The sequence below is a fragment of the Providencia sp. PROV269 genome, from assembly GCF_028477785.1.
GTDB lineage: Bacteria > Pseudomonadota > Gammaproteobacteria > Enterobacterales > Enterobacteriaceae > Providencia > Providencia rettgeri.
On record NZ_JAMPLV010000007.1, the window covers coordinates 57,672 to 114,423 of the forward strand.

The following is a 56,752-nucleotide window of genomic DNA, read 5'->3' on the forward strand; positions in this document are numbered from 1 at the left end:
AGATCATTCGATTTTTAAGGTAGGTTATGATGGAAAATAAAATTAAACAATTGAGATTAGCGCGAGCTTGGTCTCAAGAACAGCTCGCTCTACTATCATCACTGAGCACAAGAACTATCCAACGAATTGAAAACGGTGAAGTACCTAGCTTAGAAACACTCAGTGCATTAGCATCAGTATTTAATGTGAGTGTGTCTGAACTGACATCTACACCTTTACCCGAAAGTATTGAGCTAGATAATCGGATAGAAGAGGCTAAAAAGCGGGTAAGAAATGAAACAAAGTTACTTAAAAATATAATAACAGCGATTATTGTATGCGTAATACTGTATACCGCTAATTATATTTATACACCAGAGAGCCATTGGCCTATTTGGGTTAGTGCTATTTGGGGCGGGCTGTTAGCGATAAAGGTAATCAAACTGTTTTTATTGGATAAGCTCTTTCACCAATGGGAAAATAATAGATTGATAAATATGACTAAAAAGCACTAGCTTATATCCTTACTACCTATTAAAACAAAAAAGGCACTCAATTGAGTGCCTGAATAGGTTAGAGGACTTGCCTGAGTTTTTTAAATAAAACTTTTTTCGCTAAGCCTTCTTTAATTCAGCCGTTGTCGTGATTAACGGTGGAACTCACCAGCTGCTTCTGGTTGATAAACGATTTCAAGTACACGAACACGTGTTTGAACACCGTTTGGCAATTCCCAGCTGATTTCATCGTTTACATGCAAGCCCAACAAGGCTGCACCAATCGGAGCCATCACAGACAGTTGCTCCGCGCTATCTTTCAGTGACGCTGGGTAAACTAAGGTGCGTGTGCGTTCTTCGTTGCTGATTAAATCCAAAAAGCGAACGGTACTGTTCATCGTGACCACATCCGCAGGGATTTCTTGTGGGCTAAGAATATCTGCACGGTCAAGTTCATCATTGAGCGCTTCGGCAACCGGTGTGCCCGCATAAGCCGGCTGTTCCATCAGTGCATCTAAACGTTCAGCATCTAAATCATTGATAATAATTGTTGGCTTTGTCATACCACACTCCAATAGAGACATACAAAGCAAACACCCCCCACCCATAAGGTAGGGGGTGTCGCTAGAAATAAGTTTGTTTAAAATATTAGGCGCTATACGCTTTAAAGGGAAGAGATCATGATCACGATCTCTAAGCCTGCCTAGATAAAAATCTACTGACTGACATGCTATAGCTAGCTTGAAACTCTGCTATTTTTCATCATTTCATCAACTATTCTTCGTCAAACCTGTTTTCGAATAGGTTGATAATTGCAGACAAGGCCTGATTTTCATCCGGACCGCTAACCTCGATATCAATCTTACTGCCTTGTTCTGAGTCTAACATCAACATCGCAATAACGCTATCGGCCTCCGCCTCAATTTGATTATTATTACGCAAAATAACTCTAGAGTTAAATTGTTTAACTAAATCATAGAGTAACATGGCAGGCCGTGCATGCATCCCAAGCCGATTTTTGAGCGTTATTGTGGCTTTTACGGTCATTGCTGTTATTTACGCTTTTCCAATGTTCTGTGGCGTGACTGCACATTTTTACCACGGGAACGGAAATAATCGGCAAGTTGTTCTGCGACGTATACTGAACGGTGTTTCCCTCCTGTACAGCCAATCGCAACAGTTAAATAGCTACGGTTATTGGTTTCTAACATCGGTAGCCATAATTCTAAATAACTACGAGTTTGGTAGATGAAGTTATGGACTTCAGTATGCCTATCTAAGAATGCAGCAACGGGCCGGTCAAGACCTGTCATTGGGCGTAATTTCGGATCCCAGTGCGGGTTTGGTAAAAAACGCACATCGAATACATAATCGGCATCAATAGGAATACCATGTTTGAAACCAAAGGATTCAAACACCATTGTCAGTTCACGCTCACGTTTGCCCATCAAACGTGTTCTTAGCATTTCAGCTAATTCATGAACGGACATTTCTGAGGTATCAATAACTAAATCAGCACGAGAGCGTAAAGGTTCAAGTAGCTCATTTTCCTCATCTATTGCGCTTTCAAGCGAAAGATTTTTACTTGAAAGTGGGTGCAACCGACGAGTGTCACTATAACGACGTATAAGCGTGTTACGGTCGGCATCTAGAAACAATAATTGAGGAGAGAAGGTTGATGGTAATTTATCAATCGCTTCTTCGAAAATCTCTGGATTGTCGGGCATATTACGCACGTCGATGCTTACCGCTGCTGAAATATTACGATCAGCCAGTGAATTCGCTAACTCCGGCAGTAATACAACCGGTAGGTTATCTACGCAATAGAAACCCATATCTTCCAGCGCACGTAAGGCAACGGATTTCCCCGAACCGGAACGGCCGCTGACTATCATCAGCACCATGAGCTTGCTCCCTTTTGTTTCTTAATAATGTGTTTCTTGAAAAGCAGTACTTGCCAATTAATATTACTTAGAAACCATAACAATATCATTTGCATATGGCAAGATACATAATTTATCGCTTACTCTGTAATTATGCTGTATAGCTCTTCATCACTTTGTGCACTGCGCAGGCGTTTACAGAGCGTTTTATCGGCTAATTTTTTGGCGATAAGCGACAACGTATGCAGGTGCGTTTTACATTGGTCTGATGGCACGAGTAAAGCGAAAAGCAAGTCAACAGGCTGGTTATCAATTGCATCAAAAGCAATCGGCTCTTCTAAATGTAAAAAGACACCGACAGCACGGCTACTTTCACCTTCGTTCAGCTTTCCATGAGGAATGGCAATACCGCCGCCAATACCTGTTGTGCCAACTTTTTCTCTGGTTAATAACGCTTCAAATACCGTATTTTCAGGTAATTCCAATTCAACGGCAGCCAGCTCACTAATAATTTCTAAAGCTCTTTTTTTACTGGTGCACACAATATTATTACGTGTACAGGCTGATGATAAAACAACGTTTAACTGGATTTCTATATCACTATTCATTTTATTGTTCACTTAGGACTACAAAACCAGATGATGTATCCCACCATCTGGTTTGAAACATTATTCGGCTAATTAATAAGCCGCGTCAATGTATTAATGTTGTCTCAGTTTTTCTTTATGTTTGGTTAATTGGCGCGACAGTTTGTCTACGAGTATATCTATAGCAGCGTACATATCGTTTTCTTCCGCTGATGCGTGGAGATCCGCTCCATTAACTTGCACGGTTGCTTCAGCAATTTGCTGAACTTTTTCAACTTTCAAGACAACTTGGATACCATTAATACGATCAAACAATTGCTCCAATTTTTTGAGTTTTTTCTCAACAGTCTCGCGCAATGCAGGAGTAACTTCAATATTGTGTCCAGTAATCTGAAATTCCATACAATCTTCCTTATTTTATCAATTAAACCAGCTGCTTACGCTGGTTAGAGGGCGGAATGGATAACGATTCTCGATACTTAGCAACAGTTCTGCGAGCGACTTGAATGCCTTGTTCTGCCAGCATACTCGTCAATTTACTGTCACTCAATGGTTTTGCTGGGTTTTCAGCAGCAACCAGTTTTTTCACCAATGCTCGAATTGCGGTTGAGGAGGCTTCGCCACCTGTGTCCGTATTAACATGGCTGGAGAAAAAATACTTCAACTCAAAAATGCCTCGTGGACTATGGAGAAACTTTTGAGTTGTTACTCGTGAGATGGTTGATTCATGCATGTCCACTTGATAGGCGATATCGGCCAGTATCATCGGTTTCATATATTCCTCACCCAGCTCAAAGAATTCTTGTTGCTGTTCTACAATACAAGTCGCGACTTTTAAGAGTGTCTCGTGGCGGCTTTCAAGGCTTTTAATCAACCATTTTGCATCTTGCAGATGACTACGAATATATTGCGAGTCATCTTCATTTGCTGAATTATTTAGCATCGAAGCATAATGGTTATTAATACTTAGTTTAGGGATGCTATCTGTATTTAACTCAACTTGCCAGTGCCCAGCAATTTTTTTCACTAAAACATCAGGAATGACGTATTCTGATTCCCCAGTATTGATGGATTGGCCGGGTTTTGGATTCAGCGTTAAAATCAGGTCTATCGCGGTTTTTAGTGCATCTTCTTTTAAGCGAGTTAATTTACTCAGCTGGCGAAAATCACGGTTAGCCAGCAAATCAATATGGTTACTAATAATGCGCTTTGCATCTTGTAGCCCATCAGTTTGCTGAGGATACAGCGACAATTGGATTAATAAACACTCTTTTAAATCTTGTGCTGCAACACCCAGCGGGTCGAAATGCTGAATACGCTTTAGGACAGCGATGACTTCTTCTATGCTAATTTCAGGGTTATCAATCCCTTCATGTATATCAGAAATTGCTGTTGTCAGATAACCGGAATCGTCTATTGAATCAATAATGGCAGTAGCGATTGCCCTGTCTGTGTCAGTAAAAGGGGTCAGCTCAGCTTGCCATGTCAAGTAATCTTGCAGCGTTTGTGTCGTTTCACCTTGATAAACAGGCAGTTCATCAAAACTATAATCGTTACTGGTCCCTGACGGTGTTCCTGCAGTATATATTTCATCCCAATCAGCATCTAAAGGGAGCTCATCTGGCATATCATGATTTTCAAGAGCGTCTTTGGTATCGAGTTCACTGGTATCGGTATTTTCATTTAGGGAGTCAATAGATTCGGGCTCGGAATTCAACTCTTCTTGTTCAAGAAGTGGGTTGGTTTCCAAGGCAAGTTGAATTTCTTGCTGAAGCTCAAGTGTAGACAGCTGCAACAAGCGGATAGCTTGCTGCAATTGAGGGGTCATTGCAAGTTGTTGACTGACTCTAAGCTGCAAACTTTGCTTCATGAATCTGTTTTATTCTCCCTAAAAAATGACAACACGATAATTTATAACCGGAAACCTTCACCTAAGTATACACGTTTCACTTGTTCGTTCTCTAAGATCATGGTTGGTGACCCATGCGCAATTAAGTGCCCTTGGCTGACAATATAGGCTCTTTCACACACATCTAAGGTTTCCCGCACATTATGGTCGGTAATTAAAACGCCGAGGCCGTAATCTCTTAAGTGCTGAATGATTTTTTTGATATCTAAGACGGAAATAGGGTCTACACCCGCAAAAGGTTCGTCTAATAAAATAAATTTTGGGTTAGCAGCAAGTGCACGCGCAATTTCCACACGGCGGCGTTCCCCACCGGATAGCGACTGCCCCATACTGTCCCGAAGATGGGTGATACTAAATTCTTCCATCAATTCCTCAGCACGTTCTTTACGTTGCTGGGAGCTCAAATCTTCGCGAATTTCTAACACAGCCATTAAGTTATCATAAACGCTGAGGCGGCGAAAAATTGAGGCTTCTTGAGGAAGATAGCCAATTCCACGACGAGCACGTTCATGCAGTGGTAGAAGGCTGATATCTTCACCATCAATCATAATTTTGCCAGCGTCCCGCTGAACAATACCCACAACCATATAAAAGGTTGTGGTTTTACCGGCACCGTTTGGTCCCAACAAGCCAACGATTTCTCCTGATTTAACTTCCAGGCTGACATCTTCAACGACCTTACGTTTTTTATAGGCTTTAGCTAGATTTTCAGCGGTTAGTGTAGCCATAACAGTTATTTACTCTTACTTGCTGATGAATTTTTATTCGCTGCTGGGCCTTTTTCTTGCAATTGGGCTGGCAGTATTACAGTGGTGACGCGTTTACCTTTATCACTAAATGCTTCCATTTGCTGCGTAGGAACCAAATAGGTAATTTTGTCACCTTGGATATTGCTGTCTAACTGCTCAAGATAAGCATTGCCTGTTAAGGTGACGAGCTGTTTATCGACCTCATAACGGGCTTTGCTGGCATGGCCTTTAATTGGTTTGCCATCATCCTGTAATTGGTAAAAGGTAACCGGGGTACCAAAGGCCTCAATCACAATTTTATCCGAGTCACTACTTGGACGTGTTACAACCACTTTATTGGCTCTGATATCAATAGAACCTTGTTTAATAACAACATCATCAGTAAAGGTGGTGACGTTTTTTTCTAAATCAAGAGATTGTTTGACCGAATTAATCGTCATTGGCTGCTGCGTATCACTTTTTAATGCCATTGCAGGTAGGCTAAGAGCCAAGATTGCACTGGCAACAGCTCCTTGAATAAAACGTTTCTTAGTTACTTGATTCATTTTAATGCTCTTCTGGTTGTAACACATAATGAGTTTTAACATCTTCGATTAATTCAGCCGTTCTTGTACGAAGGTTTCCCTTCATTTTCATACCGGTAGAATTGAGACCTTGTCCAATAATGGTCACTTTATCATCAGATGAAACGTCTTGTGTTGTCAAATTGACAACTGCACTCTCAGTTGTAATTCGTTGGATCTGCGAGTCTTTGGTTAAGCTATCAACCTGAACATCGCTATATAAATAGAGAATTCTATCGTTCGTTAACCTAGCCTTGAAAGCCTTAACCGTCCAAGTTGGCTCGCCCGCTTCGTTATAAGTGGTTAGAACCGGTTTTGAAAACCACGTGATTTTTCCTTCAGTGTAGTTATCTATTTTATCTGAAACGAGTTTATACGCTAAATTACCCGTTGGATTATAGACAAAAGTCACTGAATCATCAGTTTGATAATTAGGTTGACCATCATTAATTACTTTATCCTCTTGGTTGTCAGAATCACTACCTGCTAAATTCCAGCCGATAAGCCCTAATACAACCAAGGATAAAATAATAATTAACCACTTCTTCGCATTGCTCATGAATTCAATCTATTCGTTATATTGATAAACCTTTTGCTTCTTCCAGTTTGCCTTGAGAAAGCAAAATAAGGTCACAAAGTTCGCGGACTGCGCCTTTTCCTCCGCCAATGCGAGTCACATAATCCGCTCGCGGTAATAACAAAGGATGGGCATCCGCGACGGCGACGGATAAGCCTACTTTAGCCATAACAGGCCAGTCAATCAGATCGTCCCCAATATAAGCTATTTCTTCAGCTGATAATTGTAGTGTATCTAACAGTTCGTGATACGCCAAAAGCTTATCGCTTTGACCTTGGTAAAGATATGTAATGCCTAATGTTTGGGCCCTATCTTCAAGAAGCTTCGCTTTTCTTCCTGTAATGATGGCGACCTCAATACCGGAAGTTAATAAGCAACGTATCCCATAGCCGTCACGGACATTAAAGGCTTTGAGTTCTTCGCCATTATTTCCCATATAGACCAAGCCATCAGACATGACACCATCAACATCGCAGATCAATAATTTGATTTTTTCTGCTTTGGTTAAAACAGTATTGGCAACAGGGCCATAGCAGGTTTCCAACAAGGTAGACGTCATGGTATTTCCTTATGTTATACAACACCTGCTTGAAGCAGATCATGCATATGTAGCACACCAACTAATTTGTTATCATTTGCAACTAATAACGAAGTCACATGCCGAGATTGCATTAAATTAAGCGCTTCAACCGCTAACATGGTTGGTGATACTCGAATTCCACCGGGGGTCATTAAATCAGCAATTTTAGCGTTATTCAGGTCGATTCCCATATCAAAGATACGGCGTAAATCCCCATCAGTGAAAATACCTTCAATATTCATATCATCATCACAAATAACGGTCATACCCAGTTTTTTGCGGGTAATTTCCACTAAAGCCTCGCGTAAAGACGCACTTTTAGGAATATGGGGGATTTCATCACCCGTATTCATTAAATCACGAACGAGGAGTAAAAGTTTGCGCCCAAGTGCGCCACCCGGATGCGAAAGTGCGAAATCATTCGCAGTGAAGCCGCGGGCGGTTAATAAGGCTATCGCTAATGCATCTCCCATCACGAGTGTAGCTGTTGTACTCGTGGTAGGAGCAAGCCCCAATGGACAGGCTTCTTGAGGGACTTTGATACATAAATGAACATCTGCATATTTTCCCATATTACTTTCAGGGTTGTTAGTCATACAGATTAAAGGCACTTTAATTCTTTTTAAAACAGGAAGTAAGGCTAAAATTTCTCCTGACTCACCAGAATTTGAAATGGCTAACACAACATCGTTATGAGTAATCATCCCAAGGTCACCGTGACTGGCCTCTCCCGGATGAACAAAAAATGATGGTGTTCCTGTACTCGCTAGTGTGGCGGCAATTTTACGGCCAATATGCCCCGATTTCCCCATTCCCATTACGACGACTTTACCTTCACAGTTAAAAATGAGCTGGCAAGCGCGGTCAAAGTCAGTATTGATATATTGTTCTAGGTTTTTTAAACCTTCGTGTTCGATATGGAGAACTTCTTTACCTACTTTCTGAAAATCGAAGTTTGACATTTCTAGTTCCATGCGTAGCTTTTAAGTTAATCGGATTAGCGAAATTAAATTGTATAACGAATACTTGGTATCAGTAAGTATTTTGTCAGTTAAGCTATTTTTAATGTTAGTTTTATACTTAATGAGTATTTTTCGGGACTTCGATGTAGAATTTAATACGTACAAGACGATTTCATTAGCATCTTGAACCAAAAATGGATAGGCAAATTCGAGTATCCTCAAGCTAGGTAAATCACAACATTCTAAGAGCTATCTGCTGTTAATAGTGAAAGCTTTTGCTGACTATAGGTAAATTATATTGTTTTTTCTCTGTTATCTGAAGGTAAAAACAGGGTTGTAACACTAAAAGTCATATTTTCAACGCTATAATACTATAAATTCTATTTTGTTGTGATATTTGACGATTTTCAGTTTATCTTTCGGTAACATCTGAACGGATAAAAAATATTTACGCGTGGTGTATAACGAGTTATTTAACAATGCAAGCACAGACAGACAACTTAATTGAAGTACGGAACATGTCCTTTACTCGTGGAAGCCGGAAAATATTTGAAAATATTAATCTGGCGGTTCCTCGTGGAAAAATTACGGCAATTATGGGGCCATCAGGGATTGGTAAAACCACATTACTGCGCTTGATTGGTGGGCAATTACGGCCAAATGAAGGTGAAATTTGGTTTGATGGCGACAATATTCCAGCGCTGTCACGCTCAAAGCTGTATCAATCTCGTAAAAAGATGAGCATGCTGTTTCAATCCGGGGCGTTATTCACGGATATGAACGTATTTAATAACGTGGCTTTCCCTCTACGTGAGCACACTAACTTGCCAGAATCGCTGATTCATACGACGGTGATGATGAAACTAGAGGCGGTTGGTTTACGTGGCGCTGCTCAATTAATGCCATCTGAGTTGTCAGGAGGTATGGCACGGCGTGCTGCGTTAGCACGTGCTATCGCGCTTGACCCAGATTTAATCATGTTTGATGAACCTTTTGTCGGCCAAGATCCGATTACTATGGGTGTTTTGGTTAAATTGATTGATGAGCTTAATCAAGCGCTGGGTGTCACCTGTGTCGTGGTTTCCCATGATGTTCCAGAGGTATTGAGTATCGCAGATAATGCTTATATTGTTGCGCAGCAGCATGTCATTGCTCAGGGAACGGGTGAAGAATTGCGAGAAAACCAAGACCCTCGTGTACGACAATTCCTTGATGGCATTGCTGATGGGCCTGTTCCATTCCGTTTTCCCGCCAATGATTATCTGGCTGATTTATTAGGGTAAAATAAAATGATATTAAAGGCGATAGCAGGCTTCGGACGCCGATGGATTGATATATTTTCCGCGTTTGGTCGAGCAGGTTACATGCTGTTTCGCGCTTTACTCGGTAAACCAGAGTTTCGTAAACAATGGCCATTACTGATGAAGCAATTGTACGCCATTGGTGTGCAATCATTGCTGATCATTGCTGTCTCTGGGTTATTTATTGGGATGGTTTTGGGGTTACAAGGCTATTTGGTTCTCACGACGTTTAGTGCTGAAGCTAGCTTAGGTATGATGGTGGCGCTTTCACTATTGCGTGAGTTAGGCCCTGTTGTAACCGCATTGTTGTTTGCTGGACGAGCGGGCTCTGCATTAACTGCTGAAATTGGCTTAATGAAAGCGACAGAACAAATTTCTAGCCTTGAAATGATGGCGGTTGACCCTCTAAGGCGCGTTATCGCGCCACGTTTTTGGGCTGGTTTTATTAGTATGCCGTTGTTATCTCTAATTTTTGTTGCTGTCGGTATTTTAGGTGGCGCACTAGTTGGGGTTGACTGGAAGGGGATTGATGAAGGCTTTTTCTGGGCTTCAATGCAATCTTCCGTTGATTGGCGGCTAGATTTAGTAAACTGTGTGATTAAAAGCTTAGTCTTTGCTATCACAGTTACTTGGATCGCATTATTTAATGGCTATGATGCCATCCCAACTTCGGAGGGGATAAGCCAAGCTACAACAAGAACAGTTGTGCATGCGTCATTGTCTGTTTTAGGACTGGATTTCGTACTTACCGCACTGATGTTTGGGAACTAAGTCATGCAAAGTAAAAAAAGTGAAATATGGGTTGGTTGTTTTATGTTGCTGGCGATTGCCGCAATTATCTTTTTGTGTTTAAAAGTCGCTGATTTAAAATCGATAGGAAGCCAATCCACCTATCAAATTTCAGCATCTTTTGAAAATATTGGTGGCTTAAAAGAAGGCTCGCCAATCAAAGTGGGTGGTGTGGTGATTGGTCGAGTTGCCAGTATCACGCTAGATAAAAAGAACTATGTTCCTGAAGTTAAAATTGATTTATTGAGTGAATACGACAATATTCCTGATTCGAGCTCACTATCAATTCGGACGTCAGGGTTGTTGGGAGAACAATATATTGCGATGAATATTGGTCCAGATGATGAAGAATTAGGTATCGCAATCTTAAAAAATGGCGGGCGTCTTGAAGATACTAAGCCGGCTATGGTATTAGAAGACTTAATTGGCCAGTTTTTATATAAAAGTGGTGATAGCCAAGGTGCAGAGCCAGAGTCAACTGCACAGTAATTTGGTGTTCCCTTTGAAGAATAAAGGAATGAATTATGTTTAAACGTTTAATGATGGTTGCTATGTTGGCAATCGCGCCATTTGCCATGGCAGTAGACCAAACCAACCCTTATAAATTAATGGATGAAGCGGCGGCGAAAACGTTTAACCGCTTGAAATCAGAGCAACCGAAAATTAAGCAAGACCCCGAGTATCTTAGAACAATTGTTCGTGAGGAATTATTACCTTATGTACAAGTTAAATATGCAGGGGCTTTGGTGTTAGGAACCTATTATAAAGGGGCAACTCCAGCACAGCGTGAGGCTTATTTCAACGCATTTGAAGATTACCTCGAACAAGTCTATGGTCAAGCATTGGCAATGTACCATGGCCAAACGTATCAAATAGCCCCAGAGCAACCGTTGGGAGATAAAAACATTGTCGCCATTCGCGTGACTATTGTTGATACCAACGGCCGTCCTCCCGTCCGTTTAGATTTCCAATGGCGTAAAAATAGTAAAACAGGTTACTGGCAAGCTTACGACATGATTGCAGAAGGCGTGAGTATGATCACGACTAAGCAAAATGAGTGGGGTGATATTTTACGTAAGCAAGGTGTCGATGGCTTAACAAAACAGTTAGAAATCAGTGCAAAAGCGCCAATTACTTTAGAAGAGAAAAAGTAATATGAGTCAGTTGTTAGCATGGGAACTCAATGAAACAACACTTTATCTCACCGGGACGTTAGACCGTGATTCGCTAATGTCGTTTTGGGATAAAAAAGACTCATCGCTGGAACGCATTGAAAATATAGATGTTTCTGGTCTAAAACATGTTGACTCAACAGGGTTGGCGATGCTAGTTCGCTTAAAAGGTGAATTCCAAGCTAAAAACCGTTCACTGAATATAACCGGTGTCAGTGATAACTTGAACACATTGATTGAGCTATACGGGGTTCAAGGGGTTATCCTCAATTAGGTTAAATATCCTAAATTGGGTCAAGTTATGTAAAAATAAGCGCCTCTATGTGCTTTTCGGCACGAGAGGCGTTTTCTTTGGTTTAAGTGTTAAGCCTAATCCTTTAGGATAGAGGATTGAGCTCTGACTGTTCTTATTGCGATGCCTCTGTATGCTATGCATGCAATTTGCACTATTTAGAGTAAAATTATAAATCACAAATAATTAATAAATTGAGTCATTATGGATACCAACGAAATTAAGCAAGTATTGATGGAAAAATTGTCTCTGAATGAGGCTATTGTTACTGGTGATGGTAGCCACTTTCAGGTTATCGCGGTCGGTGACATGTTTGACGGTATGAGCCGTGTTAAGCAACAGCAAGCAATTTATGCGCCTTTAATGGAGTATATTGCGGATAACCGCATTCATGCTTTGTCTATTAAAGCGTACACCCCTGCGCAATGGGAGCGCGATCGTAAACTTAGTGGCCTTTGATTACAAAGCCTAAGCGAACAGACTGTAAAATTCGACATACGAGAATACTTGAATGGATAAGTTTTTAGTTAAAGGACCAACCCGCTTACAGGGTGAGGTCACTATATCTGGCGCAAAAAATGCGGCATTACCAATTCTGTTCGCTGCTCTGTTGGCTGAAGAGCCAGTAGAAATACAGAATGTCCCTCATTTGAGGGATATCGACACAACGATTAAATTACTGAATCAACTTGGTACTAAAGTACAACGCAATGGCTCAGTGTACGTCGATGCAAGCACTGTAACGACATACTGTGCACCTTATGACCTTGTTAAAACCATGCGTGCATCCATTTGGGCTTTGGCGCCATTGGTCGCTCGTTTTGGTCATGGTGAAGTTTCTTTACCAGGCGGCTGTGCTATCGGTGCTCGTCCAGTTGATTTACATATTTCAGGTTTAGAGCAATTAGGCGCAAAGATTGCTTTAGAAGATGGTTATGTAAAAGCAACGGTCGATGGCCGCTTAAAAGGTGCTTGCATTGTGATGGATAAAGTCAGTGTGGGTGCGACAGTCTCTATTATGACGGCTGCGACTTTAGCTGAAGGAACCACAACAATTGAAAATGCGGCACGTGAACCTGAAATTGAAGATACTGCTAATTTCTTAAATACCCTTGGTGCAAAAATTACGGGTGCAGGGACTGACCGTATTGTTATTGAAGGTGTTGAACGTTTAGGTGGGGGTGTTTATAAAGTACTACCTGACCGTATTGAAACGGGAACATTTTTAATTGCAGCCGCGGTTTCGCGCGGCAAGGTTATCTGTCGTAATGCTCGTCCAGACACTTTAGATGCGGTGTTAGCTAAATTGCGTGAAGCAGGAGCTAAAATTGAAATTGGTGATGACTGGATTAGCCTAGATATGGAAGGCAAACGCCCGAAAGCAGTGACATTACGTACGGCGCCACACCCAGGGTTCCCAACGGATATGCAAGCACAGTTTAGCTTACTTAATCTTGTTGCTGATGGTGCTGGCATGATCACTGAAACGATTTTTGAGAATCGTTTTATGCATATCCCTGAGCTAATCCGTATGGGTGCTCATGCTGAAATTGAAAGTAATACTGTGTTATGTCATGGTGTTGAAAAATTAACCAGCGCACAGGTGATGGCAACAGATTTACGAGCTTCTGCGAGTTTAGTTATAGCGGGCTGTATTGCGGAAGGGACAACGACAGTTGACCGTATTTATCATATTGACCGTGGTTATGAGCATATCGAAGATAAACTACGTAGTTTAGGTGCTGATATTCAGCGCGTGCACTCAGATGATTAATACCTTGATAAGGTAAATAGGCTGGTGGCTTTATTTACCTATTCGATGAATCAAAAAAGGTTGTTCGATATCGAACAACCTTTTTTATGCAAATGTATTTCTAATGATTACCCAGCCTGTTCTTCAGGAATTTCTTCGATAATCACATCAATATTTTTAATTTCGCCATCTCGTAAAATTTGTACTGCCGTTTTACTTCCGGGACGGATTTCTGCAACTAAATCCATAGTTTCCGCGGCTGAAATAGCCGGTTTACCATCAACCGATAAAATAATATCCCCTTGCAGTATACCAGCCTTAGCCGCTGGCCCATTTGGGGCAACTTGGAAAACCCGTAAGCCTTGTATTTGATTGATATTATTGTTATTTGACCTAATTTGAGGCAATTCGCGTGCGGTAATACCAATATAACCGCGGATCACTCGGCCATCACGAATTAGCTTATCCATGATTTTGGTGGCTAGTGCGGTAGGAATAGCAAAGCTTAGCCCTTCAGAACTAATGCCTTGACCTGCAGTGAAAGAAAGCGTGTTGATGCCTACTAACTCACCTTCGGTATTAATTAATGCTCCGCCAGAGTTACCTGAGTTGATTGAGGCGTCGGTTTGAAGAAAGTTTTGTCGGCGAGTAGAGCTTAACCCAACACGACCTGTCGCACTGATAATCCCCTGAGTAACGGTTTGACCTATGTTATAAGGATTTCCAATTGCCAGTACGACATCACCAACATGAGTGACTCGTTGCGTATTAATTGGAATAACAGGTAAGTTATCGGCATCAATTTTCAATACGGCGAGGTCAGTCAATGGGTCTGAGCCAACTAGGAGGGCATCAAAAATAGCACCATCTTGTAAAGCTACTAAAATTTGGTCTGGGTTATCAACCACATGTTTATTCGTGATGATGTAGCCATTTTGGCTCATGATCACACCTGAACCGAGGGATTTTAATTCACGTCCTGATTGAGAAAAACTGCCTTTTGAACTGCTATAAACATAGACCACTGCAGGTGCAGCACGACGTACCGCTTTATTATAACTGACGGGCTCACTATTTGTTTTACCATATAATAAGTCGGCTAAACCTTGAGGGCGCAAAGAAGGAACCGCAACGATAATAATCAATGCAGTCAACAGGCCAAGCATGACAGATAAAGTTAGCTTCTTCACCATAGGATATAGAATATTTAGTTATTGCTTAAACATGTTCAGAGCATAACATAAAAAAACAGGTACAGCAGAGTGATACTGTACCTGTTTTATTGGTTTTCAGATGGTTTTTGATGAATTAATTTCTCATCAGTAAATATAAGGTTTCACCATCACGCAATACTTTCATGGCTAATACCGGAGGTTTAGCATCGATAATCTTACGGAATTGTTCAATCGTCTCAACACGAGCGTCATTGACACCAAAGATTAAATCGCCTTTTACTAGGCCAATGGCAGCCGCCGGTGATTTTGGCGCGACGCTATCAACTTGAACACCTTTGGTGTTGCTTACCGTTGCATTCGAAATCGTTGCACCTAATAAAGATTCACTCAATTTTTCGGCTTTAGTTGCAGAGCCTTCGTCGTTCTCGAGAACCACTTTGACTTCCATTGGTTTACCTGAGCGAATCAAGCCAATAGTAATTTCTTTACCAATTTGGCTAGTACCGATTTTAGCTCTTAACTCTGCAAAGCTATTAATACGTTTACCATCAACAGAGACTAAAACGTCACCAGATTTAATGCCTGCTTTAGCTGCGGATGACTTAGGTAAAACTTCGCTCACGAAAGCGCCGCGCTGTGCATCAATATTGAATGCTTTAGCGATATCGGAGTTCATTTCAGTACCTTTGATACCTAAGATCCCGCGTTTTACTTCACCATGCTTAATTAACTGCTCGCTAAGGTTTTTAGCCATATTACTTGGGATCGCGAAGCCGATACCGATATTACCGCCGCCAGGTGCTAAGATAGCGGTATTGATACCGATTAATTCACCGTTTAGGTTAACGAGTGCGCCACCAGAGTTACCACGGTTAATGGAAGCATCGGTTTGGATAAAGTTTTCTAGGCCTTCAAGGTTTAAACCGCTACGGCCTAATGCCGAGATAATGCCTGATGTCGCTGTTTGCCCTAAGCCAAATGGGTTACCGACGGCGACCGCAAAATCACCCACACGTAATTTGTCGGAGTCTGCAATACTAACAGCTGTTAAATTTTTGATATCTTTCGCATTACTGATTTTCAATAACGCGATATCTGTTTGCGGGTCTTTACCGATTAAGTTAACGGCAATTTCACGGCCATCGTTTAATTGAATTTGAATTTTGTCAGCGCCATCGATAACATGGTTATTGGTTAAAATATAACCTTGCTGAGCATCAATAATGACCCCCGAACCTAAGCCTTCAAATGGGCGTACGCTTTGTTGCTGTTGTGGTACATTTGGGCCAAAAAAGAATTTAAGTTCTTCTGGAATTTGTTGGTTTTGTACGCGCGTACCTGACACGTGAATATTAACTACAGCAGGCAATACTTTTTCAAGCATTGGAGCTAAGCTAGGCATGTTCTGGCTTTGTGCTGTTGCAGGTAAAGTGGCAGGTAATGCTGCGCTACTTACGGCAGGGATAGCCGCTAAAGATAAACCTAAACTCATTGCTACCGCGGTAAGAAAAAAGTTTTTTCTTTTCATAATTTAGTCGATTCTCTCAAGAATAAATTATCAACTCATTGTAAATACAATTTTAGAATAAACACAATGCGTTGAGATAATATTGGTTGGTATCAGATTCAATTTTACTGATGACTATGACTACCGATTATGCGCAAAAGTTCCCCTTACGGGTAGCGAATATCCACTCTTTTACATCTATTTACATGCAACTTAAGTGAAACCATAACTTCTATACAGTAGGTAAATAAATTATTAATTTATATTTGGATGGAAATCTTGTTCAGAATTATTAAATAAAAATTTAATCATGAAAGATACACGGAAAGCGACTAAATTTAGTGTATTTGGTAGAAAATCACCAGTAAGTGGTGCTTACTGGTGATAAAAGATAAAAACTTACTTCTCTTTCTCTTCGATAGGCCTGAAAAGACCCGATGCACCATCTGAGTAATCTCTTGGTGGCATTTTAACTGGCGCTTGATCGTTATCTGCTTCAGATTCGGTTAAACGATAGTTAAATGGGTTGTCTTGCGCTGGCATATCAGGCATTAATTCAGACGAACTTTGTGCCATGTGTTGATAAAGCTGACGGTAATCACGCGCCATTTTATCCAATAATTCTGCGCTACGAGCAAAATGGCTCACAAGCTCTTTACGGTACTCTTCAAGTTCAGTACTTTTTTTGTCTAGCTCAGCCTGCGCTGTTTTTTGCTGGCGAAGCTTTGGGTTGCCATAGCGCACAACTAATGCACCGATGATAAAACCCACAATCAATCCGATTAATGCATACTCCCAGGTCATGCTGACTCCTTCATTACTTCAATGTTCACAGATTCAATGTTCGCAGAAACGTAGTGTTGTTACCGTTACTATACCTTAAATAATTCAAGTTGCATGTAAGCGTCAAGTAAAGCGTCTTAACATATTGTAATTTGACTAGTTAAGTGATGACAAAATCGACAAGCTTTGAATTAGACAGGCTAAATTAGTCAACAACTTATTAAGATATTAAGAGTGGAATCTTAAATCGAATTTCCTTACTCTATAGCGGCTCGTTAACCGAAAGTTAAATGATAACTGAATCTGGTTATAATAAAGGCAGTGTATATCAAATAACGGTAAAAAAACCGAAAAATTTTTAAGGATTATTCAGTTAATGTCGCCGATGACCCCTATAATGCGTTATCAACAAGCGCTAGCTGATGGAAACTATCAGCCAGATGACGTACAAAAGCTCGCTGTAGAACGCCTAGATAAAATATATCAGCAGCTTGTTGATGCAACCTCTTCCACTTTACAAGATAAGCCTTCAGGTTTAAAGCAGCGCTTTAACCGCCTTCTAGGTAAAACGTCAACAGCACCGGTTGTCCCCATACAAGGGCTATATATGTGGGGCGGGGTGGGGCGTGGAAAGACGTGGCTAATGGATATGTTTTATGAAAGTTTACCGGGTACGCGTAAACTTCGCTTACATTTTCATCGCTTTATGAAAAAAGTACAAGAAGATTTGATGGCACTGCAAGGGCAAGAGAACCCGCTAGATATCATTGCGGATGAGTTTAAAAAACAAACAGATGTCTTGTGTTTTGATGAATTTTTTGTGTCAGATATTACAGACGCTATGATCCTAGGCACTTTACTAGAAGGGCTCTTTGCTCGGGGCATCACTCTTGTCGCCACTTCAAATATCATCCCTGATAATCTTTATCGAAATGGCTTGCAGCGGGCACGTTTTTTACCTGCGATTGAGCAAATTAAAAAATACTGTGATGTGATGAATGTCGATGCAGGTATTGATTACCGTTTAAGAACTTTAACGCAAGCACATTTATTTTTATCGCCAATTAACCATGAAAACCGACAACATCTTGATGAGGTGTTTGTGAAATTGGCAGGAAAAGAAGGTGAGGTGAACCCTGTTTTAGAGGTTAACCACCGAAAAATGCCCGTTATCCGTGCTGCAGAAGGTGTTCTTGCGATAGGCTTCAAAGTATTGTGTGAGGAGCCTCGTAGTCAAAATGACTATATTTACCTGTCCAACTGTTATCACACCGTCTTACTGTACGATGTACCTGTGATGGGAACCAACGATGAAAACCCGGCTCGGCGGTTTTTAGCGTTAATTGATGAGTTTTACGAACGAAAAGTTAAATTAGTGATTAACGCTGAAGTGCCAATGGAATCGCTGTATCAGGGGCAATTGTTAGCATTCGAATACCAACGTTGCTTATCTCGATTGCAAGAAATGCAAAGTGAAGAGTACCTGAAAATACCGCATTTAACTTAAGGTTAACGATAAAACCGAGTTGTTAGCGAACAAATCATCTAAATCGCATAATTTAAATACAAGATGCGATGTTTATTTGAGCAAACGTAAAAAAAATGCATTTGGGGTCGATTTTTGTTTCTGACTTCTCTATAATCTTGCGACCCCACGTTACAGCGTTGTTTTTTATTTCCCAAAAAATAACGCATTAATGCCAGTTAGGCTGCTCGAAGGGGTAGGTTTACTGGACAAAGAGTCGTGTGAACCTCAGAAAGCTTATGAACATGAGTGTTCACCAACGTGTAACTTCAATATTGGGTAAGTTTTAATGAAAACTTTTACAGCTAAACCAGAGACCGTAAAACGCGACTGGTACGTTGTTGATGCAGATGGCAAAACTTTAGGCCGTCTTGCAACTGAAATTGCTAGCCGTCTGCGCGGTAAGCATAAAGCGGAATATACTCCGCACGTGGATACTGGTGATTACATCATCGTTCTGAATGCAGAAAAAATTGCTGTTACCGGCAATAAACGCGAAGACAAAATCTACTATCGCCATACTGGCCATGTAGGTGGAATCAAGCAAGCAACTTTCGAAGAAATGATTGCTCGCAGTCCTGAGCGTGTGCTTGAAATCGCGGTTAAAGGCATGTTGCCAAAAGGACCTCTGGGTCGTGCAATGTACCGTAAACTGAAAGTTTACGCAGGTAATGAGCACAACCACGCGGCTCAACAACCGCAAGTTCTTGACATTTAATCGGGATTATAGCAATGGCTGAAAATCAATACTACGGCACTGGTCGCCGCAAAAGCTCATCTGCTCGTGTCTTTATTAAGCCGGGTAGCGGTAACATCACAATCAATCAACGTACACTGGAACAATACTTTGGTCGCGAAACTGCGCGCATGGTAGTTCGTCAGCCGTTAGAATTGGTTGAAATGTTGGAAAAACTGGATCTGTACATCACTGTTAAAGGTGGTGGTATTTCAGGTCAGGCAGGCGCAATCCGTCACGGTATTACACGTGCACTGATGGCTTATGATGAGACTCTTCGTTCTGATCTGCGTAAAGCTGGTTTCGTTACCCGTGATGCGCGTTCTGTTGAACGTAAAAAAGTGGGTCTGCGCAAAGCACGTCGTCGTCCACAGTTCTCCAAACGTTAATTTATTACCCTTTGGGTATAAAATTGATGAAAAAACCCGTCTTATGGCGGGTTTTTTATTGCCTATTGTTTTACTTACATTTTTATTATTTATGACAGGTAACAGTGTCTAATTATGACTCTTTATAAAAGAACGAATATAATCTAAAGTTAAACATCATAATTTAGTCTAAAATAATCACTAGTGAGCGATACTGAGATACTTTAATTAAACATAGTCCAAACTATAGAGTTAACTTTAAGGTTTTTATTCTGTATTTTTTGTTTTTATATTGCCATAACTCTAAATTTTTTACTATTTTATCCTTAAAATGAAATAAATCTATGATTTTTTCGATGTAGCCCCCCTAAGTTGTACAAAATCTGTTAGAATACGCCCCTGTTTTTTTATTTCGCATTTCTCGCCTTTACTGTGCGGGAGGGTTGTGTTGACTTCCAATATGGATAAATGAAAGTTAAACACAGGGGATTTTAAAATGGGTAATGGGTAATTAAAAATTAATTACATTTCGTCCATTTTGTATTTTGGAGGTTTTAATGGCTGTCGCTCCTAATAAACGCTCGGTAATGACATTGTTCTCTGGCCCTACTGACATTTTTAGCCATCAGGTACGGATTGTTCTGGCTGAAAAAGGGGTAAGTGTTGAAATTGAACATGTTGAACCCGGTCATCTGCCTCAAGATCTGATCGATCTCAACCCATACCAGAGTGTTCCAACATTAGTCGATCGTGACCTGACTCTCTATGACCCACACATTATCATGGAATATCTTGATGAGCGTTTTCCTCATCCACCATTAATGCCTGTTTACCCAGTTGCACGTGGGACGAGTCGTCAATTGATGCACCGTATTCAAAGCGATTGGTATTCATTAATGAGCAAAATAGAGAACGGTAGTGCGCAAGAGGCAGCAAATGCCCGCCGTCAACTATCTGAAGAGCTGATCGCGGTTTCACCTGTTTTTGCTGAAATGGAATTCTTCATGAGCGAAGAATTTAGTCTCGTAGATTGCTATTTAGCGCCGTTACTATGGCGTTTACCTGTACTTGGTATTGAATTGAACCCATCTAGTAGCAAATACTTGCAGTTGTATATGCAACGTGTATTTGCACGTGACGCATTTTTAGCATCGTTGACTGAATCTGAGCGCGAAATGCGTTTGTCTACAAGAGGCTAAAAGAATGATGGAAATGACAGCAATGTCACCACGTCGCCCTTATTTGTTACGCGCTCACTATGAGTGGTTGCTCGATAACGATATGACTCCGCATTTGGTGGTTGATGTCACCGTTCCTGCTGTTAACGTTCCTATGGAATTTGCTCGTGATGGGCAAATTGTATTGAATGTTGCGCCAAGAGCTGTTGGTAATTTTGAAATAACCAATGAAGAAGTGCGTTTTAATGCTCGCTTTGGTGGAATACCTCGCCAAGTTTATGTCCCAATGGCCGCAATTATGGCGGTATATGCACGTGAAAATGGGGCTGGAATGATGTTTGAGCCTGAAGCTGCGTATGATGCAGAGTTATCAGCAGGTTTTGAACAAGTTGAAGAGCTTGAAGACAACATTGCTTTAGTTCATGAAGCTGAATCTGTGGATGAAAATTCACATGAGCCATCAGATGATGAGCCACCGCGGCCACCAAAAGGTCGGCCTTCATTAAGGATTGTCAAATAATCCATTGGTCAGGTTAATAGTATATTAATCAACAGAGGGCAAAACCCTCTGTTTTTTTATATCAATGAGAAATTAAACTTCTAGAAATAATAAAATACCTTCGGCAGCATTACGCCCATCAGCAACAGCAGTCACAACAAGATCTGAGCCTCTGATTATATCCCCTCCGGCAAATACTTTTTCATGAGAAGTTTGAAACGGAAATCGGCTATTACGGTTTGCTAAAATATGACCATACTTATCACGCTTAATTAACGGTTTTTCTAACCAAGTTTGGTTATGAGGGGCAAATCCATAAGCGACAATTATGGTGTCGGTTTCGATAAAAAAGGTTGAATCTTCAAGTGGTTCTACTTGATAACGACCATTTTCTAATTCGCCATTTTGTGTACGAGTGGCATAAACGCCTATAAGTTGTTGCTGCTCATTAACGACAAATTCAGTGACTTGTATATTAAAATGGAACTGAGTGCCTTCTTCTAACGCATTGGCGACTTCTTTTTGTGAGGCTGGCATACTTTGTTCATCTCTACGATAGAGACAGCTAACCTGCTTTGCGCCTTGACGAATAGCGGTACGTACACAATCCATCGCGGTATCTCCACCTCCTAATACGATAACTCTTTTTGAGTGTAAATTAACATAGGGTTCGTTTTTAGAGATGGGAAGTTGCATTAAATGGCGTGTATTTGCGATTAGATAGGGAAGTGCTTCAAAAACGCCCTGAATCGATTTTTTAGGTAAGTTGCCTCGAATTGCTTGGTAAGTACCTGTACCAATAAAAATGGCGTCATAACTGCAAAGAAGCTCATCTAGAGAGACATCTATACCTACCTCGGTATTTAATTGAAATTGAATGCCCATTTCTGTAAATATTTCCCGTCGTTGGATCATCAGTTCCTTTTCTAGCTTAAATGACGGAATACCAAAGGTTAGTAGCCCACCTATTTCAGGGTGCTTATCAAAAACGACGACATTTACACCATTACGAATAAGCACATCGGCGCAAGAAAGACCCGCCGGGCCTGCGCCAACAATGGCGACACGTTTGTTAACGGGGCTAATATGGGAAAGGTTTGGGCGCCACCCCATCGCAAAAGCAGTATCATTAATATACCGCTCAATATGACCGATAGTGATAGAACCAGTTGTATCATTAAGTACACATGCTAATTCGCACAGTTTTTCTTGTGGGCAAACACGCCCACAAATTTCAGGTAAACTATTGGTATGATGAGATAATTCAGCAGCTTCGATAATTTTTCCTTCAGCAGCAAGCCTGAGCCACTTTGATATTGGATTATGTAGTGGGCACCTCCATTCACAAAATGGGCTACCACAAGATAGACAGCGGCTCGCTTGCTGTTGTGCATCGACGGCATTATCGGGCGCATAGATTTCAGTAAACGCTATTTTGCGGATTGCCAGCGCTTTTTTGGGCGGCTCGCGACGTTGGGAACCGAAAATATTTGAATTCATGGCATTCCTTACTGAATTTTGTCTGATTTTACTTGAGATAGCAGGGGCTTTTTCTTTGATTTTAGCGGTCTTGCCCAAGGAACAATAGCGTTATTGTTTTGATTTTTATGTAATTATGATTAAAAACTATCCAAGGTAAATTTTTACTTTATCTAACACAAAGAAAATACCTGATTGTTTTTTATCATTAATAGTAAAAAATGGCTATTGAATGAGCGGGATCGACATTTCGAGTGAATAATCATCCGAAACTGCCTTGTTTGATATATGATTCAAAGAGAATTTAACTAAGGGGTGGTTATGAAAGTACTTCGCGGCCTTGCGCAATACTATGTCGATTTAATGATGAAGCTCGGGTTAGTGCGTTTTTCCCTATTACTCGCATCGGCACTGGTTGTTCTCGCCATGATAATGCAAATGGCAGTGACAATTTTTTTAAGAGGGCATGTTGATAGCCTCGATATGGTCGGGTCAATTTTCTTTGGGTTAATCATCACTCCGTTAGCCGTTTATTTTTTGTCCGTGGTGGTTGAGCAACTTGAGGAATCTCGGCAGCGTTTATCGCGAATGGTTGATAAACTTGAAGTTATGAGAAAGCGTGATGCTGATTTAAACACTCAATTACAGGGAAATATTGAACAGCTTAACCTTGAAATTCAAGAGCGAGAAAAGGCTGAGCGTGCTCATTTAGAGCTCCTTGAACAATTAAAGCAAGAAATGAAATATCGTGAGCAAACACAAATTGAACTTGAGCAGCAATCTGTTTTACTTCGTTCATTTCTTGATGCCTCACCTGACTTGGTTTATTACCGCAACGAAAATAATGAGTTTTCAGGTTGTAACCGGGCAATGGAACTGTTGACTGGAAAAAGTGAAAAACACTTAGTTGGGTTAACTCCGTTAGATATTTATGATGTTGAAATTGCCTCTAAGGTTATGGAAACCGATGAAAAAGTTTTTCGTCATAATGTTTCTCTTACCTATGAGCAATGGTTGGTATATCCAGACGGCCGTAAAGCCTGTTTTGAACTCCGTAAAGTGCCTTTTTATGATCGAGTTGGCAAACGACATGGTCTGATGGGCTTTGGGCGCGATATAACGGAACGTAAACGCTACCAGGAGGCGTTAGAGAACGCGAGTAGGGAGAAAACCACCTTTATTTCTACAATCAGCCACGAGCTTCGTACACCCCTTAACGGCATTGTTGGCTTGAGCCGGATTTTATTAGACACAGATTTAACTTCGGAACAATCTAGCTATTTAAAAACGATCCATGTAAGTGCGGTTACATTGGGTAATATATTCAATGATATTATAGAGATGGACAAAATTGAGCGTCGCAAGGTTCAGTTAGATAACCAACCAATCACATTATCTGAATTTGTGAATGATTTAGAGAATTTAAGTGGGTTATTAGTGCAGCCGAAAGGGCTTAAATTTGTCATGGATGTCGCTCCTGCATTACCAAAAACGGTGTTAACTGATGGGACCCGTTTGCGGCAGATATTGTGGAATTTAATTGGTAACGCAGTTAAGTTCACGCAAAAAGGTGAAGTGAAGCTTAGTATTTGGCAAGAAGCTGAAAATAAATTGTTTTTCAGGGTTCAGGATAGTGGCATAGGTATCCCTAGGGATGAGCTAGATAAAATCTTTGCAATGTATTATCAAGTGACAGATTCTGCTGGCGGTAAACCGGCTACTGGAACGGGGATTGGGCTTTCTGTATCTCGTCGTTTAGCACAAAATATGGGCGGCGATATTCAAGTTGAAAGTGAAATAGGGCAAGGCTCTACTTTTACTTTATCCATTACAGCGCCTGTGGTTGAAAGTGATGTTGTTGAACAGCAAGAGAGTGAAGACGATTACCCATTGCCTGCATTACATATTTTACTCGTAGAAGATATCGAACTGAATGTCGTTGTTGCCTGTTCTGTATTAGAAAATTTAGGTAATACCGTTGATGTGGCAATGAATGGTAAAGATGCCCTCGAGATGTTTGCTCCTGGTGAATATGATTTAGTGTTATTGGATATCCAATTACCTGATATGACAGGCCTTGATATTTCTAGGAAACTCAAACAGCAGTACGATAAGCAAGATTTACCACCATTAATTGCATTAACTGCAAATGTTCTGAAAGACAAAAAAGAATACTTTGATGCAGGTATGGATGGTGTATTGAGTAAGCCATTATCAGTTCCAGCACTGACCCAGGTTATTGAACAATTTTGGGGGGATCAATCCTTGCGACCTGAAGAAGCACCGAGTAAGCATGAGGCTTCAAGTGTTGATGAATCCAAATTAGATTGCGATATGCTAGAGCAGTATATTGAATTAGTTGGCCCTAAGCTTATTTATGACGGGCTAGATGTCTTTGAAAAAATGCTTCCAGGCTACTTAGCTATTCTTGATTCGAACATGGTGGCTAAAGACCAAAAAGGCATTGTGGAGGAAGCCCATAAAATCAAAGGAGCGGCAGGTTCTGTTGGCTTAAAGAACTTACAGAAAATTGCACAACAGATTCAATCTCCTGATTTACCAGCATGGTGGGACAATGTGCAGGAATGGGTGGATGAATTAAAACAGGATTGGAAAGCAGATATAGAAACTTTGAGAAACTGGGTTGATCAGCGTACAAAAAAATAACCCCAACCGAAGTTGGGGTGCGCGAATACTGCGCCAACACCAGGGAAATCATTGATTTGCATATTTTTTTTGTATTTTGCAAATCATTAAATTAGGTATATCACTGTAAAGGGCAACATCAAGATACCAAAATTTTGCGAATCTGTTACAAGATTCATTAAAATCTGTGATGAAGATTGATGTTTGTGCACCTTAGCGCCTGAGAGATAATTTACTACAAATGGAGGAAGATATGAAATCAATTGCGGTTATTTTAAGTGGCTGTGGTGTTTTTGATGGAAGTGAGATCCATGAGTCAGTATTAACTATGCTAGCTTTGAGTCAAAATAATGCTGAAGTTCATTTTTTTGCGCCTGATGATTCTCAATCTACTGTTATTAATCATATTAATGGTGAGTTAAAATCAGAAAAACGTAACCAAATGGAAGAGTCTGCACGCATTACACGTGGAAAAATATCGCCTTTATCCTTAGCTGATGCTTCAAAGCTGGATGCCCTCATAATTCCTGGTGGTTTTGGTGTGGCAAAAAATTTATGTGATTTCGCCGTTAAAGGAAGTGAGTGTGAAATTAATAAAGAACTATTAAGTTTAGTACGCCAAATGCACCAACAAAAAAAGCCGCTAGGACTGATGTGTATTGCTCCTGTGATGCTTCCTAAAATGTTAAATACATCAGTAGTACTAACTATTGGTGATGATAGTGAAACGATTGCTCAAATAGAACTTATGGGTGGGAAACATATTAAATGTGCTGTTGATGATATTGTAATTGATGAAGTTAACCGAGTTGTTACAACACCTGCTTATATGCTGGCTCAATCAATTTCTGAAGCAAATACGGGTATTAATAAGCTTGTTAAGAAAGTATTGGAAATGGCGTGATTATTTGAATGCGAACTATTGTTTCTAAATTATGGCACTGGTTAAAGAAGATCACATTTTCATTACTTGTGGTGTGGATTTGTTCAGTCGTTTTATTTAAATACATACCAGTGCCTTTTTCTGCAGTGATGATTGAACGACAAATCACTGCATGGATAAACTTAAATTTTTCTTATGTATCTCATTCTGAATGGGTAGATGAAAATCACATTTCTCCGTATATTTATTTAGCAGTAATTGCTGCGGAAGATCAAAATTTTCCTCATCACTGGGGTTTTGACCTTGATGCAATAGAGCGTGCTTACAAACACAACTTGAGTAATAAACAAACAATTAGAGGGGCTTCAACGATCTCGCAGCAAACAGTGAAAAACTTGTGGTTATGGGATGGAAGAAGCTGGTTAAGAAAGGGGCTGGAGACAGTAATGACTCCTATTATGGAGCTCTTATGGTCAAAGCAAAGAGTATTGACAGTTTACCTTAATATAGTTGAGTTTGGTGATGGTGTTTTTGGTGTAGAAGAGGCTGCAAATAAATTCTTTAATAAGCCGGCTAGCAAGCTTTCAATGAATGAAGCAGCACTATTAGCAGCAGTTTTACCTAATCCTCATAGGTATAGCGTGAAAAACCCATCTTCTTATGTTCTCAAAAGGCAGGCTTGGATCTTGAATCAAATGCACTTATTAGGAGGTAAGAATTATCTGAAAATAAACCAATTAGTGGATGAATAAGAAAAAAGCCATGGTTTTTAACCCACGGCTTTTGTTTTTATAACAATATATTATTGTTTATGATTAATTAAGATAAGTGAAAGCGGTCGTAACTCGACGAACACCGTCTGTTTCACTAGCAATTTTTGCCGCTGCATCACCTTCTTGCCTTGTTAAAACACCTAGCAAGAAAACCTCACCGTTTTCAGTAATGACTTTTACACTACCAGATTTAACGCTATCACTAGCAAGAATTTTCGATTTCACTTTGGTTGTTAACCAAGTATCCTTTGAAGCCGTACCCAAATCAACGGGCTCACCGCTACGAACTTCATTATAGACTGCGATGGTGCCATCAACGTTAGAGGCGATTTGTTTTGCTCGTTCAGCCCAAGCCATATCAGGACTTTGGCCAGTTAACAGGACATTACCTTTATAAGCGGTCGCAATGATACGAGCCTTACCTGTGATTTCCTTATCTTTATTCAGCTGCCCACTAACTCGAGCTTCTAAAGTTCCATCGTCAACTTGCTGGCCAACGCTGCGAGGATCTGTGGCACTTTTCGTTGCAACAGCAGCAGAACCTACGACTGCAGCCCCAATACAGCCTTGTAATAAAACAGTACTGATGACTATGGCAAAAATCGGTATTAATCGCATTTTGTCTCCTTAATCGTCCTGATGTGGGAAAAGAGTATTGTCTATAAGGTCACACAGACAATTTACAGTAAGAAGATGAACTTCTTGAATTCGAACACTTCGTTGGGATGGTATGCGGATTTCAACATCTTGAGGACCCAGTAAGCCAGCGAGTTCCCCTCCGTCATAACCTGTTAACGCGACAATTGTCATGTCTCTAGTCACCGCAGCTTCAACGGCCTTAATAATATCACTACTATTACCATGGGTTGAAATCGCCATCAAAACATCACCATGTTGCCCTAATGCTCTAACTTGTTTCGCATAAATTTCAGAAGGTTGCTTACTACCTGAAATCGCAGTTAGCACGGCATTATCGGTATTAAGCGCTAAGGCGGGTAAGCTAGGGCGCTCAGTTTCAAAGCGATGGATCATACTCGCAGCAAAACGTTGTGCGGTAGCGGCGGAAGCACCGTTACCACAACATAGAATTTTGTTGCCATTGAGTAAAGATTGAACCATCATCATTGCGGCTCTTGATATGGCATCAGGCAGCGCTTCAGCCGCTGCTATTTGAGTTTGGATGCTTTCAGTGAAACAAACTTTTATTCGGTCTAGCACGAGTTTTTCCTTTGTCGCCTCGATATAATTCAAATCATTTTTGTGTCGCTATTATATTTGAATTATAGCTTTGTTGACTGCATGATCAGTATATAAAGCTGATTATCACATTTGTTAATAAACATCATTTTCGTTAAATGCATTTTGTATCCAATCAAATTGGTTTCCAGTGATGGCGCAGATATCAAAACGGCATGCGCTGGTTTCAAAACTTTCTTGCCTTTGTGAGAGCCAAAATTTGGCGGCAGCTAATAGCTTTCGACGTTTGCGCCAGTTTACTGATAAAAGTGCATCTCCGTAATCACAATTTTTGCGAAAACGAACTTCAACAAATACCCAACCTGTATTATCTCGCATAATGAGGTCGATTTCTCCGCCTCGGTTTCTTGCGTTACGTTCGACAAATGTTAGTCCCTGCTGTTTCAGGAAAGCGAGCACTTGATTTTCATAGTACCGGCCTGTTAACCATTGTATGGCTTTTGGCATAATTTTCATGACGTCCTTGTCTGAAAAAAGATGAAGTATTGAACAATATTATTGCGCGGAAACCACTTTACCTTGTTTAAATTGTAACCAAGGTAATTCTCGGAACACCACACAGTTTGGTGTGGTGCTTAAGGTTCCAGATGCGCCATTAATACGAAATTGCCCCGATTGTTGAAGCTTGTCGTAATTGTTGGCTAAAGACCATGCGTCAATACCCATGGCATATAAGCGGAATAACGAGTAATCATTGTTCAGCTTTTGTTGGGCTTGTTTACGTAAGTTATTGTTTGCACCTGCGAGTAAAGGAATTTCGCTAAATTTAACGCCATCCATTTCAAAGCGGTAGTCTGCGCCAGATCCGGCTTGGTTACTGCGAGAGCTTGCATAAAGTGCAGGGCGGGAACGGGAACTAATCGCCATTTCAATCATTGGTTTGATTAAGGTGAGCTCATCACGAGTGGCAACAATATAAACACCGTCAATCGCACCGGTTGAATCGACATATTGTGAATCTATCGATTGTGCTCCGGTATTCACTGGCGTTCCTGTCATACGGATACCTGCACCACGATTAATTGACTCTTTTAGTGAAGGGATGGACCCAAAGGTTTGCATTAAAACGGTTCCCCCCCCTTTTTCTTGCCACCCTTGAGCAAAGGCTTTGGCTATCCTATCGCCGAAAGCATTAGCGGGAACTAATACCAATGGCATTTGCTTACCTTCAGCTTTCATATAAGCGGCCGCATTCTGTGCTTCATCTTCTGGTGATAATGAAAAATAGCAAAGATTTGGTCGAGGCTGTAATTGGTTCGCATCAAGCTCATTGAGCGCAAGCACGCTAACTGGAGCCCCCATTTGGGTAATAACTTGAACGTCACTTTTTAATAATGGCCCAACAATCAGGTTAAAGCCTTCATTTTTTGCTTGCTCAATAAGCGCAGGCATTTGTTTATTAGTGGTATCAAACACCTTGACGCTTTGGGTATTCACAGGGGCTGCATCGATACGTAAAGTGGATGCCACTACATCGCTATCGCTAGCAGTAGGGGTATTACCTGTTGTTGCAGCAACTTGTTCATAAATTTGGTCGAGGACATCATTTCCACTACTTGGGGGATCTATAGCGTCTTGAGAGGGAGACCCTTGAGGCAGACCTTTTTGCGCATCCATAAAGCCTTGCATAATCGCCTGGCCGAATACTTGTCCTTGCCCACTCATGGGTAAAAACAACGCAATCTTAGGATTTTTACCCACTTGAGGTATCATCGCTTGCAGTAAAAGGGTTGGTGTTGTCGTCACTCCAGGGTTATTTGAGTAACGCATTTTCCAATCGTTGTAGCCAGCAAGTAAGGCATCTGTGTCATCTCGGTTATTTTGATAAATATCTAAAAGATCGACCCAGCCTTGGAGAATATTTTCATCGGCACTAATTCCATGAATTTGTTCTGGCGTTAACTGTGTTAACATCTGCCATAACCCATCAATGTTAGCTTGGCGTTCAGTGGTTGTTTTTAATAAAGGTTCTTGGCTAATGTAGGCACGTATCGCCTCCATTGAAGGCTTACCTTGTGCTGCATCAATGATTGCTTGGTAACGGCTAGCATCATCAGATGCGCTTTGCTCAGGTGTTTTTTGGGTTGACGGAAAATATTCCGAGACAATTTGGCACCCAGACAGAGCAAATGTGGACAGCATTGCTGTGCAGATTAACCCTTTTTTCAAATGCAAAAAAATTGAAGGACGCATACTGTATCCAATGGTGTATTTTTCAATTGCTTAATTTTAAACCGGCTATTCGGATGAAACAATGAACCAACCTAATCAAGCTGTGGTTATGGCATCCACGCTGTATATCGTTCCTACCCCAATTGGTAATATGAGGGATATCACGCAACGTGCGTTGGATGTTCTTAAACATGTTGACCTTATTGCTGCAGAGGACACTCGGCATTCAGGCATTCTATTACAGAATTTTGCGATAAATGCACGGTTGTTTGCTCTGCATGATCATAATGAACAGCAAAAGGCAGATCAATTAATTAGTCGACTTCAACAAGGTGATAGTATCGCATTAGTCTCCGATGCGGGTACACCTTTAATTAATGATCCGGGTTATCATCTCGTCAATCGTTGTCGCGAAGCGGGTATTCGTGTTGTACCTTTACCGGGGCCTTGTGCTGCTATTACTGCGTTATCCGCCGCGGGTTTACCTTCAGACCGTTTTTGTTATGAAGGTTTTTTACCGGCTAAAACGAAAGGCCGTAAAGATGTATTGCAATCACTCGAACAAGAAACCCGCACGCTGATTTTCTATGAATCAACCCACCGTTTGTTAGACAGTTTAGCAGATATGGTGGAAGTCTGGGGGCCGGAGCGTCATGTTGTTTTAGCGCGTGAAATCACTAAAACATGGGAGTCTATTGAAGGTCGCCCTGTGGGAGAGTTACTCGCTTGGGTAAAAGAAGATGAAAATCGTCACCGTGGCGAAATGGTGTTGATTGTCGAAGGGTATAAAAAACCAGTCGATGACTCCGCAGTTTCCCCTGAAGTGGTGAGAACATTAAATTTATTACAAAAAGAATTACCCCCTAAAAAAGCGGCGGCGATCACGGCTGAAATTTATGGCCTCAAGAAAAATATGCTGTATAAATTGATGCTTGATAATCAAGATGGTGAATGATTCTTGAGCAAATAGACGAGTTCATTTATATAAGTGGTAAATGAAAGTCGTTAGAGTCTGTACAAGACTCAGCAAAGTGCCTATAATTCGCCGCGGAGTTGGCCAGACAACCGCTGCTTTATCGTAGTCCCTTCGGGAGACGGATAGAGGGGAGGAAAGTCCGGGCTCCATAGGGCAGGGTGCCAGATAACGTCTGGGAGGCGCGAGCCTACGACTAGTGCAACAGAGAGCAAACCGCCGATGGCCTGTTTACAGGATCAGGTAAGGGTGAAAGGGTGCGGTAAGAGCGCACCGCGCGACTGGCAACAGTTCGTGGCACGGTAAACTCCACCCGGAGCAAGACCAAATAGGGGTTCATATGGTGCGGCCCGCATTGAACTCGGGTAGGTTGCTGGAGCCAGTGCGTAAGTGCTGGCCTAGATGAATGGTTGTCCAAGACAGAACCCGGCTTATCGGCCAACTCCCATTTTTTCGTCATACTTCAAGCTGTGCCTGTGTTGGCGTCACTCGTCAGCCCTAGTCACATACTTTTGTATGCTCCTAGGGATTTCCTCATTTTGCCGCCTTGGCACACCTCGAATTATTTAGAAAAAATTTCAGTTTATAATGCTTCGAGCTGTACCTGTGTTGGCTGCATTCAGCCACACGGGTCACATACTTTTGTATGCTCCCTACGCTGTCTTCATTTTGCCGCCTCGGTACAACACGAACTATTTAGGAAAAATCATAATCTTTTGATTTAATATAAAAATACTTCTCTTCTTTCTTTTCTGGCTTGTCTTCACCATTTGATACATCAACTCATCAACTCATCAACTCATCAACTCATCAACTCATCAACATCACAACCCTCTGATGCAAATCAATGCGCCCTGTGAATATGTAAATACAATAGTGGTATTTATAATGCATGTTAAAGAGATGTGCGGACATGAAAGAAAAACCACGTGTAAGGTACCAACGTCGCCCTGGTACTACAGGGGGTAAGCTCCCTTGGAATGATTGGCGTAATGCATCAACATGGCGTAAATTTGTACAGTTTACGCTATTGGCGATCAATATTTATATTGGCATCACCTTCTATTTTTGGGTGCGTTACTACGAAACCGGAGGAGCGACAGTTCACCTTCCTCGCCCTGGTGGAATTGAAGGTTGGCTGCCGATTGCGGGGTTAATGAATTTAAAATATACGTTGGAAACGGGGAGTTTCCCGCCAATTCATGCGGCTTCAATGTTTCTGCTTGTTTCTTTTATTTTGATTAGCTTACTGCTCAAAAAAGCATTTTGTTCATGGATGTGCCCGATAGGCACTATATCGGAATATACTGGAAAAATAGGCCAAAAACTGTTTGGTTATCAAAAACAAATCAGTTTACCTAAATGGCTAGATATCCCCCTACGAGGTTTAAAATATTTACTATTAAGCTTCTTTCTCTATATTGCATTTTCCATGTCTGCGCAGATGATCCAATACTTTATGATGTCACCTTATGGGATCATCATTGACGTCAAAATGTTGGATTTCTTTCGCTATATTAGCTTGTTTGCGCTGGTCAGTGTTGCGGTTTTAGTGGTGGCAAGCTTGTTTATTCGTAATGCTTGGTGCCGTTATTTGTGTCCTTATGGTGCATTGCTAGGGCTGTTTTCGTTATTTTCACCATTTAAAATTCGGCGAAATGTGGAAAGTTGCATTGATTGTGGAAAATGTGCGAAAAACTGCCCATCCCGCATCCCTGTTGATAAATTAATTCAGGTAAGAACGCTCGAATGTACGGGGTGTATGACTTGCGTGGAATCTTGCCCTGTTGCATCAACACTGGATTTTTCATTGCAATTGCCAGCAAAAAAACATCAATTTCGGTTATCGGGTAGGATGATGGCTATTTTAACCTTGGCAATTTTATTTATCACTATTGGGGTTGCTATGTATTTTGGCGTTTGGGATAGCCCAGTACCCGATAATTATTGGTTTCATATTATTCCAAATGCAAGAATGATAGGCCATTGATGCACAATAAAAAACCCCGCTACATATGATAATAAGCGGGGCAACTTGTTGTTTTGTCGTGATGACAGATTTTGTACTGCTTATTTATACTTATTTCTCGCTTATATTTATTTTCTTACATACTACTTACTACCCCATCAGTTAACCGCTTGCTTAACCATCTGCAATAACTGACGTACATCTTCAGGGCGCGTATTGCCAGTATCTTTATCAATAATTGAGCTATAGATATGAGGAATGATTTTTTTCACGCCTGCATCAAGAGCAATTTGCAAAATTTCAGCAAAGTTATCTAAATCAATGCCGCCTGTAGGCTCTAAAGAAAAATCAAAGTCAGCGCAAGCTTTGGCAATGGCTTTATATTCTTCAATATATGTTAACCCTTTCATATTAAAGAATTTAACAGAGTCAGCACCCATGTCTTTAAGCATCATAATGGCAGTTTCAATCGGAACAATGCCATCTGGCGCTTGAGAACTTAATGGGCCTGTGGAAATTTTTACCATACCCACCGTGCCTGTCGGTGATATGAGCGCATTCACGAAGGTTTCGTTTTGGCCTAATAGTGCACGGCTAATTGGGGCACCAGTGAATACTTGGTTAACGTGCTGCGGTTGCACTTCTTTTGAAATCAACGATACCATGGTTGATTGATTTGGGTCGCCAGCACCCAGGCCAACTGATAATGCATTATCGGTTTTTTGGGCATAAATACGCATATCTGCAATCGCGCTTTCTAAGTCAGGGTAATTTTTAGATAAAACACCAACAACAACAAAGGTTTCTGCTGCAGCATAGATATCTTTTGCATTTTGATGGCTGCCTGCCAAGACGTTTAAACACACGCGGTCACGATAAAAATTCGGTGACAATTTCATTTTAAATTCCTTCTACTAACAAACGAATATTCTGAGAAATAACATCAAGTTGTTCAGTACTAACACTACGAATGTCAGCTTCCACTTTTCCTTCGTTGGCTTTGTACTCACGGAAGTAAATCGCGGTATCACCTTGTTTTAACTCAGCCATGATTTGGTAGGTAGTTTTGCCTATTGTTTTTTCATCAAAGCTAATTTCAGTACGAGCAATATCACGTCCAGCGCCATCCCAGACCACTTGAGCAGAGATACCTTTAATTGCATTCAAATCGCTGATGAATTTACTCATTCGATTGACCATTTCTGGGCCAGTTTCTTTTGTCGCTGTCAGGTACTGTTCGATAGCAAGAGTGAGGCCTAAAATACCTTCTTTACCCACTTTCATCGCACGGCCAATACCTTGGCTTTGGCGTTTTACCCACTCAACATATTGTTTTTTACCAATAACTAGGCCACTTGTTGGGCCTTCAATCGCTTTTGCGCCACTGTAAATCACAATATCGCCGCCTGCTTGGTAGTAAGCTGTGAGCTCTTCTTCAGCGGCAGCATCAACGATCAGTGGTAGCTGGTGGTCATGAGCCACTTTGGCGGCTTGTTCCACGGTTAACATGCTTTTTTGTACGGTATGATGGGATTTGATATACAGAATAGCGGCGGTATTGGGGGTGATTTTTGCAGCTAACTGGGCGGCGTTGCACTCGTTAGCAAAGCCCGCTTCGACCACTTTACCACCACCTAAGCTCACCATTGTATCGACAGGAGCACCGAAATTAACGTTATGGCCTTTAGGTAAAATAATTTCACGAGGCACAACTTTGTCGGATGAATGCAAATTAAGCAGTAAATCATCATCATCTTGTACAATCACCGCTGCAACAGCTTGTGCGATACCGGCAGATGCGCAGGAAACAACAACTGCGGCTTCAACATCTAATAGATTAGCAATGTATTCGCCAGTTTTATTAACTAAGTCTTTAATTTCAAAATAATTATTTAATCCGTAAGCAACACGTTCAACAACTTCCGGAGTTGGCGTTGAAACACCCAGAATTGTCATGCGGCCAGAGGCATTAATAACGTGTTTTAACTGATATTTATCATAAATCGATTGCATGTTCTGATTCACCTTGTGCATGAATAATGTGTTTTCCACCGACGATAGCAGCCAATGGTACGAAGCGGTGAGTGCCTATACGGTGTTCGCCTTCTGCATCCGTGAGCTCGGTTTGCTCTTCTTTAAGGTCAAAAAGGGTTATGTCGGCGTCAAAGCCCGGCCTTAAATAGCCTTTCGCGGGTAATGATAAGAAATTGGCGGCTTTTTCGGTAACGCAGCGAAGCACTTGTTCCGCACTAAAGCCCATACACAGGAATTTGGTCATCACAAAAGCGAGGCTATAAACAGGGCCATTAACGCGGTTGCGGTGGTAAATATCGGAACTGATAATGTCAGGGTAAGTGCCGATGCGCATGGCTTGTTCGGCAACTTTAAAGCTAAAACTCTCACCGCCATGGCCAACATCTAATATGACTCCGCGTGCGAGTGCGCGAGCAATTGAGGGCTTTAGGTAGCCATCTTCGCCTAAAATTTTATTGGGTTTGCCATTAAAGCAGTGAGTGATGATATCGCCACGTGTCAGTAAATCAGCGACTTCATCGATATCCGGTGGGTTGTTGCCGATATGCACCATGAGTGGAAGATGGTGTTTTTTCTGCATTTCTTTAGCTTTAATCAGTGGTGCAATACCATTTTCACCAACCACACTTTTACTCATACGCGCTTTCATACCAACAACAAAGCCTGAGTGGCGCTCGATAGCGTCTTGAAAGCAGGCATCATTGATGTTGTTCATATCGGACAATTCATTTTGTGCAATGATGCCAATGCGTGAAATATTTAACAGAGAAAAGACATTGGTTTTCGATTTTTGTGTCAGTTGATAAAATTTATCAATATCATCAGCACCGACACTGCCTGCATCAACCAGTGAGGTAACTCCGCCAGCGGCTCCTGCTAAATCAGGGTCATCGAAGTAAATAGGTGACTCAACAAAACAGTGTGCGTGAGAATCAATCCATCCGGCGCTGACATAAGTTTTACCTTGGAGATCAATAATTTTGTCAGCTTGCTGGTTACAGGCTAACTCAGGGCCTGCTGCTTCGATTTTTCCATCTTTGATAAGAATATCGATAATCGAGCCATCGATACGCTTACCTTGTTTGATGATTAGAGTGTACATAGTTGCCCTCTTTATACTCATACTCGATGCTCGTCATACTTCAAACTGCAGCGTTGTTGGCAGCACTTCCGCTACCCTAGTCACATACTTTTGTATGCTCCTAGGGATATCGTCGTTTGCCGCCTAGCTACTCTTTGAACTATTTCGAGCCTGTTTTTAATGATGTTATTCAGTAACCCGGAGCAGATGCTCCGGGAGGATACTAGTTAGGCGACGATTGGGAAGAAATAACCAAATAACATCGCACCTAAAATGGCGCCACCGGCAACTGGTTTTTGCCATACATAGAAAATCAATGCGCCGATTAATGAACCAATTCCGATTGGAATAGAAGCTGCCATGGCGGCTAAGATAATCAATGGGCCTAAGAATCGACCTGAAGTATTACCCGCACCCATCATGACGTCTGCACCAAAGGTTGAGTTGGCTTGGGCAATGGTGAATTTACGTGCAAAGACAATCAGTAAACCGATTAATACCCCAAGGAATAAACCTGTCACTAATGAAAGCCAGAAGTTAGTGACTAGAATATCCCAACCCGCAGCGAGGAATAGAGCAGGAACACCCAGCCCAATACCAGTTTGCAGCGCCCCACCAATATCTAAAATACCAACCAGTGACCCTTCGATGATTCGAGCAAATAAGAAACTTGCACCGAATGCGGCGACTGCACCGTAAACCCCTGTATCTAAGCCTGCACGTAACATGGCGACGAACGCTACTTCGTTAAATGCACCAAAGCCGTAGACGACATACATGTGGGTACCTGCGAAGATCCCTGCGGATAGCAGCCCAACAAAAATCGGAAAGGACCATTCTGCGTACCAAAAATCTTGTTTGTTAATTTCAGTTGTCATGATTATTTCCCGCTCAGCAGACCGTGGACGTATTCAAGCCACAATGGTTTATCTAGGTTGAAAGAGGTGATCATCTTCAGGTCGAACTCACGGAAGAAGCCGCTGAGAACGAACAAGAGAACCACGGTTATCATCATTGTGCGAGTGATACGGTTCCAGCCGTTGTCATCAACGCCTTTACCAATCAAGATACCTAAAACTAAACCAGGGATAGCATTCCCCATGATTAACTGAGCACAACCACCAAATAATGTTGCCCAGAAACCTGAACGACGCCCGGCATCCATAGCGGCTAACCAGAAGATAACTGGCATCACCGTGTTAACTAACAAGTTAGCGGCAGGCACTAGTACGTTAATGGCTGTTGTTTGCAGTGCAGCCGGAACTGCGGAAGCAGTTGTGTTTAAGAAGGCGACAACTAATGCCCCGATGATGGCACAAGCAATCGCCATTTTTTTCGGGTTATGCAGTGTGTCAGCGACACTACGGTTTTTGGTTAACAGCGCTGCCGCACCCCAGTTTGGGATGATGCGGTGGTCAACGTCTTGTGTAAATGCCCCTGCAGCAACTGATGATGCCCATGCATTAAAGAAAAATCCTAAGCCAAAAGAAAAGTGAGATGCTGGGTCGCCTTCACACGCGTTCAGCTCACCCAATGTACGGAATGCCCCCATACCTTGTACGGTTGGTGCGTGGAACATACGCGCAGCCCCTGCGCCTAAGCCAAAGCCGCAGAGCCCACCGATGATCAGGGACATGCCCAATATTTCTAGAAAAGATGCAGTTTCACTCATGGAATTAACTCCAGACCTGATTGCTATTATTGTTCTGTAAATGGTATTTCGTTGACAGAAAGTAAAGTGACATCCAGCGAAACGTCGAGTACAACACGAAAATGTTCACGTTTGCGTGGCAAAAAGAGAAAAAGAAATTTTTCTGTCCGCGAATGAGAGTGAGCACTAATCACTTCAACATCCTTTGGTTCAATTCGTAGGATGATGTCTGTGCTGTTTTTCAGTACGGTTTTTTGAATTGAATTTAAGGCGTCAGCTATCGCTTTTTGCTTAGTGTCGCCTTGCCCTGTAACCCGTACAACCGTTTCGATAGATTTTTTCATTAAGCGTTGCCGTATTTTTTATTGAATGCTTTTACTAAGCGCTCGCCTAACTCTTCCTTGTCCATAAAACCGAAACCTAATACATTGCAACCGTCTGCAATTGCGGTTTCTCCCTCTTCAATGGAGCGCATCCCATAGCGAGCTTTATAGCCATACTTAGTTTGAGCTGTGATTGCACCAGCGCCACCACTTCCACAAAATGAGATACCTAAATCGGCTTGTTCTGCGTTCATCACATCGCCAAGTTTCATGTCAGCGGCGACACCTGGAACAACAATCGCTTTACCGCCAGCAGCTTCAACACCCGCCGCTACTTTTTGGCCTTTACCTAAACGGTCACCGATAACAACAACTATCTGTTTCATAAAATATTCTCCAAATCCTACCAAATTAGTAATTAATCATTTGAACGTGCAACTTCAAAGTGAACAGAGAGTAAATAGGTCTCTTCAGGTGCTAAACCGGGAAGTGTGTCAACAACCCGTTGCGCGAGCGTAATCGAATGTTCAGAGATTTCATCAAATAGGCTGATATCAACTTCTGGTAAGGCTTCACCCGTTTTTGCTCTACCGACCATGGCACGTAAATGAGACTCCAACATCTGTTGTTGTACATCCGTGGTGTAGCAATCCTCCTGCTTGAGCCAGTCAGTAATCACTGCTAGCAGTTTTTGTGTCACCTCATCAATATCAAGGTTATGTTCTAACATTTTAAAAACGACAACTGATTCACTCATAACTATTTAAAATCCAAAGTAATATTGCAAGTTAGACTACTCTGTTCCTTCATGCCTTATACATTAGACGTTTATTGGTATTTTTTGCAGGCAGTGAATTTCCACTTCAAAGTGGAAATTATTTGGAAATAAATATTAGTTGGGTTGGTATGTTTTTTGTTCTATGTGGAAGTTAAGTGGAAAAATTGACATCAATCAATTATCTAAAAAGGATAAAAATAACAATACTTCGAATAAAATATGTTGTTTATCAATTGATTATTTTTTTACATAAAAAATGGAATTGAAAAAAGGAACTGGAAAGAAAAGTGGAAACAATAAATGGAAATTATGTTGTGTTGATTGCAATAGCTTCCACTTAGTTACTCTGTGCGTAAAACAGGCCGTTTAGGATAGGAAAATATTTGCGAGAGTTGTGGTTAGGATCACGTAAAAGTCAGCAACTTCCACTTTTCCACTACGAAGTGGAAGTTGCTATCAGATTAGAGGATACGTGCTAAGCTGTCTTTAGCTATCACTTGGAATTCATTGAAATTTTTGACACTTACTAAGCGACGAGTCGTTTTTTCCTTTACAAAGGTAACGAATAAATCATAAATAGCCATCGCTTCTTCATAGTCTGTTTTACTAATAGCCAACAAGAAAATGACATAAGCGTTCTCTTTGGTTTCTTTATTCCATTCAATGCCTTTTGGGGCCACAACGGTTGCAACCACCGTTTTATTGGCAAGTAAGCCTAAAGAGTGGGGTAATGCGATGCCTTCCCCGAGCAATGTGGAAACAATTGATTCACGTTCTTGTAGTGATGGATAAAAATCGGGGGTTACATAGCCTTCTTGCTGTAATTTATGGCAAACCATTTGAAAGAGCTCTTCTTGGCTAATTTTTTCATTAATTACCATGAAGAACCGTTCATCAAAAAAACGCTCAATAATATAAGGGCGAGTTTGATCAACCATAGCTAGGCGGCCAACTTGCTCTAGCTGATAGGGCGTTGGGAAAGGCGCGATTTTAATAACAGGCTTGTTTTTCTCTGAAATTCGTACTGTGGTTATCACGAAATCTTCAGTGACTTCATCCAAGGATTCATACTCTTGTAATGTTAACCCTCGACTAAATTTGAGTTGTGGAAACTCACGCATGATTTTAGATTCAACCACGCGAAACGTGGAGTTTCCTGCATCGGTGACTACCAGTACTTCTGTTTGGCGAATTGACCCTGCGCCATAGTTACGTTCGAGGCTAACACCGATATGAACTGCAAGATAACCCAGTTCATCTTCACTGATTGGGTGGGGGAGTAATTGTTTACTTGCGCTGGTTAATGCGCTGAGTGTGACGTCATAGGCAAACGGATAGTATTGTTTAATATCAGATAATAGCGGATTTGGTGTAGAAATATGATACTGCAGGCGAGTGATTAAGGCCGCAAGATGCGTATTGAGATCTTTTTTGAGCTTTTCATCATTTCGTAAGTCATAATTATATAATTCATTAATATAATTTAAAATATATTCACATAGCTCATTATGAGTACCACTTTTTTGCGTGCTAGAGTCTTGGTTACTAATACGTTGGGCAACAATTTGGTCATGCAAATAGCTCAGTTCTGCCCCAGAAAGGTCATTGCCAAGAAAGTAGATCAAACCTTTGGAGATTTCATCGCACGCTTTACGGATCACTTCTTCACTGTCATCGTTTTTGACCGCAGTGGTGAGCTCATGGCCGCGAGTGATACGCAAAATAGTGACCGCACAATTAAAAACTAGGTATAAATGGCCTTCATTGCTAATCCGAATATCAAAACGATTCAAACTGTTATGTAATACTTTATCGATATATGACAGGTCTAAATTATCCAGACAATCGGGGCGGAAAGTGGTTAAATCAGGCGATATCTGTGCGCAATAACGACGCCATAAAGTTTCAGTCATACAAGCTCGAACTGCCCACTCGCTACCATTCAAACGAATACCTTGGTGAGGAATACTTTCTAATGCAATTTGGTATTTTTGCAGCTGTTCTCTCACCGCCCCCATATCTTGTTGTAAAGTGCCTCGGCTGATAAACCATTCCTCAGCGATATCATCAAGCTTTACGGGAAGTGATAGCATTAAGAGCTTTAATAGCAGTGCATCAATGCGCTCTTTGCTCGTTCGAGGGATATGATCGTCTTCATCATTTTGTTGAGTAAAGGTCGCAAATAGGGCTTCGTCTTCAATGTTCAACCGGTAACCACGACCTCGTTCATACACAATATGTGCACTATATGGCTGTATCAATTCATTGATTTCATTGATATCAGAACGAATAGTTCGAGTAGAAACGGAAAAGTTTTTTGCTAATTCGTCTTGAGGAACAACCTCATTCAGAATTTGAGCAAAAATTTGATTATGTCGCTGTTGAGTGAATAGAGCCACGGAAACACCTTTAAAATCAAAACGAAAAAGCATTTGAGCAATAAAATTACGTCTTTTTTGCTCGCTAATGGCAGGACTCTAACACAAGCGTGTCAATATGTAGGATATGTAAATGATGAAATTTGCGAATCCGTTCGCAAAATTCATGCTGTTATAGCAGGAAAGTGGCTAGTTTTGTTCCCCAAGGTCGATTAACAGGCCTCTAAACGGTTTATCTGCACTAATGATGATTTGATTATCATCTTGGATAAATGCCCCATCATTGCAATTCATCCCGAGTTGTTCGCCTTTTGGTGTTCGTAATGTTGCTCCACCATGTATAGACTGAAGGAATGAATTTTTTCCTTTTAGCGTGATCGCTGTTGATTCATCGGCTGCCAAGTGAATTTGAGTGATCCAAATTTGTTGACGTAATTGAATGCTTTGATCTTCCCCATCAGGAGAGGCGATAAGCTTACTCTCATTTTCACTAATGGCTATTTTTTGCAAGGGCAAAGATTCTTGCTGTGGGCAAGCATTTAACCAGAGCTGTAAACGCGTTAGTGGTGTTTTGGGGCACACATTTTGTTCGCTGTAGCTAAGATCTGGGCGTGGTGAGAAACGCACACATTCACCTTCATCCGCTTGGATGGTATTACCTAAACTGTCTCGATATTCTGCGTGCCCTTTTAGGATGATATTTAAAATATCAACATGAGGGTAGGTTCTTGGCTGTAGCGCATTTTGTGGCGCAATAACCTCTTGATTCAGCACTCTGAGTGTTTTAAAACCCATAAAATCTGGGTCAAAATAATGGCCAAATGAAAAGGAATAACGCGCTTGCAGCCAACCATAATCAGCTTTTCCGCAATGGTTAGCGGGTCTCAGTGTCATCATAATGGTTAACCCCCATCGAAAATAAATAAGTTAATAATCTATTGTTATAATAAATAGCTGGACGTTGAATTGTTAGCCAGTTAATCTGTTTCCCTTGTTCAAATTTCCTGAAAGAGAAACTTCATGAGTAAAGAGAGAGCATTAACGCTTGAATCATTAAGGGTTATGGATGCAATCGACCGCCGTGGTAGTTTTGCTGCAGCTGCTGAAGAGTTGGGGCGAGTCCCGTCTGCACTAAGCTATACCATGCAAAAATTAGAAGAAGAGCTCGATGTCATTTTATTTGACCGTTCAGGGCATAGAACTAAATTTACGAATGTCGGTAGGATGTTACTTGATAGAGGAAGGATCCTACTTGAAGCCGCTGATAAGCTAACATCTGACGCGGAAGCCCTTGCAAAAGGATGGGAAACGCATTTAACCATCGTGTGTGAAGCTTTAGTTCCTGCTAATTCACTTTTTCCACTGGTGGAACGACTGGCGGAAAAATCAGAAACACAGTTATCTTTGATTACTGAAGTATTGGCGGGAGCATGGGAACGCCTTGAAAGCGGTAAAGCGGATATTGTCATTGCCCCTGATATGCATTTTCGATCATCTTCAGAAATTAACTCTAAATCGTTATACACCATTAATCATATTTATGTTGCGAGCCCGGATCACCCCATTCATCAAGAACCTGAACCATTATCTGATGCGACTCGAGTGAAGTACCGTGGAATTGCAGTAGCTGATACCGCACGTGAGCGACCTGTGATAACGGTGCAGTTGTTGGATAAACAACAACGATTAACCGTGTCGACAATTGAAGATAAACGCAATGCTTTATTGGCTGGTCTTGGTGTTGCAACAATGCCGTATCCAATGGTTGAACAAGATATTCGTGAAGGGCGTTTAAAAGTAGTTGGCGCAGAGTATAGCCATGAGACGAATATTATTATGGCGTGGCGGCGAGATAGTATGGGGGAGGCTAAGTCGTGGTGTCTCCGAGAAATCCCCAAACTTTTCCGATTATAACTTCGTCATACTTCGCACTGTAGCGGTGTTAGCTTCACTCACTAACCCTAGTCACATACTTATGTATGCTCCTAGGGATTAGTGAGCTTGCAGCCTTGCTACAGTACGAATTATTTAGAAGTTAACTTGAGGTTGAAAAATAAACCCATCAACATCAATTTGCCACCTACCTACAACTCAAACTATTTAGAGTTTACGAGTGTAGTTTGTGACTCACGGTTTCATTGGTATAAAATATTTAGAAGTTAACTTGAGGTTGAAAAATAAACCCATCAACATCAATTTGCTGCCTACCGACAACTCAAACTATTTAGAGCTTACGAGTCGCGTGATATTAGTGGTGATTCAACAAGAATAAATAAAGCTGCCCAGCTTAATTTTCATTTACTGATAACGATGATTTAGTTTCTATTAACTTCAAAACAATTATTTTGAATAAAAAAATACCTCCCGAAGGAGGTATAAGTTGGACAAAAAATGAAGCTAAATTAATAAGGGTGATAATGAAATCGGAATTACCATTTTTTATTTAATAAATGGTCAATACTAAATTTTCCTGGGCCGGTCACAGCTAACAGTAAGAAACCGCCGGCAATAGTAAAGTTTTTCATAAACATTAAGCTATTTGGCGCAACGCTAAAGTCGATATGGAACAGGAGTGCGGTTAATACCGTAAAGCCTGCGGTAAATAAAGCGACAGTCCGAGTTAAGAAACCGAATAAAACCGCTAAGCCACCGCCAAGTTCTAATAAAATGGTTAAAGGTAATAAAAAGCCTGGAACGCCCATTGCTTGCATGTATTGTTGTGTTCCTGCGTATGCATCTCCCAGTTTTCCATACCCAGCGACAATGAACAGAATTGGCATCATAATGCGAGCTAATAATACCGCACCACTTTCTAAATTTTTCATTGAGATTCTCCAGACTAATAAGTCATTAAATATAAATTAGTTGCGATATATGTCGCTTTGTAGTGTTGTTTTCAGCACAAATAGGTAAGAAAACATTCGATGGGCTTATAATAGTCATTTGCTTATTCAATAAAAAGCAAAGCTTATTCACAAAGATGGTCAAAAAATTTGAACTGTGGTGAGGGGGAAATGAGTTGAAGTGTAGTGGTTAGACTAACCTATTGATTTTAAGTTGAATTATTTTTTTCCTGCATTAATTGTACTTTGAATTGTTCTTACTATGCCCCACATTGTGAAGGCTTTTTTCCCTAATTGAAGTATACGTTGTGGTTTTTTTAGTGAATAAATCGAAAGCAGGCCTGTTGCTGCAATAAACAAAGGACGGAAGGTAACGAAGGCTTTCCATGTACGGTCATAAGGGGCTGTCACATGTAGCCAATCCTCAGAACTGGCAGCAAGGTCATTCCGTTGCTGCTCAATTCTGTTGAGTAACCGTTGTTTTTTTTCGGCAAGTAATTGGCGTTTATTTCTGGTCATTATCCTTACCTGCTAATGCATTTGCATCTTGGCTTAGTTGCTCCCGTGTGGAGCTCAATAAAGTGGACTGTTTTGCTTTTTTGAGCGCCCAACTAGCAAAGATAATGGCGAGTAGAACCAAACTCCCTGTAGTGATAGCCAGTGCTTGATAACGGTAAACAGGGTCTACAGACCAAAAAATGAGCCCAATTAGACACATCAGGCCAAAAGCAGTAAAAAGAAGCGCTAGCCCAACTAATAATAGCAACTGGATAAAATTAACTTTCTCTTCTTCGAGCTCAACGGCAATGAGCTGAAGGCGAGTTTCAACAATATTAACGGTAATACTGGCGATGCGTTGCAGTATTTCAAGGACCCCTTTACCGGGGCCCTGACGTTGTTGATTTTGTTCCATAAGCAATTAACGTTTCGCGAGAAGTACGCCAAGAACTACACCAACGGCAGCACCAATACCGATACCAGTCCATGGATTTTCTTTGACATAGTTGTCTGCGCGACCCGCAATTTCTTTAGTTTGTTCAGTGATCCTTTCGGTGGTTTGGCCGAGCTTAGCACGAGATGAGTAAAGTACATCTTTCGCTTTGGATTTTAAGCTTTCAATCTCTTCTTTCGACTTCTCGCCTGTATCATTCAATACGGCTTCAAGAGAATCTGCTAACGCTTTTAGTTCCGCACGTAGGTCTTCTGATGAATGATTTAATGACATATAGAACCTCCTATCAATAGAAAAGAAACTTCACTGTATTAACAATAACTGTTTTTGCATTAAGTGCAATGAGTTATTCGATAATAAATTATGGGATCAGAAAAAATGTAAAAAATAGTATTTAGGAAAATATTTTTAATATTAGTAGGTTAACTTAGTTGTAAGGGATAGAAATATTAAGACGTAAAATTAGGTAAAAATAAAAATGCGAGAACTCGAAGTTCTCGCATAGGCGGATTAATTTGCTTTTTTGCTAGACAGTTTTTTCTTTACGACAACAGCAATACTACCGATTAACCCAAGGATTAATAAGCCTACAGGAATTAGCATCAATACATTCATAATGTGATGCTCATATTGTAGGAAGATTGGGCTTTTACCAAAGCCATAACCGATAGCCGTTAAAATTAACACCCACAACAGACCACTTAACCAATTAAATACTTGGAAACGGCCATTCTGCAAACCTGCGAGGCCTGCAATTGTTGGAAGCAGTGTTCTAACAAAAGCTAAAAAACGGCCAATTAATAAGGCAGCGAGGCCATGACGATGGAATAAGCCATGAGCGCGTTGGTGGTAGTGTTCGGGTAAGTGTGCTAGCCAGCCTTTAACAATACGTGTGTTCCCTAGCCATCGCCCTTGTATATAACCTACCCAGCAACCTAAACTGGCGCCAGCGGTTAAAATTACGATGGTGAGTGGATAACTTAATGTGCCTTTAGCGATGAGTACACCAACTAAAATCAACAAGCTATCGCCAGGTAAAAACGCTGCAGGTAATACCCCGTTTTCAAGAAACAAGATAGCGAACAGCATGAAATAAATCGACCACACTAACGCAGGGTTAGATAGGGTGACATAATCTTGGTGCCAAAGGGCGAAAAAAAGTTCTTTAACTAATTCCATTAATGTTTCCTAAACGGCAATAACAGCAACAAACTTGTTGTTGGGCAGGGAGAAATGGATTAAGTGAATGCCAAAGTGAAAGTAGTGTTTCCTCAGGCTGTTAGTGTAAAGCACGCTCACTTTAACAAAACAGAAAATAACTAAACAGCAAATTTTAAGCTTATTTTTAGAATTCATTTAAGTTTCGGCCGATTTTTACAAATTACTGTGTGCCATGTAATGATGTAAAGTGCTTAAAAACGGCTTTTAGCCTGTTTTTTGCTTAGAGTATGCGAAATATACTGGTTAATTTATCTTTTAATGTAAAAAAATAACGATAAAACAATAATGGCTAATTATTGCATTTTAAGACTATTTACCGTATCTTATCGCCATAGCAAAGGGGAGTAACTTCTTCTTGTCGGTTTATCGTCATTACGGTGTACTCATTACACCCGGTAGCCGAGCACCACAGTTCCCTGTTTTCGGGTTATTTGTGTTGTAAGTGAGACCTTGCCAGAAGGCGAGGTTTGCTCATAATTTACAACCAAAAGACATAACTTGTGGTTAATGAATTTTAAGCGGCTGATGTCTTCTGGATATCAGCCGTTTTTTGTTTTTAAGGGAAAGGAAAATGCACTCAGTTGGTAACCCAATTTTATGGGGTAGTTTTGCCGTTATTATTTTACTTATGTTACTCATTGATTTGTTCTGGCAAGGGAAACACAAAGGCCAAGCAATGTCGATGAAACAAGCTGCGGCTTGGAGTATCGTGTGGGTAACGCTTTCGCTTCTCTTTGCGGCGGGCTTTTGGTGGTATCTTAATGAAAACGTGGGACGTGAGTTTGCCGATAGCCAAACAATGGCGTTCTTAACGGGTTATTTATTAGAAAAAGCATTAGCTGTTGATAACGTATTCGTTTGGTTAATGCTCTTTAGTTATTTTGCAATCCCTGCAAATTTACAGCGTCGTGTGCTGGTTTATGGAGTATTAGGCGCTATCGTACTTCGTACGATTATGATTTTTGCAGGTAGTTGGTTAGTCACACAATTTAGCTGGATTTTATATGTATTTGGCTTGTTTTTGCTATTTACTGGTTTGAAAATGGCTTTTGCTAAAGAAGATGACTCGCCAATCACGGATAAACCGTTAGTAAAATGGGTTCGTTCTCATTTACGTATGACGGATGAATTGCATGGTGAAAAATTCTTTATTAAACGCAATGGTGTCCTATTTGCGACCCCACTTATTTTAGTGCTGATTTTAGTTGAAATTAGTGACGTGATATTTGCGGTGGACAGCATACCTGCTATTTTTGCGGTAACGACTGACCCATTCATTGTTTTAACATCGAACTTATTTGCCATTTTAGGCCTACGTGCGATGTATTTCTTGTTGTCTGGAGTTGCTGAAAAGTTCTCAATGCTAAAATACGGCTTAGCAGTAATTTTAAGCTTTATCGGTATAAAAATGCTATTGATTGATATTTTCCATATTCCAACGCCGATTTCGTTGGGGGTAATTGCCTCAATCTTAGTCGTAACGTTAATCATTAATGCCATTGTTAATAAACGTAACGAAGCAAAAAGTTAATTTAGCTTTTTTATTTTTAAATCCTCTACTGTAAAAGTAGGGGATTTTTTTTAACCCTATGAAAATACTCAACCATTTTACTCCTCTCATTCTACTATAAGAAACAAAACTCTATTGAGATCACAGTTATGTAAAATGTTTGTTAAACAAAGTCAATCATTGTGTATATTTTGAATAATTGCCTTTTCAGGCGACTATTATTCCTTATACTTGCTGTGCAAACACATTTAATTCCTAATAAAGATAAATAATATAGGTCTATTATGGATACAAATAAAACAGGGTTATGGCGAGTTATTAGCCAAGGTAGTCTAGTCAAACAGATACTGGTTGGCTTGGTCGCGGGTATTTTGCTTGCATGGTTATGGCCATCTGCTGCAAAAAATGTCGGGTTGTTAGGGGATTTATTCGTTAGTGCGTTAAAGGCGGTTGCTCCGGTATTGGTATGGGTGTTAGTGATGTCATCCATTGCTAACCATCGTCAAGGGCAAAAAACCAATATCAAACCGATCCTGGTGTTGTATATTTTGGGAACATTTTTTGCCGCGGTTGTTGCCGTTATTGGTTCTTTCCTGTTCCCGTCAAGTTTAGTTTTAGCCGTGGGGGATACACAGTTAAATCCACCGGGTAATATTGCCGAAGTGTTAAAAGGTTTGCTAATCAATATATTTGCGAATCCTGTCGACGCACTGATTAAGGGTAATTATATTGGTATATTAGCGTGGGCGATCGGGCTGGGTATTGCGCTGCGCCATGCAAATGAAACCACAAAAAATTTAGTTCATGACTTTTCTAATGCAGTAACACAACTGGTACGTGTTGTGATCCGCTTAGCGCCTTTAGGGATTTTTGGCTTAGTTGCTTCAACTATCGCAACGACAGGCTTTGCAACCTTAAAAGGCTATATACATGTTCTCGCAGTATTAATTGGCTGTATGTTAATTGTTGCTTTCATTGTTAATCCACTAATTGTGTATTGGAAAATGAAACGCAACCCATATCCATTAGTTTTCGCTTGTTTACGTGAAAGTGGGGTAACGGCATTCTTTACACGTAGTTCTGCAGCGAATATTCCTGTGAATATGGGGATGTGTCGTCGTATGAATCTGCATGAAGATACCTACTCTGTTTCTATCCCATTAGGTGCAACAATCAATATGGCAGGTGCAGCGGTAACGATTACTGTTCTGACGTTAGCTGCGGTACATACGTTAGGGATCCCTGTTGATATCCCAACGGCATTATTATTAAGTGTTGTGGCAGCAGTTTGTGCATGTGGCGCCTCTGGGGTTGCGGGGGGCTCACTATTGCTGATCCCATTAGCTTGTAACATGTTTGGTATTTCAAATGAGATTGCGATGCAAGTGGTCGCAGTTGGTGTGATGATTGGCGTGTTACAGGATTCAGCAGAAACGGCGCTTAATTCTTCAACTGACGTGTTATTTACTGCGGCGGTGTGTTTAGCGGAAGATGAGAAACTGGCGAACGCGGAAGCGCGGTTATCTCACCGTGATTAATGAGCAAGTGAACTAAAGAAAAAGGCAGGGATCGTGAAAACAATCTCTGCCTTTATTTTTGAAAATACGGTTAATTGTCAGTGACAAACCTCACCAACAGAACGAGCAATCAAAGCTGATACGCGATTTTCATTCCTTGTTCAATTGCGCGGCGAGCGTCAAGCTCGGCTGCTACATCAGCACCGCCAATAACATGGGCATTAATGCCACGTTCTGCTAATTGTATTTTTAATGGACGGTAAGGCTCTTGTCCTGCACATAAAATCACATTGTCAACGGGAAGGCACTGCGTTTTATCTTGATAGCGAATATGGAGCCCTTCGTCATCAACTCGCATGTATTCAACACCATTTAGCATATGAACACCACGTTTCATCAGTGATAAACGGTGAACCCAACCCGTCGTTTTACCAAGGCCTGCCCCAACTTTACTATTTTTACGCTGTAATAAGTACAATTGACGGGCTGATGCCATAGGGACTTTTTGTGGGGGGAATACGCCACCTTTAGAATGAATTGAGGTATCAATATTCCACTCTTTATTAAATAGTGAAGTATCTAAACTGCTACTTTTCCCTTCCTGGGTTAGCAATTCAGCAACATCAAAGCCAATCCCTCCAGCACCAATAATAGCGGCGCTTTTACCAACAGAACGCTGTTTGGTGATGACATCGATATAAGAAATGACTTTATGGTGTTCAATGCCTTCGAGCTGGATTTTCCGTGGGGTGACGCCCGTTGCAATAATGACCTCATCAAATCCCGATAAACAGTCAACATCGGCTTGGTGTTCAAGGCGTACATCAATATGTAATAGTTCTAGTTGTCGGCAGAAGTAACGGATAGTTTCATGAAACTCTTCTTTACCGGGTATTTGCTTTGCGAGGTTAAATTGCCCACCTATGTGGTTAGATTTTTCAAACAAAGTGACGCGATGCCCCCGTTTTGCCGCGTAAATTGCACAAGACAACCCAGCAGGCCCTGCGCCAACAACTGCAACAGATTTACTCTGTGGGGCTTTTTCGTTGGGGTAATCCATTTCTCTAACGGCTTGTGGGTTAACTAAACAACTGGCCAGTTTGCCACTAAAAATGAGGTCGAGACAGGCTTGGTTGCAGCCAATGCAGGTGTTGATTTCGTCTGCTCTATTTTCTGCCGCTTTACGAACAAACGCTTCATCAGCCAGAAACGGCCGAGCCATTGAAACCATATCGGCTTGATGATTGGCAATAATATGTTCTGCAACAAAAGGGTCATTGATGCGGTTAGTGGTTATCAGCGGAATATTCACTTTTCCCATTAATTTCTGGGTAACCCAACTAAATGCACTACGGGGAACTTGCGTTGATATCGTCGGTATTCGAGCTTCGTGCCAACCAATACCCGTGTTAATCATACTGGCGCCTGCATTTTCAATTTGTTTGGCGAGTAATTCGATTTCTTCCCATATTGAACCTTCTTCAACTAAATCCAACATGGAAAGTCGATAAATAATAATAAAGTTAGCGCCAACAGCTTCCCGTATTCGCCGTACGATTTCAATAGGAAAACGAATTCGGTTTGTGTAACTTCCACCCCATTTATCGGTTCTATGGTTGGTACGTTTGGTGATGAATTGGTTAATTAAATAGCCTTCGGAGCCCATAATTTCGACACCATCATAGCCTGCTTGTTGAGCGAGTTTGGCTGTTGTCACAAAGTCATCAATCGTTTTTTCAACGTCATCAGTTGAGAGCTCTCTGGGGGCGAATGGAATAATTTCAGCTTGAATAGGGCTTGGGGCAACTAATTTGGGGTGTAGCCCATAGCGCCCTGCATGCAAAATTTGTAAGGCGATTTTACCGTCAGCTTGGTGGACGGCATCCGTGATTTGTTGATGAAATGACAGCTGTTTTTCATCATTTAGTACCGCGCCATGTGCGGTAAGCGCCCCTTCAGGATTGGGGGCGATGCCACCGGTAATGATGAGGCTGACACCATTTTCGGCGCGTAAGCGATAGAAATGTGCCAGTCGTTCACTGCCTTGCGGGTGCTCTTCAAGCCCAGTATGCATCGAGCCCATCAAAATGCGATTTTTTAGGATAGTGTGGCCTAAATCAAGCGGGGTAAAAAGGTGTGGAAAATTGCTCATTATTATACTCCCATTCGGGATTTCATTAACAGGTCAGATGAGTCAACTGTAGCGTAATGAAGCTGCAATTTGGTAAAGATGTTAAAATTTTGTGATTTTTATCATATGTTTTCGGTTAAATAGCTGAGTGTCATAAAAAATAGGTGTTTTTTTATTTTTATGTCATAAACAGAGATTAAAAAAAGAGACACACAGCATAAAGAACGATATAGGGGAAACAATGATGAAAGAGATTTGCCAAGCTATTACTTTAGAAGGTGAATACGTTCGCCTTGAACCTCTATCTCACCAATATGATGTCGAACTGGCAGATATCATTCGACGAGATGGGTTAAATAATTTGTGGTATGCCTTAGTTCCTGAGCCTGAGCATTTTTCTCAAGATGTGGAAAAGCGTCTGGAAAATTTCCAGAAAAAGGAATGTTTACCTTTTGTGGTGATTGATAAACGCACTGGTAAGCCTGTTGGTATTACTTCTTATAACCGTGTGGACCATGCGGTAAGACGGGTTGAAATCGGTGCCACTTGGTATGGGGTCGAAGTACAACGTACTGCATTAAATACAGAGGCTAAATATTTGCTGTTAAAGCATGCTTTTGAGGAATTAAATTGCGTTGCAGTGGAGTTTCGTACGCACTTTTTAAATAGCCAAAGTCGTCGAGCTATTGAACGTTTAGGGGCCAAGCTCGATGGTATTTTGCGCAACCATATGAAAACTAAAACAGGTGAGCTACGTGATAGCTGTGTATATAGCATTATCGAATCAGAATGGCCGTCGATAAAACATCACTTAGAATGGCAGATGGTGAAACCGCGCTAAGATTAGGTGCCAGTAATCGCCCACCGAAAGGTGGGCGATGATGCCAACATCAAGCTTTAACATTTCGCTGCTTTATGTAGCGCTTGTACTTTAACCTCTGTTGGCCTCGCTCCTGTGATTTCGCCTATATTTTTGCCAATAACCGCTTTATTGATTTCAAAAGTCGCCACAACGTCAGCACCATGTTCTTACAAGTAACGGATCAAAAATTTACCCATTTTTCCGCAACCATATTGAACTACACGTACTTTTTTCATCATTTCTGTCCTATATGCGAATTATCTATAAACTATATTGTGAGGTCTGAATGTAAAAATATTGTTTTATATCAATTATTTGAATTAAGAGCTTTTAATAAGTTTAGTTGCCATTATGATGTTGTTTTTATTATTAATTTGATATTGGTAAAAGTTAAATATAGATAAGGTGTGAGAAACTGATTTAAATAAAAAAGAGTAGAGCTCATTAAAATTGCAGGAAACGACTTTCAAATGATAGCAATTGCTTATGCTATCGCATTGAATTATAAGAGGAGGGATTGAGTTGAACACAATTTCAGCATACGGTTTCGAAACACTAGACCTAAGCTAAAACTACACGTATAATCCTCTCCACTTTGGCCCCTTAGCTCAGTTGGTTAGAGCAGTCGACTCATAATCGATTGGTCGCTGGTTCAAGTCCAGCAGGGGCCACCAAATTTTAGCTGTTAAATCAGCGCATTAAGCCAATTCATCGTAAGTGGCTTTTTTGTTTTTCTAAAGCATATCACGCTAATTACCCCTAAATACTTTTGTAATTCATTTCAGCTTTTCATTTCTTGTTAATTCGTATATTTACTGGTTTTTTGAAATTATGTGATTGATATTGCAATTCTTTTGGTGACCTAAAGATTGAATCTATTGAAATCCTTTTCATATATTTAAGCTTGATAGTTTCAGTAGCACCCTTGTACTAACAAAACATGGGCAAATGTTTTGCATCTCCCAAATGTGCAAGGAAATTGTGCACACGCAGGTTATTTTGTATTAATTCATAACTAGACTTGATATAACCTATTTAGGTTATTTTAAAATTAAATTAATTTATGCATAAAAGGTGTGTATATGGAAAATAAGCTTAACAACAATGAGCAGCAAAATGCGCTAGATATTCAGTTTATGACGCAAGCTTTGGCTTTGGCAACGGATGCTGCGAAAAATGGCAATGAACCCTTTGGTGCAGTATTAGTTAAAAATAACCAAGTCGTTATGACAGGTGAAAATCATATTCATACTGAAAGTGACCCAACCTATCATGCGGAGTTGGGTCTCATACGCCAGTATTGTTCTGAACATAAAGTCATGGATTTATCCGATTATACGCTGTACACCAGTTGTGAGCCGTGTTGTATGTGTTCCGGTGCAATGGTATGGAGCCAATTAGGTCGGATGGTTTATAGTCTTTCTCATGATGAACTAGCCGAGATTGCCGGTTTTAATATTATGTTGGGGAGTGATGAAATCTTTGACAAAAGCCCCTTTAAACCTGAAGTGGTTAAAGGCATCTTAAAAGAGCAAGCGGTTTCTATTTATACGCAATATTTTAAGCCAAATTTATAATCTTAGTCGGGTGCTATAGTTCCCCACTATAATAATTTAAAAAGCAGATGGCTTTAATCGTTTGCATCATTATCTATCAATGAAATAGGGTAGCTTATTGCCACCCTAACCATGGTGAAAGTTAAAATAACTTTTTCTGTGGGGGGCCTGAAAAATTCATTGTACCAATATGATTCATTAACACTTCAACGACAACAGGTTGCTTCAAGTCGACAGCTTGGCGGAGCGTTGATTGAAAATCGGTGGCTTTATCTATCGTAAATGCTTGAATCCCCATCGATTGAGCTAATTGACTAAATGAAGGGGTGAGTAACTCATTATAGTATTGGCGGTCTGAGAAATATTTTTCCTGAATACCTCGCATTACGCCATAACCTTGGTCATTCATAATAATCAATACAATTGGGAGCTGCTCTTGTGCCATAGTGGCCAATTCGCCTACGCCTAACATTAACCCGCCATCACCAACTAAGCCAATAACAGGTACATTAGGGTTTGCTTTGGCACTGCCAATTGCCATGGCGAGTCCTAGCCCGATTGCGCCTGCTAAGGAGTGAATGTTGTGCATTGGCTGGGTCGCTTTGAGTAAACGGCTTCCCCATAAACTCCCTGATACCGTAATGTCGCGGACAAAAATACCATCGCTAGGTAAGACTTGCTCTACGGCATCACTGAGTTGGCTATAAGGGCCACATTGTTGCCTTAGTTGTTCTTCAGCCTGCTGTACGGCCTCTTGCACTTGTTTTTTCCACTGAGTAGAGATAGGGCGCTTGGCTTGTTCGATTTTATCGGCAAGTGCTTCAAGTAAACTTTTACAATCCCCAGTTACCGTCAAGTCAGCTAAATAGTTGCGATTGGCGGCGAGTGGGTTTATATCGATTTGAATGATGGGGTGTGGCAAAGGTAATGACCATGTTTTGGTTTCATTACTGCGTAAACGTGAGCCTGCTACGATAGTTAAATCGCATGAACGCATTAATGCATCAACGGAATCTGCATTATGAAAAGCGCGTAAGCTGAATGGATGGTCATCCGATAAAATACCTCGTCCATGGGTACTGCTGATGACGGCAATACCTGCATCAGCAAGGCGTTTGACAGCATCTTTTGCTTGTAGGGCTCCTGCGCCAACCCACAATAACGGCTGTGCAGCGTGTTGAAGTTTGTCCCAAATTGCATTGACTAACGATGTACAACTGTCAGGCAACCTATAAGGGGGAAGTGGTGCACTCAGTACAGATAATGGCACTTGCGCACTTTGAATATCAATTGGGATCTCGATAGAGACAGGGCCACAAGGTATAGTTTGAGCAACTTGAATGGCTTTATGCAGCGTGGCGACGGCTTGTTCGGGGGTATGAACACGAAAAGCGTGCTTTGAACTCGAACGTAAAAAGCCGAGTTGGTCATGTGTTTCATGAATAAACCCTGCGTCCATATCCAGATAAGCTTTTTCAACTTGGCCTGTAATGTGGATCATGGGGGAGCATGCATTCATAGCTTCAATCATTGATCCTACAGCATTTCCAGCACCTGCACCTGTACTGGTTAGCGCTACCCCTAAGCCACTAAAACGGCTATGGGCATCCGCCATGGTGACGGCCCCTGCCTCCCCACGACTTGGCGTAAAATCAATCACGTCCCGGCGCCCGATAGCATCTGCTATGGGTAAGTTATGAATTGAAATAACCCCATAAACCGTTGTGACTTGGTATTGTTCAAGTGTTCTGGCGATAGCTTCGCCAACTGTAATCATTTCAGACATTTTATTCTCCTCAATGCTGCCATAATCCGGTGACGGATTTGCTATTCACACCAACGGTTTGGTTGTGGGTTAAGTGCCAGAAATAGGCTTTTTTGTTGCATATAGGCTTTGAGGCTTTCAAGGCCTTTTTCACGGCCAATGCCACTTTCTTTAAAGCCGCCAAATGGCGTTGAAATAGAAAAAACTTTGTAGGTATTGACCCAAACAGTGCCGACATCAAGCGCATCGGCGAGCTTAAATGCTCGAGTGTAATCTTTTGTCCAAATACCTGCGGCAAGCCCATAAACAGAATCATTAGCTTGCTGAATGAGGTCTTCTTCATCATCAAATGGCATTACGACGAGCACAGGGCCGAAAATTTCCTCTTGGCAAACCGTAGATTGGTTATTTAAGCCTTCGATAATCGTCGGTAAAAAGTAGTTGCCATCTTTGAGTGCCGGGTCAGCGGGTGCAGTTCCACCAATACGGATCTTCCCCCCTTGCTGAACGGCTTGTTCGACATAGTTTCTGACGCTATCTCGGTGCGAAGGGGAAATTAATGGCCCTAGATGAACACGCTCTTGCCTTGGGTCACCAATAATCAGGTTGCGGGTCAATTGTGTTAGCTTTTCCATAA

Annotated in this window: 60 protein-coding genes, 1 tRNA gene and 1 other RNA gene (1 of these 62 running past the window's edge); 25 read left to right on the top strand and 37 right to left on the bottom strand. The window is 41.1% G+C overall.

Going from position 1 to position 56,752, the window contains the following annotated elements; genetic code table 11:
• Positions 1-26 precede the first annotated feature (26 nt).
• Positions 27-494 (top strand): helix-turn-helix domain-containing protein, encoded by a 468-nt coding sequence (locus PR683_RS12240; RefSeq protein ID WP_042851521.1) that lies wholly within the window; start codon positions 27-29, stop codon positions 492-494.
• A gap of 131 nt (positions 495-625) precedes the next feature.
• On the opposite strand, the gene rnk is transcribed toward PR683_RS12240, so the two are convergent.
• From rnk to kdsD, 11 genes are all read right to left on the bottom strand, one after another.
• Positions 626-1,036 (bottom strand): nucleoside diphosphate kinase regulator, encoded by a 411-nt coding sequence (rnk, locus tag PR683_RS12245; RefSeq protein ID WP_004908251.1) that lies wholly within the window; start codon positions 1,034-1,036, stop codon positions 626-628.
• Between the two features lie 211 nt (positions 1,037-1,247).
• Positions 1,248-1,520: a PTS phosphocarrier protein NPr gene (gene npr / locus PR683_RS12250; protein WP_004258320.1), complete on the bottom strand. Its 273-nt coding sequence runs from the start codon at positions 1,518-1,520 to the stop codon at positions 1,248-1,250.
• A 5-nt stretch (positions 1,521-1,525) separates the two neighbouring features.
• Entirely contained in the window at positions 1,526-2,377 is an 852-nt protein-coding gene (rapZ, locus tag PR683_RS12255) for an RNase adapter RapZ (protein WP_004258318.1), read from the bottom strand.
• Between the two features lie 119 nt (positions 2,378-2,496).
• The gene (ptsN, locus tag PR683_RS12260) at positions 2,497-2,964 is read right to left on the bottom strand and encodes a PTS IIA-like nitrogen regulatory protein PtsN (RefSeq protein WP_004258311.1); all 468 of its coding nucleotides are present in this window, start codon (positions 2,962-2,964) and stop codon (positions 2,497-2,499) included.
• Between the two features lie 93 nt (positions 2,965-3,057).
• A complete protein-coding gene (gene hpf, locus PR683_RS12265) occupies positions 3,058-3,345 on the bottom strand; it encodes a ribosome hibernation promoting factor (RefSeq protein ID WP_004258306.1) in 288 nt (95 codons plus the stop codon).
• Between the two features lie 22 nt (positions 3,346-3,367).
• Positions 3,368-4,813, bottom strand: a complete 1,446-nt coding sequence (rpoN, locus tag PR683_RS12270) for an RNA polymerase factor sigma-54 (protein WP_004908258.1) — start codon at positions 4,811-4,813, stop codon at positions 3,368-3,370.
• 41 nt (positions 4,814-4,854) lie between these two features.
• On the bottom strand, positions 4,855-5,580 hold the full coding sequence (lptB, locus tag PR683_RS12275) for an LPS export ABC transporter ATP-binding protein (protein ID WP_004908261.1): 726 nt from the start codon (positions 5,578-5,580) through the stop codon (positions 4,855-4,857).
• Positions 5,581-5,585: 5 nt separating this feature from the next.
• On the bottom strand, positions 5,586-6,146 hold the full coding sequence (gene lptA / locus PR683_RS12280; protein WP_004908264.1) for a lipopolysaccharide ABC transporter substrate-binding protein LptA: 561 nt from the start codon (positions 6,144-6,146) through the stop codon (positions 5,586-5,588).
• Position 6,147: 1 nt separating this feature from the next.
• Positions 6,148-6,723, bottom strand: a complete 576-nt coding sequence (lptC, locus tag PR683_RS12285) for an LPS export ABC transporter periplasmic protein LptC (RefSeq protein WP_004908267.1) — start codon at positions 6,721-6,723, stop codon at positions 6,148-6,150.
• Positions 6,724-6,739: 16 nt separating this feature from the next.
• On the bottom strand, positions 6,740-7,300 hold the full coding sequence (kdsC, locus tag PR683_RS12290) for a 3-deoxy-manno-octulosonate-8-phosphatase KdsC (protein ID WP_004908270.1): 561 nt from the start codon (positions 7,298-7,300) through the stop codon (positions 6,740-6,742).
• Between the two features lie 14 nt (positions 7,301-7,314).
• A complete protein-coding gene (gene kdsD / locus PR683_RS12295) occupies positions 7,315-8,283 on the bottom strand; it encodes an arabinose-5-phosphate isomerase KdsD (RefSeq protein WP_004908272.1) in 969 nt (322 codons plus the stop codon).
• A 479-nt stretch (positions 8,284-8,762) separates the two neighbouring features.
• Here kdsD and mlaF point away from each other — a divergent pair, with 479 nt between their 5' ends.
• From mlaF to murA, 7 genes are all read left to right on the top strand, one after another.
• On the top strand, positions 8,763-9,566 hold the full coding sequence (mlaF, locus tag PR683_RS12300) for a phospholipid ABC transporter ATP-binding protein MlaF (protein ID WP_004908275.1): 804 nt from the start codon (positions 8,763-8,765) through the stop codon (positions 9,564-9,566).
• A gap of 6 nt (positions 9,567-9,572) precedes the next feature.
• The gene (mlaE, locus tag PR683_RS12305) at positions 9,573-10,355 is read left to right on the top strand and encodes a lipid asymmetry maintenance ABC transporter permease subunit MlaE (RefSeq protein WP_004908276.1); all 783 of its coding nucleotides are present in this window, start codon (positions 9,573-9,575) and stop codon (positions 10,353-10,355) included.
• 3 nt (positions 10,356-10,358) lie between these two features.
• Positions 10,359-10,862, top strand: coding sequence for an outer membrane lipid asymmetry maintenance protein MlaD (gene mlaD, locus PR683_RS12310; protein ID WP_102137924.1), 504 nt, complete (start codon positions 10,359-10,361; stop codon positions 10,860-10,862).
• Between the two features lie 35 nt (positions 10,863-10,897).
• Positions 10,898-11,527, top strand: a complete 630-nt coding sequence (gene mlaC / locus PR683_RS12315; RefSeq protein WP_004908281.1) for a phospholipid-binding protein MlaC — start codon at positions 10,898-10,900, stop codon at positions 11,525-11,527.
• A gap of 1 nt (position 11,528) precedes the next feature.
• On the top strand, positions 11,529-11,819 hold the full coding sequence (mlaB, locus tag PR683_RS12320; protein WP_109911682.1) for a lipid asymmetry maintenance protein MlaB: 291 nt from the start codon (positions 11,529-11,531) through the stop codon (positions 11,817-11,819).
• 222 nt (positions 11,820-12,041) lie between these two features.
• The gene (ibaG, locus tag PR683_RS12325) at positions 12,042-12,296 is read left to right on the top strand and encodes a BolA family iron metabolism protein IbaG (protein ID WP_004258269.1); all 255 of its coding nucleotides are present in this window, start codon (positions 12,042-12,044) and stop codon (positions 12,294-12,296) included.
• 52 nt (positions 12,297-12,348) lie between these two features.
• Positions 12,349-13,611: a UDP-N-acetylglucosamine 1-carboxyvinyltransferase gene (murA, locus tag PR683_RS12330; RefSeq protein WP_109911683.1), complete on the top strand. Its 1,263-nt coding sequence runs from the start codon at positions 12,349-12,351 to the stop codon at positions 13,609-13,611.
• A gap of 107 nt (positions 13,612-13,718) precedes the next feature.
• On the opposite strand, the gene degS is transcribed toward murA, so the two are convergent.
• From degS to zapG, 3 genes are all read right to left on the bottom strand, one after another.
• Positions 13,719-14,783: an outer membrane-stress sensor serine endopeptidase DegS gene (gene degS, locus PR683_RS12335; protein WP_109911684.1), complete on the bottom strand. Its 1,065-nt coding sequence runs from the start codon at positions 14,781-14,783 to the stop codon at positions 13,719-13,721.
• 115 nt (positions 14,784-14,898) lie between these two features.
• Complete coding sequence (locus PR683_RS12340; protein ID WP_004908295.1) at positions 14,899-16,293, bottom strand: Do family serine endopeptidase; 1,395 nt, start codon at positions 16,291-16,293, stop codon at positions 14,899-14,901.
• Positions 16,294-16,671: 378 nt separating this feature from the next.
• Positions 16,672-17,076: a Z-ring associated protein ZapG gene (gene zapG / locus PR683_RS12345; protein ID WP_004908297.1), complete on the bottom strand. Its 405-nt coding sequence runs from the start codon at positions 17,074-17,076 to the stop codon at positions 16,672-16,674.
• 355 nt (positions 17,077-17,431) lie between these two features.
• Here zapG and zapE point away from each other — a divergent pair, with 355 nt between their 5' ends.
• From zapE to sspB, 5 genes are all read left to right on the top strand, one after another.
• Positions 17,432-18,562, top strand: a complete 1,131-nt coding sequence (gene zapE / locus PR683_RS12350; RefSeq protein WP_272571366.1) for a cell division protein ZapE — start codon at positions 17,432-17,434, stop codon at positions 18,560-18,562.
• A 307-nt stretch (positions 18,563-18,869) separates the two neighbouring features.
• Complete coding sequence (gene rplM, locus PR683_RS12355; protein ID WP_004258237.1) at positions 18,870-19,298, top strand: 50S ribosomal protein L13; 429 nt, start codon at positions 18,870-18,872, stop codon at positions 19,296-19,298.
• Between the two features lie 14 nt (positions 19,299-19,312).
• The gene (gene rpsI, locus PR683_RS12360; protein ID WP_004258235.1) at positions 19,313-19,705 is read left to right on the top strand and encodes a 30S ribosomal protein S9; all 393 of its coding nucleotides are present in this window, start codon (positions 19,313-19,315) and stop codon (positions 19,703-19,705) included.
• A 536-nt stretch (positions 19,706-20,241) separates the two neighbouring features.
• On the top strand, positions 20,242-20,883 hold the full coding sequence (gene sspA / locus PR683_RS12365; RefSeq protein WP_004908304.1) for a stringent starvation protein SspA: 642 nt from the start codon (positions 20,242-20,244) through the stop codon (positions 20,881-20,883).
• Positions 20,884-20,890: 7 nt separating this feature from the next.
• Positions 20,891-21,382, top strand: a complete 492-nt coding sequence (sspB, locus tag PR683_RS12370; RefSeq protein WP_004908309.1) for a ClpXP protease specificity-enhancing factor — start codon at positions 20,891-20,893, stop codon at positions 21,380-21,382.
• 72 nt (positions 21,383-21,454) lie between these two features.
• On the opposite strand, the gene PR683_RS12375 is transcribed toward sspB, so the two are convergent.
• Positions 21,455-22,861: an FAD-dependent oxidoreductase gene (locus PR683_RS12375; RefSeq protein WP_164529164.1), complete on the bottom strand. Its 1,407-nt coding sequence runs from the start codon at positions 22,859-22,861 to the stop codon at positions 21,455-21,457.
• Between the two features lie 300 nt (positions 22,862-23,161).
• On the opposite strand from PR683_RS12375, the gene arcB reads away from it, so the two are divergent.
• The 3 genes from arcB to mtgA all read left to right on the top strand — a co-directional run bounded on the left by arcB (position 23,162) and on the right by mtgA (position 27,121).
• Complete coding sequence (gene arcB / locus PR683_RS12380; RefSeq protein WP_004908312.1) at positions 23,162-25,507, top strand: aerobic respiration two-component sensor histidine kinase ArcB; 2,346 nt, start codon at positions 23,162-23,164, stop codon at positions 25,505-25,507.
• A 232-nt stretch (positions 25,508-25,739) separates the two neighbouring features.
• On the top strand, positions 25,740-26,390 hold the full coding sequence (gene elbB, locus PR683_RS12385) for an isoprenoid biosynthesis glyoxalase ElbB (RefSeq protein ID WP_109911688.1): 651 nt from the start codon (positions 25,740-25,742) through the stop codon (positions 26,388-26,390).
• Between the two features lie 8 nt (positions 26,391-26,398).
• The gene (gene mtgA, locus PR683_RS12390) at positions 26,399-27,121 is read left to right on the top strand and encodes a monofunctional biosynthetic peptidoglycan transglycosylase (RefSeq protein WP_004908320.1); all 723 of its coding nucleotides are present in this window, start codon (positions 26,399-26,401) and stop codon (positions 27,119-27,121) included.
• A 63-nt stretch (positions 27,122-27,184) separates the two neighbouring features.
• Here mtgA and dolP read toward each other — a convergent pair whose 3' ends face one another.
• The 4 genes from dolP to PR683_RS12410 form a co-directional block, all read right to left on the bottom strand.
• Positions 27,185-27,760 carry a division/outer membrane stress-associated lipid-binding lipoprotein gene (gene dolP / locus PR683_RS12395; RefSeq protein ID WP_109911689.1) on the bottom strand — a complete coding sequence of 192 codons (576 nt, stop codon included), beginning with the start codon at positions 27,758-27,760 and terminating at the stop codon, positions 27,185-27,187.
• A gap of 9 nt (positions 27,761-27,769) precedes the next feature.
• Positions 27,770-28,360 carry a DnaA initiator-associating protein DiaA gene (gene diaA, locus PR683_RS12400; protein WP_004908326.1) on the bottom strand — a complete coding sequence of 197 codons (591 nt, stop codon included), beginning with the start codon at positions 28,358-28,360 and terminating at the stop codon, positions 27,770-27,772.
• A gap of 114 nt (positions 28,361-28,474) precedes the next feature.
• Positions 28,475-28,855, bottom strand: coding sequence for a YraN family protein (locus PR683_RS12405; protein ID WP_004908329.1), 381 nt, complete (start codon positions 28,853-28,855; stop codon positions 28,475-28,477).
• 39 nt (positions 28,856-28,894) lie between these two features.
• Positions 28,895-30,592, bottom strand: coding sequence for a penicillin-binding protein activator (locus PR683_RS12410; RefSeq protein ID WP_109911690.1), 1,698 nt, complete (start codon positions 30,590-30,592; stop codon positions 28,895-28,897).
• Positions 30,593-30,653: 61 nt separating this feature from the next.
• Between PR683_RS12410 and rsmI the strand changes: the two genes are divergently transcribed.
• The 3 genes from rsmI (at position 30,654) to PR683_RS12425 (ending at position 33,534) form a co-directional block, all read left to right on the top strand.
• Complete coding sequence (gene rsmI / locus PR683_RS12415) at positions 30,654-31,526, top strand: 16S rRNA (cytidine(1402)-2'-O)-methyltransferase (protein ID WP_115167905.1); 873 nt, start codon at positions 30,654-30,656, stop codon at positions 31,524-31,526.
• A gap of 94 nt (positions 31,527-31,620) precedes the next feature.
• Positions 31,621-31,994: RNase P RNA component class A (gene rnpB, locus PR683_RS12420), an RNA gene on the top strand.
• Between the two features lie 463 nt (positions 31,995-32,457).
• Entirely contained in the window at positions 32,458-33,534 is a 1,077-nt protein-coding gene (locus PR683_RS12425; protein WP_196723992.1) for a 4Fe-4S binding protein, read from the top strand.
• 137 nt (positions 33,535-33,671) lie between these two features.
• Here the strand turns inward: PR683_RS12425 and dagF are convergent, their stop codons facing one another.
• From dagF to PR683_RS12475, 10 genes are all read right to left on the bottom strand, one after another.
• The gene (gene dagF, locus PR683_RS12430; protein WP_109911693.1) at positions 33,672-34,412 is read right to left on the bottom strand and encodes a 2-dehydro-3-deoxy-phosphogluconate aldolase; all 741 of its coding nucleotides are present in this window, start codon (positions 34,410-34,412) and stop codon (positions 33,672-33,674) included.
• A 1-nt stretch (position 34,413) separates the two neighbouring features.
• A complete protein-coding gene (locus tag PR683_RS12435; protein WP_004908346.1) occupies positions 34,414-35,526 on the bottom strand; it encodes a DgaE family pyridoxal phosphate-dependent ammonia lyase in 1,113 nt (370 codons plus the stop codon).
• Positions 35,510-36,649 (bottom strand): amidohydrolase/deacetylase family metallohydrolase, encoded by a 1,140-nt coding sequence (locus PR683_RS12440; protein ID WP_109911695.1) that lies wholly within the window; start codon positions 36,647-36,649, stop codon positions 35,510-35,512. Before PR683_RS12440 ends, PR683_RS12435 begins: the two co-directional genes overlap by 17 nt.
• 206 nt (positions 36,650-36,855) lie before the next feature.
• Positions 36,856-37,506, bottom strand: a complete 651-nt coding sequence (locus PR683_RS12445) for a DUF4310 family protein (RefSeq protein ID WP_004908356.1) — start codon at positions 37,504-37,506, stop codon at positions 36,856-36,858.
• 2 nt (positions 37,507-37,508) lie between these two features.
• The gene (locus PR683_RS12450) at positions 37,509-38,300 is read right to left on the bottom strand and encodes a DUF4311 domain-containing protein (protein WP_004258184.1); all 792 of its coding nucleotides are present in this window, start codon (positions 38,298-38,300) and stop codon (positions 37,509-37,511) included.
• A 26-nt stretch (positions 38,301-38,326) separates the two neighbouring features.
• Positions 38,327-38,623: a DUF4312 family protein gene (locus tag PR683_RS12455; RefSeq protein WP_004258180.1), complete on the bottom strand. Its 297-nt coding sequence runs from the start codon at positions 38,621-38,623 to the stop codon at positions 38,327-38,329.
• Positions 38,623-38,988 (bottom strand): SFCGS family glycine-rich protein, encoded by a 366-nt coding sequence (locus tag PR683_RS12460; RefSeq protein WP_004908363.1) that lies wholly within the window; start codon positions 38,986-38,988, stop codon positions 38,623-38,625. The genes PR683_RS12455 and PR683_RS12460 overlap by 1 nt, the downstream gene beginning before the upstream one ends.
• A gap of 32 nt (positions 38,989-39,020) precedes the next feature.
• A complete protein-coding gene (locus PR683_RS12465; RefSeq protein WP_004908366.1) occupies positions 39,021-39,359 on the bottom strand; it encodes a PRD domain-containing protein in 339 nt (112 codons plus the stop codon).
• A gap of 482 nt (positions 39,360-39,841) precedes the next feature.
• Positions 39,842-41,812: a BglG family transcription antiterminator gene (locus tag PR683_RS12470; RefSeq protein WP_109911696.1), complete on the bottom strand. Its 1,971-nt coding sequence runs from the start codon at positions 41,810-41,812 to the stop codon at positions 39,842-39,844.
• Positions 41,813-41,947: 135 nt separating this feature from the next.
• Positions 41,948-42,655 (bottom strand): pirin family protein, encoded by a 708-nt coding sequence (locus PR683_RS12475; RefSeq protein WP_109911697.1) that lies wholly within the window; start codon positions 42,653-42,655, stop codon positions 41,948-41,950.
• Positions 42,656-42,778: 123 nt separating this feature from the next.
• On the opposite strand from PR683_RS12475, the gene PR683_RS12480 reads away from it, so the two are divergent.
• The gene (locus PR683_RS12480; protein ID WP_117162551.1) at positions 42,779-43,672 is read left to right on the top strand and encodes a LysR family transcriptional regulator; all 894 of its coding nucleotides are present in this window, start codon (positions 42,779-42,781) and stop codon (positions 43,670-43,672) included.
• Positions 43,673-44,187: 515 nt separating this feature from the next.
• Here PR683_RS12480 and PR683_RS12485 read toward each other — a convergent pair.
• From PR683_RS12485 to PR683_RS12505, 5 genes are all read right to left on the bottom strand, one after another.
• The gene (locus tag PR683_RS12485; protein ID WP_004908378.1) at positions 44,188-44,583 is read right to left on the bottom strand and encodes a DoxX family protein; all 396 of its coding nucleotides are present in this window, start codon (positions 44,581-44,583) and stop codon (positions 44,188-44,190) included.
• Between the two features lie 237 nt (positions 44,584-44,820).
• Positions 44,821-45,120 carry a YqjK-like family protein gene (locus PR683_RS12490; RefSeq protein ID WP_004908381.1) on the bottom strand — a complete coding sequence of 100 codons (300 nt, stop codon included), beginning with the start codon at positions 45,118-45,120 and terminating at the stop codon, positions 44,821-44,823.
• Entirely contained in the window at positions 45,107-45,514 is a 408-nt protein-coding gene (locus PR683_RS12495) for a phage holin family protein (RefSeq protein ID WP_004908385.1), read from the bottom strand. The genes PR683_RS12490 and PR683_RS12495 overlap by 14 nt, the downstream gene beginning before the upstream one ends.
• A gap of 6 nt (positions 45,515-45,520) precedes the next feature.
• The gene (locus PR683_RS12500; RefSeq protein ID WP_109911700.1) at positions 45,521-45,826 is read right to left on the bottom strand and encodes a DUF883 family protein; all 306 of its coding nucleotides are present in this window, start codon (positions 45,824-45,826) and stop codon (positions 45,521-45,523) included.
• A gap of 237 nt (positions 45,827-46,063) precedes the next feature.
• Complete coding sequence (locus tag PR683_RS12505) at positions 46,064-46,732, bottom strand: DedA family protein (RefSeq protein WP_004908389.1); 669 nt, start codon at positions 46,730-46,732, stop codon at positions 46,064-46,066.
• Between the two features lie 613 nt (positions 46,733-47,345).
• Between PR683_RS12505 and PR683_RS12510 the strand changes: the two genes are divergently transcribed.
• On the top strand, positions 47,346-48,305 hold the full coding sequence (locus PR683_RS12510; protein ID WP_109911701.1) for a TerC family protein: 960 nt from the start codon (positions 47,346-47,348) through the stop codon (positions 48,303-48,305).
• A gap of 263 nt (positions 48,306-48,568) precedes the next feature.
• Positions 48,569-49,822 carry a serine/threonine transporter SstT gene (sstT, locus tag PR683_RS12515; RefSeq protein WP_004908393.1) on the top strand — a complete coding sequence of 418 codons (1,254 nt, stop codon included), beginning with the start codon at positions 48,569-48,571 and terminating at the stop codon, positions 49,820-49,822.
• 109 nt (positions 49,823-49,931) lie between these two features.
• Here the strand turns inward: sstT and PR683_RS12520 are convergent, their stop codons facing one another.
• A complete protein-coding gene (locus PR683_RS12520) occupies positions 49,932-51,953 on the bottom strand; it encodes an NADPH-dependent 2,4-dienoyl-CoA reductase (protein WP_272581805.1) in 2,022 nt (673 codons plus the stop codon).
• Positions 51,954-52,176: 223 nt separating this feature from the next.
• Here PR683_RS12520 and PR683_RS12525 point away from each other — a divergent pair, with 223 nt between their 5' ends.
• The 3 genes from PR683_RS12525 (at position 52,177) to PR683_RS12535 (ending at position 54,371) form a co-directional block, all read left to right on the top strand.
• The gene (locus PR683_RS12525; protein ID WP_109911818.1) at positions 52,177-52,773 is read left to right on the top strand and encodes a GNAT family N-acetyltransferase; all 597 of its coding nucleotides are present in this window, start codon (positions 52,177-52,179) and stop codon (positions 52,771-52,773) included.
• Between the two features lie 618 nt (positions 52,774-53,391).
• A tRNA-Ile gene (locus tag PR683_RS12530) sits at positions 53,392-53,468 on the top strand.
• Positions 53,469-53,876: 408 nt separating this feature from the next.
• On the top strand, positions 53,877-54,371 hold the full coding sequence (locus tag PR683_RS12535) for a nucleoside deaminase (RefSeq protein WP_109911730.1): 495 nt from the start codon (positions 53,877-53,879) through the stop codon (positions 54,369-54,371).
• 121 nt (positions 54,372-54,492) lie between these two features.
• Here PR683_RS12535 and PR683_RS12540 read toward each other — a convergent pair whose 3' ends face one another.
• Together PR683_RS12540 and PR683_RS12545 are read right to left on the bottom strand one after the other, a co-directional pair.
• The gene (locus PR683_RS12540; protein WP_110731711.1) at positions 54,493-56,136 is read right to left on the bottom strand and encodes a thiamine pyrophosphate-binding protein; all 1,644 of its coding nucleotides are present in this window, start codon (positions 56,134-56,136) and stop codon (positions 54,493-54,495) included.
• 41 nt (positions 56,137-56,177) lie between these two features.
• Positions 56,178-56,752 carry the end of an aldehyde dehydrogenase gene (locus PR683_RS12545; protein WP_272581806.1) on the bottom strand. The gene runs 895 nt beyond the window's last position, so the window shows 575 of its 1,470 coding nt (coding positions 896-1,470); the start codon falls outside the window, past its right edge; the stop codon is at positions 56,178-56,180.

Excerpts from the sequence above, each read along its gene's own strand:
- PR683_RS12240 (WP_042851521.1), top strand. The coding sequence starts at position 27 with ATGATGGAAAATAAAATTAAACAATTGAGATTAGCGCGAGCTTGGTCT.
- rnk (WP_004908251.1), bottom strand. The coding sequence starts at position 1,036 with ATGACAAAGCCAACAATTATTATCAATGATTTAGATGCTGAACGTTTA.
- npr (WP_004258320.1), bottom strand. The coding sequence starts at position 1,520 with ATGACCGTAAAAGCCACAATAACGCTCAAAAATCGGCTTGGGATGCAT.
- rapZ (WP_004258318.1), bottom strand. The coding sequence starts at position 2,377 with ATGGTGCTGATGATAGTCAGCGGCCGTTCCGGTTCGGGGAAATCCGTT.
- ptsN (WP_004258311.1), bottom strand. The coding sequence starts at position 2,964 with ATGAATAGTGATATAGAAATCCAGTTAAACGTTGTTTTATCATCAGCC.
- hpf (WP_004258306.1), bottom strand. The coding sequence starts at position 3,345 with ATGGAATTTCAGATTACTGGACACAATATTGAAGTTACTCCTGCATTG.
- rpoN (WP_004908258.1), bottom strand. The coding sequence starts at position 4,813 with ATGAAGCAAAGTTTGCAGCTTAGAGTCAGTCAACAACTTGCAATGACC.
- lptB (WP_004908261.1), bottom strand. The coding sequence starts at position 5,580 with ATGGCTACACTAACCGCTGAAAATCTAGCTAAAGCCTATAAAAAACGT.
- lptA (WP_004908264.1), bottom strand. The coding sequence starts at position 6,146 with ATGAATCAAGTAACTAAGAAACGTTTTATTCAAGGAGCTGTTGCCAGT.
- lptC (WP_004908267.1), bottom strand. The coding sequence starts at position 6,723 with ATGAGCAATGCGAAGAAGTGGTTAATTATTATTTTATCCTTGGTTGTA.
- kdsC (WP_004908270.1), bottom strand. The coding sequence starts at position 7,300 with ATGACGTCTACCTTGTTGGAAACCTGCTATGGCCCTGTTGCCAATACT.
- kdsD (WP_004908272.1), bottom strand. The coding sequence starts at position 8,283 with ATGTCAAACTTCGATTTTCAGAAAGTAGGTAAAGAAGTTCTCCATATC.
- mlaF (WP_004908275.1), top strand. The coding sequence starts at position 8,763 with ATGCAAGCACAGACAGACAACTTAATTGAAGTACGGAACATGTCCTTT.
- mlaE (WP_004908276.1), top strand. The coding sequence starts at position 9,573 with ATGATATTAAAGGCGATAGCAGGCTTCGGACGCCGATGGATTGATATA.
- mlaD (WP_102137924.1), top strand. The coding sequence starts at position 10,359 with ATGCAAAGTAAAAAAAGTGAAATATGGGTTGGTTGTTTTATGTTGCTG.
- mlaC (WP_004908281.1), top strand. The coding sequence starts at position 10,898 with ATGTTTAAACGTTTAATGATGGTTGCTATGTTGGCAATCGCGCCATTT.
- mlaB (WP_109911682.1), top strand. The coding sequence starts at position 11,529 with ATGAGTCAGTTGTTAGCATGGGAACTCAATGAAACAACACTTTATCTC.
- ibaG (WP_004258269.1), top strand. The coding sequence starts at position 12,042 with ATGGATACCAACGAAATTAAGCAAGTATTGATGGAAAAATTGTCTCTG.
- murA (WP_109911683.1), top strand. The coding sequence starts at position 12,349 with ATGGATAAGTTTTTAGTTAAAGGACCAACCCGCTTACAGGGTGAGGTC.
- degS (WP_109911684.1), bottom strand. The coding sequence starts at position 14,783 with ATGGTGAAGAAGCTAACTTTATCTGTCATGCTTGGCCTGTTGACTGCA.
- PR683_RS12340 (WP_004908295.1), bottom strand. The coding sequence starts at position 16,293 with ATGAAAAGAAAAAACTTTTTTCTTACCGCGGTAGCAATGAGTTTAGGT.
- zapG (WP_004908297.1), bottom strand. The coding sequence starts at position 17,076 with ATGACCTGGGAGTATGCATTAATCGGATTGATTGTGGGTTTTATCATC.
- zapE (WP_272571366.1), top strand. The coding sequence starts at position 17,432 with ATGTCGCCGATGACCCCTATAATGCGTTATCAACAAGCGCTAGCTGAT.
- rplM (WP_004258237.1), top strand. The coding sequence starts at position 18,870 with ATGAAAACTTTTACAGCTAAACCAGAGACCGTAAAACGCGACTGGTAC.
- rpsI (WP_004258235.1), top strand. The coding sequence starts at position 19,313 with ATGGCTGAAAATCAATACTACGGCACTGGTCGCCGCAAAAGCTCATCT.
- sspA (WP_004908304.1), top strand. The coding sequence starts at position 20,242 with ATGGCTGTCGCTCCTAATAAACGCTCGGTAATGACATTGTTCTCTGGC.
- sspB (WP_004908309.1), top strand. The coding sequence starts at position 20,891 with ATGGAAATGACAGCAATGTCACCACGTCGCCCTTATTTGTTACGCGCT.
- PR683_RS12375 (WP_164529164.1), bottom strand. The coding sequence starts at position 22,861 with ATGAATTCAAATATTTTCGGTTCCCAACGTCGCGAGCCGCCCAAAAAA.
- arcB (WP_004908312.1), top strand. The coding sequence starts at position 23,162 with ATGAAAGTACTTCGCGGCCTTGCGCAATACTATGTCGATTTAATGATG.
- elbB (WP_109911688.1), top strand. The coding sequence starts at position 25,740 with ATGAAATCAATTGCGGTTATTTTAAGTGGCTGTGGTGTTTTTGATGGA.
- mtgA (WP_004908320.1), top strand. The coding sequence starts at position 26,399 with ATGCGAACTATTGTTTCTAAATTATGGCACTGGTTAAAGAAGATCACA.
- dolP (WP_109911689.1), bottom strand. The coding sequence starts at position 27,760 with ATGCGATTAATACCGATTTTTGCCATAGTCATCAGTACTGTTTTATTA.
- PR683_RS12405 (WP_004908329.1), bottom strand. The coding sequence starts at position 28,855 with ATGAAAATTATGCCAAAAGCCATACAATGGTTAACAGGCCGGTACTAT.
- PR683_RS12410 (WP_109911690.1), bottom strand. The coding sequence starts at position 30,592 with ATGCGTCCTTCAATTTTTTTGCATTTGAAAAAAGGGTTAATCTGCACA.
- rsmI (WP_115167905.1), top strand. The coding sequence starts at position 30,654 with ATGAACCAACCTAATCAAGCTGTGGTTATGGCATCCACGCTGTATATC.
- PR683_RS12425 (WP_196723992.1), top strand. The coding sequence starts at position 32,458 with ATGAAAGAAAAACCACGTGTAAGGTACCAACGTCGCCCTGGTACTACA.
- dagF (WP_109911693.1), bottom strand. The coding sequence starts at position 34,412 with ATGAAATTGTCACCGAATTTTTATCGTGACCGCGTGTGTTTAAACGTC.
- PR683_RS12435 (WP_004908346.1), bottom strand. The coding sequence starts at position 35,526 with ATGCAATCGATTTATGATAAATATCAGTTAAAACACGTTATTAATGCC.
- PR683_RS12440 (WP_109911695.1), bottom strand. The coding sequence starts at position 36,649 with ATGTACACTCTAATCATCAAACAAGGTAAGCGTATCGATGGCTCGATT.
- PR683_RS12445 (WP_004908356.1), bottom strand. The coding sequence starts at position 37,506 with ATGACAACTGAAATTAACAAACAAGATTTTTGGTACGCAGAATGGTCC.
- PR683_RS12450 (WP_004258184.1), bottom strand. The coding sequence starts at position 38,300 with ATGAGTGAAACTGCATCTTTTCTAGAAATATTGGGCATGTCCCTGATC.
- PR683_RS12455 (WP_004258180.1), bottom strand. The coding sequence starts at position 38,623 with ATGAAAAAATCTATCGAAACGGTTGTACGGGTTACAGGGCAAGGCGAC.
- PR683_RS12460 (WP_004908363.1), bottom strand. The coding sequence starts at position 38,988 with ATGAAACAGATAGTTGTTGTTATCGGTGACCGTTTAGGTAAAGGCCAA.
- PR683_RS12465 (WP_004908366.1), bottom strand. The coding sequence starts at position 39,359 with ATGAGTGAATCAGTTGTCGTTTTTAAAATGTTAGAACATAACCTTGAT.
- PR683_RS12470 (WP_109911696.1), bottom strand. The coding sequence starts at position 41,812 with ATGCTTTTTCGTTTTGATTTTAAAGGTGTTTCCGTGGCTCTATTCACT.
- PR683_RS12475 (WP_109911697.1), bottom strand. The coding sequence starts at position 42,655 with ATGATGACACTGAGACCCGCTAACCATTGCGGAAAAGCTGATTATGGT.
- PR683_RS12480 (WP_117162551.1), top strand. The coding sequence starts at position 42,779 with ATGAGTAAAGAGAGAGCATTAACGCTTGAATCATTAAGGGTTATGGAT.
- PR683_RS12485 (WP_004908378.1), bottom strand. The coding sequence starts at position 44,583 with ATGAAAAATTTAGAAAGTGGTGCGGTATTATTAGCTCGCATTATGATG.
- PR683_RS12490 (WP_004908381.1), bottom strand. The coding sequence starts at position 45,120 with ATGACCAGAAATAAACGCCAATTACTTGCCGAAAAAAAACAACGGTTA.
- PR683_RS12495 (WP_004908385.1), bottom strand. The coding sequence starts at position 45,514 with ATGGAACAAAATCAACAACGTCAGGGCCCCGGTAAAGGGGTCCTTGAA.
- PR683_RS12500 (WP_109911700.1), bottom strand. The coding sequence starts at position 45,826 with ATGTCATTAAATCATTCATCAGAAGACCTACGTGCGGAACTAAAAGCG.
- PR683_RS12505 (WP_004908389.1), bottom strand. The coding sequence starts at position 46,732 with ATGGAATTAGTTAAAGAACTTTTTTTCGCCCTTTGGCACCAAGATTAT.
- PR683_RS12510 (WP_109911701.1), top strand. The coding sequence starts at position 47,346 with ATGCACTCAGTTGGTAACCCAATTTTATGGGGTAGTTTTGCCGTTATT.
- sstT (WP_004908393.1), top strand. The coding sequence starts at position 48,569 with ATGGATACAAATAAAACAGGGTTATGGCGAGTTATTAGCCAAGGTAGT.
- PR683_RS12520 (WP_272581805.1), bottom strand. The coding sequence starts at position 51,953 with ATGAGCAATTTTCCACACCTTTTTACCCCGCTTGATTTAGGCCACACT.
- PR683_RS12525 (WP_109911818.1), top strand. The coding sequence starts at position 52,177 with ATGAAAGAGATTTGCCAAGCTATTACTTTAGAAGGTGAATACGTTCGC.
- PR683_RS12535 (WP_109911730.1), top strand. The coding sequence starts at position 53,877 with ATGGAAAATAAGCTTAACAACAATGAGCAGCAAAATGCGCTAGATATT.
- PR683_RS12540 (WP_110731711.1), bottom strand. The coding sequence starts at position 56,136 with ATGTCTGAAATGATTACAGTTGGCGAAGCTATCGCCAGAACACTTGAA.